The sequence below is a fragment of the Diaminobutyricimonas aerilata genome, from assembly GCF_002797715.1.
GTDB lineage: Bacteria > Actinomycetota > Actinomycetes > Actinomycetales > Microbacteriaceae > Diaminobutyricimonas > Diaminobutyricimonas aerilata.
The window spans coordinates 729,506-787,176 of sequence record NZ_PGFF01000001.1; the positions used below are offsets into that span (position 1 = coordinate 729,506).

Sequence of the window (57,671 nt, forward strand, 5' to 3'; positions counted from 1 at the left end):
CGACCGGGTACGGCTACATCCGCGCGACCGAGTCGCTCGACTTCGACGGCGTCGCGACGGTGTTGCGGGCGGACAGCTTCACCGAGAAACCCGACGTCGACACGGCCGTGCAGTACCTGCACTCCGGCGACTACCTGTGGAACGCCGGCATGTTCGTCGCCCGCGCCGACGTGCTGCTCGAGCAGTTGCGGCGCAGCGAGCCGGAGCTCGTCGCGGGGCTCGAAGAGCTCGCCGCCGCCTGGGACACGGATGCGCGAACCGACGCGGTCGCCAGAATCTGGCCGGCGCTGACGAAGGTCGCCATCGACTACTCCGTGGCCGAACCGGCCGCCGAGGAGGGCAAACTCGCCGTCGTGCCCGGGCACTTCGCCTGGTACGACGTCGGCGACTTCTCCACGATCGCGAAGCTCGGCTCGAACGGCCGACGCAGCCAGCTCGTCACGATGGGCGACGCCGAATCGGTGCACGCCGAAGACAGCAGCGGACTCGTGATGAATCAGACCGGGCGGGTCATCGCCGTCATCGGCCTGCGCGACGTCGTCGTGGTCGACACCGACGACGCCCTGCTCGTGACGACGACCGAGAACGCCCAGCGCGTGAAGGGCGTCGTCGACGCGCTCAAGAACTCCGGCCGCAGCGACGTGCTCTGACGTGCGACCGACCCGACCTGAGAGGCCCATCGTGAGAACCGCATCCCGCATCGCCGCGGCGACCGTGCTGACCCTGACCGTCGCGGCGCTCGCCGCGTGCGCCCCCGCCCCGGAGTCCGGAGGGGAGACCGGCGACGGCGGCGACTTCTGCGCCCGCATGGTGACGAACTCCGGAGGTCTGGAGGACCGCTCCTTCAACCAGTCGAGCTGGGCCGGGCTGCAGAGCGCCGGCGAGGAGTACGGCATCGACGCCGAAGTGCTCGTGTCGACCAACGAGACCGACCTCGAGCCGAACGTGCAGCAGGCCGTCGACAGCGGCTGCGGTCTCGTGCTCACCGTCGGTTACGAACTCGCCGCCGCCACCCAGGAGCAGGCCGAGGCGAACCCCGACATCGACTTCGCCATCGTCGACGAGATCGTCGAGGGTGACAACATCAAGCCCATCGTCTTCGACACCGCCCAGGCGGCGTTCCTCGCCGGATACCTCGCGGCGGGCGTCACGCAGACCGGCACCGTGGCGACGTTCGGTGGAGGCAACCAGCCGCCCGTCACGCTCTTCATGGACGGGTTCGTCGACGGCGTCGCGCACTACAACCAGGTGCACGGCACCAACGTGGCCGCGCTCGGCTGGGACAAGCAGGCGCAGGACGGCACGTTCACCGGCGACTTCGAAGACGTGAACAAGGGTGTCACCGTCGCTCAGGGCTTCATCGACCAGGGCGCCGACGTCATCCTGCCGGTCGCCGGCCAGGTCGGGGAGGGGGCCGCGCGTGCCGCCGCCGACGCCGGCAACGCCGTGATCATCTGGGTCGACAACGACGGCTACGAGACGCTCCCCTCCGAGTACCGCCCGCTCGTGCTCACCTCCATCCTTAAGAACACCGGAGACGCCGTCGTCGAGATCGCGCGCGCGAGCCAGCAAGGCGAGTTCACCAACGAGGCCTACATCGGCACGCTCGAGAACGAGGGCGTGGGGCTCGCGCCCTTCCACGACCTCGAATCGCGGGTGGGACCGGAACTCGCGGCCGAGATCGACGACCTGCGTCAGCAGATCATCGACGGTGCGCTCGAGGTCACCTCGCCCAGCACCCCGGAGTAAGCCGCGCGTTACGGCCGTATTTCCGCATGATCGCGGATTTGTAACTGTTCGGCGTCGAGCCCGTTCTGGGGCCTCAGGGCCCTCGAGCCGTCGCGTAACGTGGTCGCATCGACCCCGGCCGAACCCTGCCCGGGCTGCATCTTGGAGGACATAGTGAGAATCACTTCGCGCAAGGCCGGCCTCGCCGGTCTCGCCACCATCGGCGCGAGCGCGCTGCTGCTCGCCGGCTGTGCGGCGGCTCCCGAAGAGGACAACGCCGGTGGCAGCGACGCCCCCGACTTCCTGCCCTGCATGGTGTCGGATGCCGGTGGCTTCGACGACAAGTCCTTCAACGAGTCCGGATTCAACGGGCTCGTCGAAGCGGCCGACGAGGTCGGCGTCGAGTACAAGGAGGTCGAGTCCGCTGACGAGTCGGCGTACGGCCCGAACGTGCAGAACCTCGTCGACCAGGGCTGCAACCTGATCGTCACCGTCGGCTTCCTCCTCTCGGAGACCACGCTCGAGGCGGCCGAGGCCAACCCCGACGTGAACTTCGCGATCATCGACGACCAGCTCGACGCGGACCAGGACGGCCAGCCGGACGTCGACAACGGCAAGCCCATCGTGTTCAACACCCACGAGGCGGCCTTCCTCGCCGGCTACGCGGCCGCGAGCTACTCGAAGACCGGCGTCGTCGGCACCTTCGGCGGCATCCAGATCCCGACCGTGACGATCTTCATGGACGGCTTCGCCGAGGGCGTCGCGTACCACAACGAGCAGAAGGGCACGAACGTGTCCGTCGTCGGGTGGGACGTCGAGGGTGAGACCGGTGTCTTCACCGGCGGCTTCGAGGCCGGCACCGCCGCCCTCGCGTCGGCGCAGGGTCTCATCGACCAGAACGCCGACGTGATCATGCCCGTGGGCGGACCGATCTACCAGAGCGCCGCGGAGGCCATCCGCAGCTCGGGTCGTGAGATCGCCCTCATCGGCGTCGACTCCGACGTGTACGAGTCCGACCCCAGCGTCGCTGACCTGCTGCTCACCTCGGTCATGAAGGGCATCACCCCGGCCACGCGCGACGTCGTCACGGCGGCCGCTGAGGGCGACTTCAGCAACGAGAAGTACATCGGCACGCTCGAGAACGACGGTGTGGCGCTCGCGCCGTTCCACGACTTCGAGTCGAAGGTCGCGCCGGAGCTCTCGGACGAGCTCGACGAGATCCGCCAGGGCATCATCGACGGCGACATCGTCGTCGAGTCGAAGGCCGCCTTCACCGAGTAACACCCACCGCACGCGGGGAGGTCGGCTTCGGCCGACCTCCCCGCCGCGGTTAAGCCCCGGCGCGCGTCGGGCTAGATTCATATCGGGCACGACGGAGTCGCACCACCGGGCGAGTGTCGTGTCCGCACTGTCGGCACCGCTTCACACAAGCGGAACAGGAAGGGCACGGCTCATGAAGCTCGAGCTCCGCGGAATCACCAAGCGGTTCGGCGCTCTCGTGGCGAACGACCACATCGACCTCACCGTCGAGCCGGGGGAGATCCACTGCCTCCTCGGTGAGAACGGGGCGGGCAAGTCCACGCTGATGAACGTGCTGTACGGCCTGTATCAGGCCGACGAGGGCGAGATCCTGCTGGATGACCGGGTGCAGGCCTTCGCCGGTCCCGGCGACGCGATGGCGGCCGGCATCGGCATGGTGCACCAGCACTTCATGCTCATCCCCGTGTTCACGGTCGCGGAGAACGTGATGCTCGGCCACGAGCAGACGAAGGCGGGCGGCCTGCTCGATCTCGCGAGCGCCCGGCAGAGGGTGCGGGAGATCTCCGACCGGTTCGGGTTCGACATCGATCCGGATGCGCTCGTGGAGGACCTGCCGGTCGGCGTGCAGCAGCGCGTGGAGATCATCAAGGCCCTCTCGCGCGACGCCCGCGTGCTCGTCTTCGACGAGCCCACCGCCGTACTGACGCCGCAGGAGACCGACGAGCTGATGGCGATCATGCGTCAGCTGAAGGCCGAGGGCACCGGCATCGTGTTCATCACCCACAAGCTGCGCGAGGTGCGCGAGGTCGCGGACCGGATCACGGTCATCCGGCTCGGGAAGGTCGTCGGCGAGGCGTCGCCCACGGCGAGCAACGCCGAGCTCGCCTCCCTCATGGTCGGCCGCGCCGTCGAACTGACCGTCGAGAAGAAGCCCGCCGCCCCCGGCGCCCCTGCCCTCGTCGTCGACGGGTTGACGGTGGCGGACGCCCGCGGTCAGCTCGTCGTCGACCACGTCGGGTTCGACGTCCGGGCGGGGGAGATCCTCGCGATCGCCGGGGTGCAGGGCAACGGGCAGACCGAGCTCACCGAGGCGATCTTCGGACTCCAACCCCACGCCACCGGCTCGATCACCCTCGACGGCCACGAACTCGTCGGCCGCACGGTGCGGCAGGTGATCGACGCGGGTGTCGGCTTCGTGCCCGAGGACCGCAAGGAGGACGGACTCGTCGGCGAGTTCACGATCGCCGAGAACCTCATGCTCGACCGCAGCACCGACGAACCCTTCGTTCGCGCCGGGTCACTGCAGCTCAAGACCCTCGCCGAGTACGCCGAGCAGAAGGTGCGCGAATTCGACGTGCGCGCCCAGGGCATCGGAACCCGCGTCGGCCGGCTCTCCGGCGGCAACCAGCAGAAGGTCGTGCTCGCCCGAGAGCTCGGGCGCGAACTGCGGCTGTTCGTGGCCGCCCAGCCCACCCGCGGACTCGACGTCGGATCGATCGAGTTCGTCCACACCCAGATCGTCGTCGCCCGCGACTCCGGCATCCCGGTCATCGTGGTCTCGACCGAGCTCGACGAGGTGGTCGCCCTCGCCGACCGCATCGCCGTGATGTACCGAGGAAGGATCGTCGGAATCGTGCCCGGAGACACCCCGCGCGACGTGCTCGGCCTGATGATGGCCGGCGAGACCCCGAGCGAGGTGGCCGCGTGAGCGAGCAGATCCCCGCCCGCAGCCAGGACACCAAGCTGCAGGCCGAATCGGTCGAACCCGGTCAGACGCCGAACACCGAGACACCGGACGCGCCCCGCGGCAACGCCGTCATGCGCGACATCCTCGGCGGCAGCGCCATGATCTCGGTGCTCGCCGTCGTCGTCGCCCTCATCGTCGGCGCGATCCTCATCGTCATCGTCAACGAGGACGTCGTCGAGGCGGCGGGCTACTTCTTCGCCCGTCCGCTGGACACCTTCCGCGCCATCGGCGACGCGGTCGGCGGGGCCTACGCCGCCCTGTTCCAGGGGTCGGTGTACAACTTCCGGCGCCCCGACTTCGCCGCGGGCATCCGACCCCTCACCGAGACGCTCACCTTCGCGACGCCGCTCATCGCCGCGGGACTCGGTGTCGCGCTCACCTTCCGCGTCGGCCTGTTCAACATCGGCGGACGCGGGCAGATCCTCATCGCCGCGGCGGCCGCCGGGTACGTCGGCGGGATGATGGAGCTGCCCCCGGTCGTGCACCTCGTCGCGGCCCTGCTCGCCGGTCTCGTCGGCGGTGCCCTCTGGGGCGGCATCGTCGGACTGCTCAAGGCACGCACCGGAGCGCACGAGGTGATCGTCACGATCATGCTCAACTACGTCGCGTTCTACCTCGTCTCCTACCTGCTGCGCACGCCGGGAGCCCTGCAGGCCCCCGGTCAGAACAACCCGAAGAGCGCGCCCATGGCGGACACCGCGGTGTTCCCCGAGCTGCTCGGGCCGCAGTACAACCTGCACCTCGGCTTCCTGCTCGTCATCGCCGCGACCGTCTTCGTGTGGTGGCTGCTCAACCGGTCGAGCCTCGGCTTCCGTTACCGGGCGGTCGGCGAGAACCCGAACGCGGCGCGCGTGGCCGGCATCGACGTCGGCCGGGTCTACATCACGGCGATGCTCATCTCGGGCGGCCTCGTCGGCCTGGCCGGGGTGTCGCAGGTGATGGGCACGATCACGACCGGATTCGCCTCCGGCATCGACGCGGGGATCGGCTTCGACGCCATCACCGTCGCGCTGCTCGGTCGCTCGCGACCGATCGGCGTGTTCGTCGCGGGCATCCTCTTCGGCGCCCTCAAGGCCGGCGGCTACTCCATGCAGGCGGCCGAGAGCGTGCCGATCGACATCGTGCTCGTCGTGCAGTCGATCATCGTGCTGTTCATCGCGGCGCCGCCGCTCGTGCGCGGCCTGTTCCATCTGCCCACCCCGGGCGTCGACTCGCCGCGCCGAAAGCAGCGCGCGCGGAAGGAGGTGGTGACCCGATGACCACGACGACCGCCCCGGCCGTCGCCGTCGCGCCGATCACGGCCCGCAGCTGGAAGACGCCCATCCTGCTCGGCGTCTTCACGCTGATCGCGATCGTGCTCTTCGTCGCGCTGCGGCGCGACGGCGTGAGCACCTTCCGCCTCTCCACCGGCTCCGACCTCATCCAGCTGCCCGAGATCGCGGCGCCGACCATCGCGACCTCGATCGGGATCACGGTGCTCCTCGCCGCGATCACCGCCTTCGCGACGTTCCTCGCGTCACGACGACGACGGCTGCCGCTGTGGCTCACCGTCGTCTTCGCGGTGCTGTTCCTCATCGCGTTCCTCGCCTGGGCCGCGGCCGACAAGGCGATCCCGGTGCCGGGGCTGCTCATCGGCGCCCTGTCGCTCAGCACACCGCTCATCTTCGGCGCCCTCGGCGGCGTCATCTCCGAGCGGGTCGGCGTCGTCAACGTCGCGATCGAGGGTCAGCTGCTCGCGGGCGCCTTCGCGGCCGGCGTCATCGCCTCGCTCACGCAACAGCCGCTTCTGGGGCTGCTCGGCGCCATGGTCGCGGGCGCGCTCGTGTCGTTCGTGCTCGCCGCGTTCTCGATCAAGTACCTCGTCGACCAGGTGATCGTCGGTGTGGTGCTCAACGTCCTCGTCACGGGCATCACGAGCTTCCTCTACTCGACGCTGCTCACCGCCGACGCCGCCCGGCTCAACTCCCCGGCGACGTTCGAGCGGCTGCCGATCCCGGTGTTGAGCGAGATCCCCGTGCTCGGACCGGTGCTGTTCCGGCAGACGCTCATCGTCTACCTCATGTACATCGCCGTCGCCGCCGTGTGGTTCGGGCTGTTCAAGACCCGCTGGGGCCTGCGGTTGCGTGCCGTCGGCGAGCACCCGACGGCTGCCGACACGGTCGGCATCAAGGTCAACCGGTCGCGGTTCTGGAACGTCTCGCTCGCCGGCGTCATCGCCGGCGGCGGCGGCGCCTACTTCACGCTCGCGGCGGTCGGCAGCTTCAACAAGGAGATGACCGCCGGAGCCGGCTTCATCGCCCTCGCCGCCGTCATCTTCGGGCGCTGGGACCCCATCCGGGCCACCCTCGCCGCCCTGCTGTTCGGGTTCGCGAGCAACCTGCAGAACACCTTGAGCATCGTCGGCTCGCCCGTGCCGAGCGAATTCATGCTCATGCTGCCCTACCTCGTCACCATCGTGGCCGTCGCGGGACTCGTGGGACGCGTGCGGGGTCCCGCCGCTGCCGGAAAGCCGTACGTGAAAGCATGACCGACACCCCCGCATCCGACGTCGCCATCGACTGGCAGGCGCTCCGCACGGTCGCCCTCGACGCCATGCGGCACGCCTACGTGCCGTACTCGAACTTCCCCGTCGGGGTCGCCGCGCTCGTCGACGACGGCCGCGTGATCGCCGGCTGCAACGTCGAGAACGCGTCCTACGGGCTCACCCTCTGCGCCGAATGCGCGCTCGTCTCGAGCCTGCACATGACGGGGGGTGGACGCCTGGTCGCCTTCACCTGCGTCGACGGCAACGGCGACACCCTCATGCCCTGCGGCCGGTGCCGTCAGCTGCTCTTCGAGCACTCCGCGGAGGGCATGCTGCTCGAGACCGTCTCCGGGGTGAAGACGATCGACGAGGTCATCCCCGACGCGTTCGGTCCGCGCACCCTCGCCGCCTACCGCGACGAGCACTGACCCCCGGCATCCGCCCCTTCGAGACAGGAATCCCATGTCCGTCGAACCGTTCGACGTGGTCGACCTCATCCGTACCAAGCGCGACCGGGGCACGCTCAGCACCCCGCAGATCGACTGGCTCGTCGACGCCTACACCCGCGGCTACGTCGCCGACGAGCAGATGTCGGCCATGGCGATGGCGATCTTCCTCAACGGGATGGAACGCGAGGAGATCCGCGACCTGACGCTCGCCATGATCGCGAGCGGCGAGCGGATGGAGTTCTCGTCGCTGTCGAAGCCGACCACCGACAAGCACTCGACGGGGGGAGTGGGCGACAAGATCACGCTGCCGCTCGCGCCGCTCGTCGCCTCCTTCGGCGTCGCCGTGCCGCAACTCTCGGGCCGTGGGCTCGGACACACCGGCGGCACGCTCGACAAGCTCGAGAGCATCCCCGGCTGGCGGGCCCGGCTCAGCAACGACGAGATGCTCGCCCAGCTGGATGCCGTCGGCGCCGTCATCTGCGCCGCCGGGTCGGGGCTCGCGCCCGCCGACGGCAAGCTCTACGCCCTGCGCGACATCACCGGCACGGTCGAGTGCATCCCGCTCATCGCCTCGTCGATCATGAGCAAGAAGATCGCCGAGGGCACCGCGTCGCTCGTGCTCGACGTGAAGTTCGGCTCGGGGGCGTTCCTCAAGGACCCGGCGCAGAGCCGTGAGCTCGCCGAGACGATGGTGCGGCTCGGCACCGATGCCGGCGTGTCGACCGTCGCGCTGCTGACGAACATGAACGTGCCGCTCGGGTTCGCGATCGGCAACGCGAACGAGGTGCGCGAGTCGGTCGAGGTGCTCGCCGGCGGCGGGCCGGCGGATGTGGTCGAACTGACGGTCGCGCTCGCCCGCGAGATGCTCGCCCTCGCCGGGCAGCTGGATGCGGACGTCGAGGGTCACCTGCGCGACGGCAAGGCGATGGACGCCTGGCGCGCCATGATCTCGGCCCAGGGCGGCGACCCGGATGCGGAGCTGCCGGTCGCCCGGGAGCAGCACGTCGTCACCGCCGACCGAGACGGTGTGCTCGTCGAGCAGCAGGCGCTGCCGTTCGGCATCGCCGCGTGGCGTCTCGGCGCCGGTCGCGCGCGCAAGGAGGACCCGGTGCAGCACGCGGCGGGCATCGACCTGCACGCGAAGCCCGGCGACCGGGTGCGCGCCGGGGAGCCGCTGTTCACCCTCTCCGCCGACGAGCCGGCGCGCTTCGACCGCGCCCTCGAGGCGCTCGAAGGCGCCTACCGGATCGGTGACGAGGGCGACGAGGTGCTCGACGGCGGTCCGCTCATCGCCGACCGCATCGCCTGACACCCGTCCCGTTCCCTGAGCCTGTCGAAGGCAACCGCCTCGGGGACGCCGTTCCCTGAGCCTGTCGAAGGGAACCGCCGGGACACGCGCTTCGACCTCGTCAGCTCGGGTCGCCGAGTCCCTTGACCGCGCCGACGACGAGATCCCAGAAACGGTCGCGGTCGAGCGTGACCGCGGCGCGCGTGCGGCACTCCTCGAGGGCCGGCCGGCGCAGGTCGGCGACCGTCATCCCCGCGGTGTGCTCGCCGTGCAGTTCGACCGTGATCGGCACCGCCCGGGTCGTCATCACGTCGGGGTCGATCACGAACGCCACGGCGCACGCGTCGTGCACCGGCGGACCGTCGGGGAACCCGAACACGTGACGATAGGAGCCGCGGAAGAAGTCGAGCAGCTCGCCGACGAAGCGCGCCGGCGCCGTGCCGATCGCCGTGATGCGCTCGGCGACCGCGTCGTCCGCGATCGCCTGGTGCGTGAGGTCCAACCCGACCATCGTCACCGCCCACCCGGCGTCGAAGACGACGTGCGCGGCCTCCGGATCCACGACGATGTTGAACTCGGCCGCGGCGGTCGTGTTGCCGACGCCGACCCCGCCGCCCATGAGCACGACCTCGCGCACGCGGTCCACGATCCGCGGCTCGAGCCGGGCCGCGAGCGCGATGTTGGTGAGCGGGCCGGTCGGCACGAGCGTGATCGCACCGGCCGGATGCGCCATGACCGTGTCGACGATGAGCTGCGCGGCGGGACGCGGGTCGAGCTCGATGACCGGTTCCGGCAGCACCGGGCCGTCGAGGCCGCTGTCCCCATGGATGTCCGGCGCGATCCGCGGGCTGCGTACGAGCGGTCGCTCCGCGCCTCGGGCGAACGGCACTCCGGTGATGCCCGCGATGCGGCCGACCGCGAGCGCGTTGCGGGTGATCTTGTCGATCGTCTGGTTGCCCGCGACCGTGGTCACCGCCACGAGGTCGACGCGGGGGTCGCCGTGGGCCACCAGCAACGCGATCGCGTCATCGTGGCCGGGATCGCAGTCGAGGATGATCTTCCGGGCCGTCACCCGGGTCACGCTAGTAGGTTTGAGTCATGAACTCGGCGCCGCAGGATCTGCTCCTCCCCGACTCTCGGGTCAACGCGGTCGCGCTGCCCAAGGTGTCGCTGCACGACCACCTCGACGGCGGACTGCGACCCCAGACCATCCTCGAGCTCGCCGACGAGGTGGGCCTCGAGCTGCCCGCCGACGACGCCGAGGCGCTCGGACGGTGGATCGCCGACGCGTCGGACTCCGGATCGCTCGTCGAGTACCTCAAGACCTTCGACATCACGACCGGTGTCATGCAGACGCGGGAGGGTCTCGGCCGCGTCGCCCGGGAGTTCGTGCAGGATCTCGCCGCCGACGGCGTGATCTACGGCGAAGTGCGCTGGGCGCCCGAGCAGCACCTGACTCGCGGACTCAGTCTCGACGAGGTCGTCGAGGCGGTACAGGAGGGCATCGAGGCCGGAATCGATGACGCCCGCTCGGGCGGTCACCGCATCCGGGTCGGCCAGCTCGTGACCGCGATGCGGCATGCCGACCGCTCCCTCGAGATCGCCGAGCTCGCCGTGCGGCACCGCCACCGCGGTGTGGTCGGCTTCGACTTCGCCGGCGCGGAGGACGGGTTCCCGCCCGGCCGGGCGCGCACCGCGTTCGACTACCTCGCCTCGGAGTTCCTGCCCGTCACCGTGCATGCCGGCGAGGCCGCGGGACTCGAGAGCATCCGCGGTGCCCTCATCGACGGACGCGCGCTGCGTCTCGGTCACGGCGTGCGGATCGCGGAGGACATCGTCACCGAGCGCGAGGACGCCGAGAGCACCTACGTGACCGTCGGTCCGATCGCGCAGTGGGTGAAGGATCAGCAGATCCCGCTCGAGCTGAGCCCGTCGTCGAACCTGCAGACCGGGGCGATCGAGGCGTGGGGCGAGGACCTCATCGACCACCCCTTCGATCTGCTCTACCAGCTGGGGTTCCGGGTGACGGTCAACACCGACAACCGTCTGATGAGCGCCACGACCCTGAGCCGCGAGCTCGTGCTGCTCGCGGAGGCCTTCGGCTACGACCTCTCCGACCTCGAGGTGTTCCAGCTCAATGCGGCGGAGGCCGCGTTCCTGCCTCTCGAAGACCGGGAGGAGCTCGCGGACCGCATCAGTGACGGGTTCGCGCGAGCCTGATGGGTCTTCCGCCGCTGCCCGACGAGGCCATCCAGCTGAACGTCACGGTCGACGGATGGCGTGACGCCGTCCGTCTCGCCGGCGACGCGCTGCATCGTTCCGGCGCCGCCCTGCCGACGTATGCGGAGGAGATGGTGCGGATGATCGAGGAGCACGGTCCCTACGTCGTCATCGCCCCCGGTCTCGCGCTCGCGCACGCGCGGCCCGGACCGGAGGTGCTCGGCGACGGCCTCGCGGTGGTGACCCTCGCGACTCCCGTCGACTTCGGGCATCCGCACAATGATCCGGTCAGCGTCGTGCTCGGGCTCGCCATCAAGGACGTCGCGAACCACCTCGCGACGATCGCCGCGCTCGCCAACGTGTTCAACGATTCCGCCGCGATCCCCGAGCTCGCGGCGGCCACCAGCACCGACGAGGTGCGACGCATCATGGAAGGGCAATCATGAAGATCGTCGCGATCTGCGGCGCGGGCATCGGCTCGAGCGGGATCCTCAAAGTCAATGCGGAACGGGTGCTCGGCAAACTCGGCATCGACGCGGCCGTCGTCGCCGCCGACGTCGCCTCGATCAAGACGGTCGCGGCCGACGCCCAGGTCATCCTGACGAGCGCGGAGTTCGTCGACGCGATCGGCAAGACGTTCGCCGACGTCATCGTCGTCGACAACTACTTCGACACCGAGGAACTCACCGAGAAGCTCCGCACCGCCCTCGCCTGAGCGGTCAACGGCCGCCGCGGGCGGTCGTCCCGTCGGAGGGATGCTGCGGCCGGTAGGTGCGCCAGAACCGGAAGTACGGACGCCCACCGGCGACGGTCGCGCCGACGAGGAACACGGCCCCGACACCGATCCCGATCGCGATGTCCACCGCCTTCGGTGCGCCCGCGGCGAGGCCCACGACGGCCGCGAGCAGCCCGACGATCGCGGACACCACGACCGCCATGAAGATCATGCTGCTCGCGAGCACGTGGCTCGCGTCGCGCCGGTCGCCGAGGAAGTAGTAGGTGCGGCTCACGCCGGCCGCGTCGTCGTGCGGGGAGGTCATGAGAGCGGCCTCGACCTCGGGGGCGAGGGCGACGTACGCCGCTCGGAGCCGGTTCATCGCCACGACGTACATGAGGTCCTCCATCCCGACGTTGAGCACGCGGAGCAGGGTCAGCACACCGACGAGCGCGACGAAGGAGAGCACGATCACCGCGAACATCCCGAAGTCGGCGCCGAATCCGGTCGCCTGACCGACGAGCGCGAGACTCACGAGGCCCGCCGAGACGAGGGTGAGGAACATCGAGATGCGGGTGAGCACCTCGTTCTGCGTCGTCGTGCGGGAGGCGAGCAGGCTCCAGTGCTCCGTCGCGAGGATCTGCGCCTGCAGCGCGGGCGCTGTCGCGGGAGTCCCCGGAGGTTCCGGCGGCTCGGGCGGTGGCGGCGGAGAGGGAGTCCGCATGCCCCTCATCGTCCTCCTCCGGGGTCCCGGAGGGAACAGGGGCGGGCGAATCAGCCGACGAGTCGGCGCATCCCTTCGTCGAGTTCCGCGACGACCGCGGCTGCGGCGCGGCGTCGCGCGCGGCCGTCGCCGTCGGTGCTCGTCGCGTCGATGTAGATCTTGAGCTTCGGTTCGGTGCCGCTCGGGCGCAGGATGATGCGGCTGCCGCCCTCCGTCCACAGCCGGATGAGGTCGGTGGGACCGAAGTCGCCGAACCCCTCGGCGAAGTCGTCGATGCGGTCGACGGCGAGCGAGCCCACGTGGGTCGGCGGATTCTCGCGCAGCTCCCGCATCATCCGCGGGATCTCCCCGAGGTCGCTCACGCGCAGCGAGATCTGGGTCGATGCGAATCCGCCGATCCGCTCGGCGACGTCGTCGAGGGCGTCGTCGAGGGTGCGGTCGTTCCGACGCAGCTCGGCGGCGAGGGCGAGCACCGCGACGGCCGCGGAGATGCCGTCCTTGTCGCGCACCTTCTCGGGGTCGACCAGGTAGCCGAGCGCCTCCTCGAACCCGAAGACGAGGCCGGGAGGCCGCGAGATCCACTTGAAGCCGGTGAGCGTCTCCGCGAAGTCGAGACCGTGCGCATCGGCGATCGTGCGCAGCACGGGGGACGACACGAGCGAGGCGGCGAGCGTTCCGCCGCCGTGGGCGCGCTCGGCGGCGCGCCAGCCCAGCAGCACCCCCACCTCGTTGCCGCTCAAGCGGCGCCAGCCCTCCCCATCCGGAACCGCGACCGCGAGGCGGTCGGCGTCGGGGTCGTTGGCGAGCACGAGCTCCGCCCCGACCCGGGTGGCGGTCGCGAACGCGAGGTCCATCGCGCCCGGTTCCTCGGGGTTGGGGAAGGCGACGGTCGGGAACTCCGGGTCGGGCTCGATCTGATCGGCCACGACGACCGGCTCGCCGAACCCGGCGACGTCGAACACGCGGCGGGCGGTCTCCCACCCGACACCGTGCATCGCCGTGTAGACGAAGGGCACGAGGCCGCCGGAGTCGCCGGCGATCGCGGCGGTGCGCGCGACGTACTCGTCGAGCACCTCCTCGCCGGCGATCTCGAAGTCGCCGGATCGCGAGAACAGGCGGATGTCGCGCTCGGCCGCCTCGAGGATGCGGGCCTGGATCTCCGCGTCCGTCGGCGCCACGATCTGCGACCCCGCGTCGGCGCCGCCGAGGTACACCTTGTAGCCGTTGTCGCGCGGCGGGTTGTGGCTCGCCGTGACCATGACGCCCGCGCTCACGCCGAGGTGTCGCACCGCGAAGGCGAGGACGGGGGTGGGGAGGGCACGGGGGAGCAGGATGGCGCGCACGCCCGCGCCGGCCATGAGCTCGGCGGTGTCGCGGGCGAAGACGTCCGAGTTGGTGCGGCCGTCGTAGCCGATCACGATGCTCGGATGCTCCTCCCGGCTCAGCAGGAATGCGGCGAAGCCGGAGGCGGCCTGGGCGACGAGCACTCGGTTCATGCGTGCGGGACCGGCGCCGAGCTCACCGCGCAGCCCAGCCGTGCCGAACGTGAGCCGGCTGCCGAAGCGCGACCGCAGCTCCGTCTCCGCGTTGATGACGCCGCCCTCAGCGTCGTGGAGAAGCCGCTCGAGCTCTGCCCTCGTGACCGGGTCGGGGTCCTGCTCGAGCCACGCGCGCGCGGCGCCGAGCGGGGCGCTCACAGTCGCTCCACGATGCGCGCGAGGAGCGCGGAGATGACCGGCTCGGCCTCGCGCCCGGCTTGCAGCACCTCCTGGTGGCTGAGCGGTTCGGGGCTGATGCCCGCCGCGAGGTTCGTGATGAGCGACATGCCGAGCACCTCCATGCCCGCCTGTCGCGCGGCGATCGCCTCGAGCGCCGTCGACATGCCGACGATGTGTCCGCCCATGGCCTTCACCATCTGCACCTCGGCCGGAGTCTCGTAGTGCGGGCCGCGGAACTGGGTGTAGACGCCCTCGTCGAGATCGGGCTGCACCTCGCGCGCCAGATCCCGCAGGCGCTTCGAGTAGAGGTCGGTGAGGTCGATGAACGTGGCGCCCTCGAGCGGCGACGCGGCGGTGAGGTTGAGGTGGTCGCTGATCAGCACGGGCGTGCCCGGCCCCCACGTCTCCTTGATGCCCCCGGCGCCGTTGGTGAGGATCATCGTCGTCGCGCCGGCCGCCGCGGCGGTGCGCACCGAGTGCACCACCCGCCGCACGCCGTGGCCCTCGTAGAAGTGCGTGCGCGCTCCGATGACGAGCGCGTGCTTGCCGTTCGCGAGTCGGATGCTGCGGAGGGTGCCCACGTGTCCCACGACGGCGGGGGCGCTGAATCCGGGCACCTCGGAGGCGGGTACCTCGGCGACGGTCTCGCCGATCAGGTCGGCGGCCTTCGCCCATCCGCTGCCCAGGGTGAGGGCGATGTCGTGCCGGTCGATGCCCGTGACCTTGGTGAGGTGGGCGGCGGCTTCTCCGGCGACCTCGAACGGGTCGACGGCGGCGTCGTCGAGGGGGTTGTGCTGATGCATCCGACCACTCTATTCATCCGGCGTTTTGGTGGGTGACCTGGCGGCGCGGGAGAATGGGGGCATGGCCAACCTCTTCGAGCGCAAGCAGCGGATCGCGATCCTCGGAGGGGGCCCCGGAGGGTACGAGGCGGCCCTCGCCGGCGCACAGCTCGGCGCGGACGTGACGCTCGTCGAACGGGTGGGCGTGGGTGGTTCCGCGGTGCTCACCGACGTCGTTCCGTCGAAGACCCTCATCTCGACGGCCGAGGCGGCGCACGCGATCGGCGACGCGGCCGACCTCGGCGTGCAGTTCTTCGTCCGCACCGACAGTGGCCGCCCCGTGCGCCCCGAGGTGACGGTCAACCTCGCCGCGGTCAACCAGCGTCTGCTGCGGCTGTCGCGTCAGCAGTCGGAGGACATGCGCTCGAACCTCGTGCGCTCGGGGGTGCGCATCATCCAGGGCGACGGCCGGCTCGACGGACCGCAGAAGCTCGTCGTCTCGACGGGCAAGGGCAAGTCGCGCACCGACTTCGACGAGGTCGACGCCGACACGATCGTCGTCGCGGTCGGGTCGAGCCCGCGCATCCTCAAGACGGCGGTGCCGGATGGCGAGCGCATCCTCACCTGGACGCAGTTGTACAACCTCGACGCGACCCCGGAACACCTCATCGTCGTCGGCTCCGGTGTCACCGGTGCGGAGTTCGCGTCCGCGTACACCGCACTCGGATCGCAGGTGACCCTCATCTCGAGCCGCGACCAGGTGCTGCCCGGCGAGGACGCCGACGCCGCACGCATCATCGAGGACGTCTTCACGCGGAACGGCATGACGGTGCTCAACAAGAGCCGCGCGGAGTCGGTGGTGCGCAACGGTGACACGGTCGTCGCGACCCTCTCCGACGGCCGCGTCGTGGAAGGCAGCCACTGCCTCCTCGCGGTCGGCTCGGTTCCGAACACGGCGGGCCTCGGCCTCGAGGAGGCGGGCGTGCAGCTCGCCGACACCGGCCACATCCGGGTCAACCGGGTCGCGCGCACCTCGATGCCCTCGATCTACGCGGCCGGCGACTGCAGCGACCTGCTGCCCCTCGCCTCCGTCGCCTCGATGCAGGGCCGCACGGCGGTCTACCACGCGATGGGCGACGCGGTGAACCCGACCGAGGTGCGCAACGTCACCTCGAACATCTTCACCCAGCCGGAGATCGCGACCGTCGGATGGTCGCAGAAGCAGATCGAGGACGGCGTCGCCCAGGGTGAGATCTACAAGCTCCCGCTCGCCTCCAACCCGCGCGCGAAGATGATGGGCATCAAGGACGGCTTCGTGAAGCTCTTCGCCCGCACCGGCTCGGGCACGGTCATCGGCGGCGTGGTCGTCGCCCCGAAGGCGTCGGAGCTCATCCTGCCCATCGCCCTCGCCGTCGAGCACCGACTCACGGTCGACCAGCTCGCGCGCGCGTTCAGCGTCTACCCGTCGCTCTCGGGCAGCGTCACCGACGCCGCCCGCGCGATGCACATCGTCCAATAGCGGCGTTCGGGGGCGCTCTACGTGGGCCGCACCTCACGTCGGCCGCACCGCCGACGCGCCCGGGGGCGCGAGGTCGGCGTGCCGCTCGTGCCGCTCGACTTTTCGAATGCACAGGAAGTATGCGCGGCGTCGCGAACGGTGAGCGGCACTTGCGGCGAACACCTCACCCGAGTGCCCATCGCCCCCCCCAGCGGATGCGGCAGGTGCAGCGGATACGGCGCGCACGGCGGGTACGGCGGGCACGCGGGTGCGGCGGGCACGCGGGTGCGGCGGGCACGAAGGGCGCGGTTCGTGCCGCGCATCTTTCGGAATGCGCGTGAAATGTGCGCGGCGCCGCGAAGGGTGCACGGCGGGTTGACGGACCTCGGTGTTGCCCTGACAGTGCCTCCCGCAGAGCATGACGGACGAGCGGTGCGCCACCGGAGCCGTGCGCCACTCCTTCCCGTCACGTGCTCGGCTGGCGTGAGCACCTCATCCGAGCCGACGAGATCGTTCGATCGGGGTCGCCCGGGGCGTTTTACCGTGCGGAGCGTGCGGGCCGCTTCGTTCGCGTCGCTCACGGAATCCACCTTCCGCGCAGAATCTGGGACGAGCTCGACGCGGAGCAGCGCTACCTCCTGCGCGTCCACATCGTGGGCGAACGATGGCCCGATGCGGTTTTCTCGCACGCCTCTGCAGCCGCACTGTGGGGTCTTCCGCGACTCGGTCCCTGGCCGGAGCGGCCCGAGGTGCTTGCGGACGCGGCAACCGGAGGCAGGTCGCGCGTTGCCGTGACGCGCCACACCGAGGGCGTGCCCGGCGCCACCGCAGTCGTGCTCGGGCTGCGGGTGACGACGCTCGCTCGCACGGTCGTCGACGTCGCGCGCACGGGAAGCCTCACCGCAGGCGTCGTGGCCGTCGACGCGGCGCTGGCGCCGGGAAACGGCGCGACCGCATCCGCCGACCACCTGCTGCAGGAACTCGTCGACCACCCGTCGGCCCGCGGCCGCTCCCGGGCATTCGCCGCGCTGGAACTCGGCGACGGTCGATCCCAGTCGGTCGGAGAATCGGTCAGCCGCGCGTCGATGTACCGACTGGGATTCCATATGCCCGAGCTGCAGAAGGAGTTCGTCGACGACCAGGGCAGCATGTGGGTCGACTTCTGGTGGCCGGAGTTGAATCTGGTCGGAGAGTTCGACGGCGAGACGAAGTACACCGATCCGGCGATGCTCAGAGGACGGACCACCGCCGAGGTGCTCGTCGCCGAGAAGTGGCGCGAGGACCGGCTCAGGGCACTCGGACTGGGCGTCGTGCGTTGGGGATGGGACGTCGCGACGTCCCTTCCGCTGCTCCGGGCGCGATTGAGCGCCGCCGGACTCCGCGATCGCCGCGCGCATTCCGCGATGCGCGCGAAATGATCACGGCGCGGCAGAATGTGCGCGGCGCGACGCCTCCGGACGTCGCGTGCCGGCGCGCCACAGGGCCACCGGCCGAGTTGGTGCTCGCGGATGCAGGGCGTGCGGCGGGTCAGTCGTCGATCGTGAGCAGCACGTGTCCCGACGACACGGTCGTGCCGACCGGGGCGTTGAGGCCCGCGATCACGCCGTCCTTGTGGGCGGTGATCGGCTGCTCCATCTTCATCGCCTCGAGTACGAGCACGAGGTCGCCCTTCACGACGCGGTCGCCCTCGCCGACGGCGAGCTTCACGACGGTCGCCTGCATCGGGGCGACCACGGCCGCTCCGGTGACGGTGTTGACGGATGCGGCGCCGCGGCGGCTGGGGGCTGCGGTGCGCACCGGCTCGCTGCCGTTGCTCGGCAGCAGCTGCGCCGGCAGCGAGACCTCGAGGCGCTTGCCGTTGACCTCGACGACGACGCTGTGGCGCTTCGCCGGGGCCGCGGCGGACTCGAGCTCTCCGCTCCACGGCTCGATGTCGTTGTCGAACTCGGTCTCGATCCAGCGCGTGTACACGCGGAACGGATCGTCGGTGAAGGCCGGATCCCGCACGATCTTGCGGTGGAACGGCAGCACGGTCGGCAGCCCGGCGATCTCGAACTCGTCGAGTGCGCGGCGCGCCCGCTCGAGGGCATCCGAACGCGACGACCCGGTGACGATGAGCTTCGCGAGCAGCGAGTCGAACGCCCCGCTGATGACGTCACCCGTGGTGACGCCGGAGTCGACGCGCACGCCGGGGCCGCCGGGAACGCGGAACACGTGCACGGGACCGGGGGAGGGCATGAAGTTGAGCCCGGGGTCCTCGCCGTTGATGCGGAACTCGAACGAGTGACCGTGCGGCACGGGGTCGTCGTAGTCGAGCACGCCGCCCTCCGCGATGCGGAACTGCTCGCGAACGAGGTCGATGCCCGTGATCTCCTCGGAGACCGGGTGCTCGACCTGCAGCCGCGTGTTGACCTCGAGGAACGACACCGTTCCGTCGCGGCCGATGAGGAACTCGCACGTGCCCGCGCCGACATAGCCGACCTCGCGCAGGATGGCCTTCGACGCGTCGTACATCGCCTGCTGCTGCTCTTCGGTGAGGAACGGCGCGGGGGCCTCCTCGACGAGCTTCTGGTGGCGCCGCTGCAGCGAGCAGTCGCGCGTGGAGATGACGACGACGTTGCCGTGGGCGTCGGCGAGGCACTGGGTCTCGACGTGGCGCGGCTGGTCGAGGTACTTCTCGACGAAGCACTCGCCGCGACCGAACGCGGCGATCGCCTCGCGGGTGGCGGAGTCGAACAGCTCCGGCACTTCTTCGCGGGTGCGGGCGACCTTGAGGCCGCGGCCGCCGCCGCCGAACGCCGCCTTGATCGCGACGGGGAGTCCGTACTCGTCGGCGAAGGCGAGCACCTCGTCGGCACCCGCGACGGGGTTGAGGGTTCCGGGGGCGAGCGGCGCGCCGACCTTCTCGGCCACGTGGCGGGCCGAGACCTTGTCGCCGAGCCGCTCGATGGCGTCGGGGGAGGGGCCGATCCAGATGAGGCCCGCGTCGATCACCGCCCGCGCGAAGTCGGCGTTCTCGGCGAGGAACCCGTAGCCCGGATGCACGGCGTCGGCGCCGGAACGGCGGGCCACCGAGAGCAGCTTGTCGATGACGAGGTACGTCTCGGCGCTCGTCGACCCGTCGAGCGCGTACGCCTCATCGGCGAGGCGCACGTGCCGGGCGTCGCGGTCCTGGTCGGCGTAGACCGCCACCGAGGCGATACCGCTGTCCTTCGCAGCGCGGATGACGCGCACCGCGATCTCTCCACGATTGGCGATCAGGACCTTGGTGATTCGCGTCATGATCCCCCACCCTATCCAGCGCGCGGGCCGCCCTTTTGGGCAGCACGCACAAAAACGGGGCGGATGCGGTGGCTGCGCCCTACAAGCACGGGGGAGAACGCGCGGATGCGGCGGGCGCTCAGCGCTGCCCCGGCACCCGGTTCCACAGGTCGGGCCAGGCGATGCCGAAGCCGCGCACGAGGGTGCGCAGGGTCGCCACCGAGAGTCCGACCACGGCGTGCGGGTCGCCGTCCACGCTCTCGATGAACGCCGCACCGAGGCTGTCGATCGTGAACGCTCCCGCGACGCGCAGCGGTTCGCCGGTGGCGATGTAGGCGTCGATCTCGCGCTCGTCGAGGTCGGCGGCGAACCGCACCGTCGCGCTCGACACGGCGCCGTGCGCGCCGCCGACGCGACCGCCGCGGTGGTCGATGAGCCAGTGGCCCGAGTGCAGCACGCCGGCACGGCCGCGTTGACGCATCCACCGTTCCTTCGCCACCTCGGGGCGGTGCGGCTTGCCGTAGATCCGGTCGTCGATCTCGAACGCCGAGTCGCCGCCGAGCACGAGCCCGTCGATCTCCGGATCGCCGGTCACCGCCTCCGCCTTGCGGCGGGCGAGCAGCTCGACCATCTCGGCCGCGGTGAGGGGACCGGCCGCCGCGACGACGGCCTCCTCGTCGACGCCGGGGCTCAACAGCACCGGGTCGATGCCCGCCGCGCGCAGCGTCGCAAGGCGGGCCGGCGAGGTCGATGCCAGGTACAGGCGCACGCGCCCTCCTATGCTCGAGAGATGGTCGGTATGGAGGGGAGCGAGCTCGAGCTCGCGGTCACCAACGTAGCTCACGGCGGTATCACGGTGGCGCGTCACGAGGGGCGCGTCGTGTTCGTCTCCGACGCGATCCCGGGTGAGCGTGTCGTGGCCCGTGTGACGGATGCGGGCAAGGCGAAGTTCTGGCGCGCGGACACCGTGCGGGTGCTCGAGGCGAGCCCGCACCGCCGCGAGCACATCTGGCCGGAGGCGGCCCACGACCGCGACCCGGCCGACCGCGCCGGCGGCGCGGAGTTCGGTCACATCGACCCGGCGCACCAGCGCGAGCTCAAGCGGCAGGTGGTCGTGGATGCGCTGCAGCGGTTCGGCGGAGTCGAACGCGATGTCGAGGTCGAGGCGCTTCCGGGCGCGGCCGACGGCACGGGGTGGCGCACGCGCGTGCGGCTCCACGTCGACGAGCGAGGGCGGCTCGGACCGTACGCGGCCCGTTCGCACCGGGTCATCCCCGTGTCCTCGCTGCCGCTCGCGACGGAGCGGCTGCAGAAGGCCGCCCCGCTCGCGGAGGAGTTCGGCGGCGTCGGTCACGTCGACGTGCTCGCTCCGAGCGTCGGCGACCCGCGACTCGTCGTCGGGGAGCAGGCGCCGAGCGTCATCCGGGAACGGGTCGGCTCGCGGGAGTTCCAGCTCGCCGACACCGGCTTCTGGCAGGTGCACGAGCACGCGGCCGAGACGCTGAGCGCTGCGGTCTCGGGCGCCGTCGACGAGACGCTCTTCGACCCCCGCGCGGCCAATCTCGATCTGTACGGCGGAGTCGGCCTGTTCGCGGCCGCCGTCGGGGACCGGTTCGGGTCGACGGTGCGCATCACGAGCGTCGAGGGTGACGCGCTCGCGACCGATCACGCCGCCGAGAACCTCGCCGAATGGGTGGGCGCGAACGCGGTGACCGGTCGGGTCGAGCGCTGGCTCGCCGCGTACGTGCGCGACGCGTCCGCGATCGAGCGTGCCCGGCTGCGCGCCGCGACCGTGGTGCTCGATCCGCCCCGATCCGGAGCGGGCAAGCAGGTCGTCGCCGCCCTTGGCGACGCCGCGCCGGCCCAGATCGTCTACGTCGCATGCGACCCGGTCGCGTTCGCCCGCGACGTGGCGCTGTTGCGCGACCGGGGCTACGAATTGGACTCGCTGCGCTCGTTCGACCTGTTCCCGAACACGCATCACGTGGAGGCGCTCGGGCACTTCCGTCGACGCGACTGACCGTTCGGTCCGACGCGGCTAGGATGGGCGCGAACGGCCCAGCATCACCGGGCCGACTGGGGGGAGAACGGGACGAAGTGACCGAGTTGAGCGGATCTTCCACGAACCTCGGCGGCGCGCCCCGCCCCATCCGGGTGGCGGTCGTCGACGACCACGAATCGGTGAGCCTCGGTTTGAAGGCCGCCTTCCTCGATGAGGGCTTCGACTTCGTGCTCGCCGCGCCGACCGTGCCGCAGCTCGTCGCCGGACTCGCCGGCCGTGAGGTCGACGTCGTCGTGCTCGACCTCTCCCTCGGCGACGGATCGAGTGTCACCGAGAACGTCAAGGCCGTGCAGGCCACCGGTTCCGCTGTGCTCATCCACAGCATCGCCGACCGTGTCGCCAGCGTGCGCGAGGCGCTCGCCGCCGGGGCGGCGGGCGTCATCCCGAAGTCGTCGGCGACGAAGACGGTGATCGCCGCGGCGGCCACCGTCGCGCGCGGCGAGGTGCTCAACAACCTCGAGTGGGCCTCCGCCATCGACGCCGACCGTGACTTCGCGAAGGCCCAGCTCGGTCGTCGCGAGCGCGAGATCCTGCACCTGTACGCTTCGGGGCTCCCGCTCAAGCTCGCCGCAGAACAGCTCGGCATCGGGTACTCCACCGCACGCGAGTACCTCGACCGCATCCGCACCAAGTACGTCGAGGTCGGGCGTCCCGCGCCGACGAAGGTGGACCTGCTGCGCCGCGCCGTCGAAGACGGCATCCTTCCGGGTCTCGATCCGGACGGTGCCGATGCGCGCTAGCGCGCCGCCGCCCGCACCCGCAGGAAAGCAGCCGCGCAACCCGATCAGCCGCAAGCAGGTCGAGGCCGTCATCTCGCGCTCGATCGCCGGATTCGGCATCGTGTTCGGGGTCCAGACGATCCCCGTACTGCTCGGTCAGCTCGGCGAGACCATGCCGGCATGGTCCCTCATCGTCATCCCCGCGCTCTTCGGGGGGCTGCTCGTCGCCGCCGGCTTCTCGACGGCCCGGCGATGGGTGCGCGGCTCGCACGCGCTCGTCGCGCTCGCCTATCTCGGCGCCCTGCTGTCGTGGCCGCTCGCCGTCGTGCATCCCATCTCGCCGACCGAGAACCACTGGCTGTACTTCCTGCTCACCGTCGCCACGGCGACCGCGTCGATCGCCTTCTCCACGCGCATCGCCACCGTCTACCTCTTCGCGGTTCCGGTGATCTACGGCATCCTGCGGGTCACACCCGAAGGCGGCGGGGCCGCGTGGGAGCGCAGCGCCCTGGATGCGGTGTACGCGATCATCCTCGGCGGTGCGGTCATGATCATCGTGACGATGCTGCGGCAGGCGGCGAGTTCGGTGGACTCGGCGCAGGCGACCGCACTCGAGCGCTACTCGCACGCGGTGCGCCAGCACGCCACCGAGGTGGAGCGCGTGCAGGTCGATGCGATCGTGCACGACAGCGTGCTCACGACATTGCTCTCCGCCGCCCGCGCCTACACGCCCGAGTCGCAAGCGCTCGCCGCGCAGATGGCCGAGCGCGCGATCGGGCACCTGCGCGACGCCTCGAGCACCTCGCCGGACGACGTCGCGATGACGAGCTTCACCCGGGTGAGCGAGCGCATCGCCGACGCCGCGGCGACGATGACGCAGTCGTTCGAGGTGCACGACGATCAGGTGCCGCATCGCGTGGTGCCCGCGCAGGTGGGCGAGTCGCTGTACTCCGCCGCAGTGCAGGCGATGGTCAACAGCGCGCAGCACGCCGGTGACGGGGTGCGGCGGTGGGTCGCGGTGCGCCCGGATGCGGATGACGGCATCGCGATCGAGGTCGGCGACGAGGGCCGCGGCTTCGACCTCGCCGAGGTGCCGACCGAACGCCTCGGCGTGCGGGTCTCGATCCTCGAGCGCGTGGCCAACGCCGGCGGGGTGGCGGAGATCGACGCGCAGCCCGGCCGCGGCGCCGTGGTGAGCATCCGCTGGCCCGCGCTCGACGCCCCGGAGCCGGCCGTGATCGGAGGCCGCCCATGAACATCGGGGTACCCCGCTCGCTCATCGTCGGGATGGGGGCGCTCTTCTCGGCCTACCACGTCGTGCTCGCCCTCTACTCGATCGACATCCCGCGCGACCCCGGCCCGGTGCTGCTCGCGATCGCGATCTACGTCGTCGCGACGACGGTGAGCCTGCTGCCGTGGGGTCCGGTGCGCATGCCGATCTGGCTCGCGGCGTTCAACGTGGCCGTGTGTGTCGCCATGGCGGTGCTCGTGACCCACGAACTCGACCCGCTGCGTGAGGGCGGCAACGGCTACGCCACCTGGTACGTCGCCGCGATCGGCACCCTCATGACCATCACGTCGACGCGCCGGCGCCACGCGTTCGCCTGGATCGGGGTGTCGTTCCTCGCCGTGCAGACGATCGTCTGGGCCGGCTTCGGGGCGCTCGGCGGTATCGGCGTGATCGGCTCCATCTCGTGGGTGGCGGTCTCGCACATCCTCAGCAGCGGCATGGCGAAGGCCAGCCGCGACGCGCAGCGGTTCGCCGTCGCCGAGCGGGAGGCCACCGAGTGGCAGGCCGCACAGGAGGCGCACCTCTACGAGCGGCGCTTCCGGCTCGGGCAGACGAGCACGATGGCGCTGCCGATGCTGCGCACCATCCAGGCCAGCGGGGGCGCCCTCACCGAGGAGCAGCGGCGGGAGTGCCTCAACCTCGAGGGCGCCATCCGCGACGAGATCCGTGGACGCCGCCTGCTCAACGACGCCGTCCGCGATCAGGTGATGGCGGCCCGGCGCCGCGGGGCGACGGTCACGCTGCTCGACGAGGGGGGCATCGACGACCTCGGCGACGACGAACTCGACCGGGTGCTCAACCGGCTCGCCACGGCGATCGAATCCACGTCGGCCGACCGCGTCATCGCGCGCACCGTGCCGGAGGGGTCGGATGTGGCGGTCACCGTCGTCGGTCTGCGCAGCGTGGGCGATGACAGCGCGAGCGCGCTCGGCCCGGGCTCGGAGGACGACGAGGTCGACCTGTGGCTCGAGATCAAGCGAACGCCTGACTGACCCGCCGGCGCCGGCGAATGCAGAAGGGCCGGAGTCTCCTCCGGCCCTTCTGAAGAATTCCGGGTCAGGGCGCCAACCCGAATAGCGCCCTGACCCGCCCCCAATGCATCGGCCCGCTTACCCTAGTCGGCCGACGACTGGTGGTGTACCTCCAAAGAGAGACACCTAGCGAGATCAATAATGCAGGGGCGCGGGCGTTTCGCAAAGTCATCATTTCGGGGGACAAGGCGTGAAATCGCTGTCGCGCCTTCCGCATCGGCGCGCGAGCCGGTTCTCTCCGCGACGGATCGCCGGGGTACGCCGCATATCTTGCAACGGATTTCATGGTGCCCACAGCGTAGAACGAGCGTTTCAGTTGCGCCCGCTACGGATCGCGTCGGGAGCGCGTTCAGCCGAACGAGCGCCAGGCTCCGGGGCCGGGCATGAGCGGCGTGCGCAGCACACGCTGGTTGCGTTCCCAGGCGCTCACCGATCGCTCGGCCACGGGCTGTCGCCCGTTCGCCGCCTCCTCGAGCGCGGCGGCCATGACCGCGATGACCGCGGCCTGCTCCTCCGGCGTCGGCGAACCGCGCCGGATCCGCACGTACGGGCGCTCGTCGGTCACAGCGGGATGTTCCCGTGCTTCTTGGCGGGCAGGCTCGCGCGCTTCGTGCGCAGGGCACGCAACGCCTTCACGATCGCCACCCGCGTCGCGGCCGGCTCGATCACGCCGTCGAGCTCGCCGCGTTCGGCGGCGAGGAACGGGCTCGCGACGTTGTAGGTGTATTCGTTGGCGAGCTTCGTGCGCACCGCCGCCACATCCTCACCGGCCTGCTCCGCCGCGCGCAGCTCGTTGCGGTAGAGGATGTTGACCGCGCCCTGACCGCCCATGACGGCGATCTCGGCGGTCGGCCAGGCGAAGTTGAGGTCCGCGCCGAGCTGCTTGGAGCCCATGACGATGTAGGCGCCGCCGTACGCCTTGCGCGTGATGACCGTGACGAGCGGCACGGTCGCCTCGGCGTACGCGTAGAGCAGCTTCGCGCCGCGTCGGATGACGCCCGTCCACTCCTGGTCGGTGCCGGGCAGATATCCGGGCACGTCGACGAGCGTGAGGATCGGGATGCTGAACGCGTCGCAGAAGCGCACGAAACGGGCCGCCTTCTCGCCCGCGTCGATGTTGAGCGTGCCCGCCATCGCGTTCGGCTGGTTGGCGATGACGCCGACCGAGCGTCCCTCGACCCGGGCGAACCCGATGACGATGTTCGGGGCGAACAGCGGCTGCACCTCGAGGAACGAGCCCTCGTCGACGACGCCGTCGATCACGGTCTTGACGTCGTAGGGCTGGTTCGGCGAATCGGGGATGATCGAGTTGAGTTTGCGGTCGGCGTCGGTGATCTCGAGCTCGACCTCGCTCGCGTACGCGGGCAGCTCGGCGAGGTTGTTGTCGGGCAGGTAGGCGAGCAGGGTGCGGGCGTAGTCGAGCGCGTCGTCCTCGTCGCTCGCGAGGTAGTGCGCGACGCCCGAGGTGCGGTTGTGGGTGAGCGCGCCGCCGAGCTCCTCCATACCGACGTCCTCACCGGTCACGGTCTTGATCACGTCGGGTCCGGTGACGAACATCTGGCTCGTCTTGTCGACCATGATCACGAAGTCGGTGAGCGCCGGGGAGTATACGGCGCCGCCCGCTGCGGGACCGCACACGATCGAGATCTGCGGGATGACGCCGGATGCGGCGGTGTTGCGGCGGAAGATCTCGCCGTACTTGCCGAGGGCGACGACGCCCTCCTGGATGCGGGCTCCGCCGGAGTCGAGGATGCCGATGATCGGCACGCCCGTCTTGAGGGCGAGCTCCATCACCTTGATGATCTTCTCGCCGGCGACCTCGCCGAGCGAGCCGCCGAAGATCGTGAAGTCCTGCGAGTAGACGGCCACCTGGCGTCCGTGGATGGTGCCGGTGCCGGTGACGACGGCGTCGCCGTAGGGGCGCTTGTTCTCCATCCCGAACGCGTGCGTGCGGTGCCGCACGAACTCGTCGAGCTCGACGAAGGAGCCGTGGTCGAGCAGCTTCTCGATCCGCTCCCGGGCGGTCATCTTGCCCTTGGCGTGCTGCTTCTGGATCGCCGCCTCACCACTCGCGGTGACCGCCTCGTGGTATCGCTGCTTGAGGTCGGCGAGCTTTCCCGCGGTGGTCGACAGGTCGGATTCGGCGCGGTCGTCGGCAGTCACCGGTTCACTCTACCCAGCAACCAACCGGCCGGACCGTTGTGGGACATCCACAGAAACGGTCGGCCCGGCTTGCAGATCACCGATTCGTCGCCGCACGGTCGCCGCCAGTTCACCCGGGGGCCATCAAGGCGGCGGGAGCCGCTCCTAGCGTGACCTGATCATGCAGTGCAACCGGAGAACGCGTTGAGCGTCGTCGCCGTCATCCCGGCCCGCGGTGGCTCGAAGGGCGTGCCCGGCAAGAACCTCCGCCGGATCGGCGGGGTGCCGCTCGTGGCCCGCGCCGTCTCCGCCGCACATGCCACCCCGGGGATCGACCGGGTGCTCGTCTCGACCGACGACACCGCCATCGCGGCGGTCGCCCGCGCCGCCGGCGCCGAGATCATCGAGCGACCTGCGGAACTCGCGGGGGACACCGCGAGCTCCGAGTCCGCGCTGCTGCACGCGCTCGATCAGCTCGACGAGCAGCCGCGGATCCTCGTGTTCCTGCAGGCCACCTCGCCGTTCATCGATCCCGACGAGCTCGCCGCCGCCGTCGCGCGGGTGCGGGCCGGCGAAGCGGACGTCGTCTTCTCGGCATTCGAGACCTACGCCTTCCTCTGGCGCATCGAGGACGGTGTCGCGACCGGGGTGAACCACGATGCGGCGACGCGCCCACGGCGTCAGGACCGAGAGCCGCACTTCCAGGAGACCGGCGCCTTCTACGTCATGGACGCCGCCGGATTCCGCGAGGCGGGGCACCGCTTCTTCGGTCGCGTCGCGGTCGCCGTGACCGACGCCCGCCGATCGCTCGAGATCGACGACCTCGGCGAGCTCGAGCTCGCGACGGCGCTCGCCCCGGTGCTCGACGCACCGCAGGATGCGATCGACGTCGACGCGCTCGTCACCGACTTCGACGGCGTGCACACCGACGACCGGGTGCACCTCGACCGCGACGGGCACGAGTTCGTCACCGCGAGCCGCTCCGACGGGTACGGCATCGAGCAGCTCCGCCGCGCCGGCATCCCCGTGCTCGTGCTGTCGAAGGAGACGGACGGCGTCGTCGCCGCCCGCGCCCGCAAGCTCGGCATCGACGTCGTGCAAGGGCTCGACGAGAAGACGGCGGCGCTGCGCGCCTGGATCGCCGAGCACGGGCTCGACCCGCAGCGCATCGCCTATCTCGGCAACGACGTCAACGACCTCGGCTGCCTCGCCGAGGTGGGCTGGCCGCTCGCGGTCGCCGACGCCCACCCGCGGGTCATCGCGGCGGCTCGCATCGTGCTGACCCGTCGGGGCGGTCACGGCGCGGTCCGCGAGGCGGCCGATCGCATCCTGTTGTCCCTCGCCGAGGCGAGCGGTACCGGCGAGCGCACGCTCGCGTCATCCACAGAGAGGGAACGACCATGACCATCTCCATCGGCGGAATCCCGGTCGGCGACGGCCACCCCGTCTACGTCATCGCCGAGATCGGCCTCAACCACAACGGCTCGGTCGACCTCGCCAAGCAGCTCATCGACGTCGCGGCGGACTCGGGCGCGCAAGCGGTCAAGTTCCAGAAGCGCACGCCGGAGCTGTCGACCCCCGAGCACATGAAGGCGACCATCCGCGAGACGCCGTGGGGGTCGATGAGCTACCTCGACTACAAGCGGCGCATCGAGTTCGACCGCGACCAGTACATCGAGATCGGCGACTACGCGACGCTGCGCGGCATGCAGTGGTTCGCGTCGCCGTGGGACGAGCCGTCGGTCGACTTCCTCGAGGACCTCAACGTGGTCGCCCACAAGGTCGCGTCCGCGTCGGTGACCGACCTCGGTCTGCTGCGCGCGCTCGCCGCGACGGGCAAGCCGATCATCCTCTCCACCGGCATGTCGACGCTCGAGCAGATCGACGTGGCCGTCGACACGCTCGGGACCGACAAGCTCGTGCTGCTGCACGCCACCTCGACCTACCCGCTGCCGCCCGAGGAGGCGAACCTGCGCACCATCACGACGCTCCAGGCGCGCTACCCCGGTGTCCCCGTCGGCTACTCGGGTCACGAGCGCGGTCTGCAGATCTCGCTCGCGGCGGTCGCGCTCGGTGCCGTGGCGGTCGAACGCCACATCACCCTCGACCGCACCATGTGGGGTTCCGACCACGCCGCGTCGCTCGAGCCGCAGGGCTTCGAGCACCTCGTGCGCGACATCCGCATCATCGGCGAAGCCCTCGGCGACGGCGTGAAGCGCGTCTTCCCGGGAGAGCTCGCCCCGCAGGCGAAGCTGCGTCGCGTCCCCGCGTGAGCGGCGGAGCAGAGGGATCGCGCGCGTGAGAGTGCTGGTGATCGCGGACTCCGACTCCTACATCAAGTGGGGGGCGGCGGTGCTGCAGCGCATGCCGGGGGAGTGGAGCACCGATTTCGTGGTGCTCGCGACCCCGGTGCAGCCGAGCAGCGACCAGCTCGACGCGGCGCTCGCCGGCACCCGCCTCGCGGGCACCCCGGTGCCGGTGCTCGAACTCGACGAGATCGCCCGCCGCGCGGCGGCACGGCGACCGGATGTGGTGCTGCTGTCGCTGCGCGGCCCGGTGCAGCGTGTGGTCATCCGGGCCATCATGGCCGCGACGGTCACCCGGCGACCGGTGTTCGTCACGGGTCTTCCCGGGATTTCGATCCCGGCGAACCGGCTCGCGCTGTCGTTCCGGTCGCAGACCGACCTCGTGCTGCTGCACAGCATCCGCGAGGTGCGCGAGTTCGCGGCCCTCGCGCACGAGATGGGCATCGAGCAGGAGTTCGCGCTCGCCACCCTGCCGTTCCTGCCCGAACGCCGCACGCTCGAGCGGTCCGGGGACGACATCGTCTTCGCGGCCCAGGCGAAGGTTCCGCGCACGAAGGACGACCGCATGCTGCTGCTCGGCTGGCTCGCCGAGACCGCGCGGCGTCATCCGCACCGGCGCGTGGTGCTCAAGCTGCGCGGACGGGTGGGGGAGCCGCAGACGCACGCGGAGCAGTTCCCGTTCGATGCGCTGCTCGACGAGCTGCCGGATGCGCCGCCGAACCTCGTGGTCGCGACCGGTCCGATGTCGGAGTACCTCCAGCGCGCGGCCGGGCTCGTGACGATCAGCTCGACCGCGGCGATCGAGGCCGCCGCGCTCGGCGTGCCGGTGCTCGCCCTCGACGACTTCGGGGTGGGGCGGCGGCAGATCAACCTCGTCTTCGAGGGCAGCGGCCTGCTCGGCGACCACGAGGCGCTGCTCGCGGCGGACTTCCGCCTGCCGCGGGAGGACTGGCTCGAGGACAACTACTTCCACCCGGCCGAGCGCGACGACTGGGTCGCGGCGATCGAGAGCGTCGTGGACCGCAGAGCGGCGGTCGACCTGCCGCTGCGGCGGCAGTACGCCGGACGGCTCGGCGGACCGCTCCGGCACGTCTGGGACCGCAAACGCGCGCTCGGCGACCACGATCACACTCTCTCGGGCCACCTCGTGATGTTCGTCGGCCGGCCCGCCCGTCGCGCGGTGCTCGCGCTGCACGCGATGCGTCGCCGGGTGCGCTCCGCCGCCTGATGCCGGCGCGCGCCGGCGCGGCCTAGCCTGTGAGCATGCACCTGCCGCGCAGCTCCGCCGTCGCGACCGAGCTCATCGTGCTCGATCGCACCGGCTCGACGAACGACGTGCTGCTCGGCGGGGCGGCGGAGCTGCCGGAGTTCGCCGTCGTGCTCACGACCGACCAGACCGCGGGGCGCGGCCGGATGGGGCGGCAGTGGGTGGCGCCGCCGGGCCAGACGCTCGCCGCATCCGTTCTGCTGCGCCCGCGACTGCCCGCCGGCGAACCGCTGTCGCTCGAACGCTACGGTTGGCTGCCCCTGCTCGCCGGGGCCGCGATGACCCGCGCGGTCTCCGCCCTCGTCGGCGACGGCGTCGGGTTGAAGTGGCCGAACGACGTGCAGATCGACGGCCGCAAGGTCAGCGGACTGCTCGCCGAACTCCTCCCCGCCGGCGACGGCGTCGTCATCGGATCGGGGGTCAACCTCGAGATCCCGGCCGACGCTTTGCCGACCCCGACCTCCACCTCCCTCACCCTGCACGGGGTGCGTGAACGGGGCGCCGACCTCGTCGACGCCGTGCTGGGCGCCTACCTCGAGTCGCTGCGGCGGCTCTACAGCGAGCTGCTCGAGGTCGGCGCGGATGCGTCGGCGAGCGGTCTCGCCGGCGAGGTCGAGGAACTCTGCACCACGCTCGGGCGGGAGGTGCGCGTCGAGCTGCCGGGCGGCGACCGCCTGTTCGGCACCGCGGTCGGCATCGACGGCACCGGACGGCTGCAGGTGAAACGGTCCTCGGATGGGCGACTCGTCGCCGTGGCCGCGGGCGACGTCACGCATCTGCGGTATGAATGAGCCATGTCGGGTGAGGTGCGTCAGCCGGAGGCGGTGGTCGCGCGACTCCGCCCCCACGGGCGAGCCCTCTTCTGGCCGAGCATCGCGCTCCTCCCGGTCGCGGCGGGCACGACGTACGCGTACACCCGGTTCGACGACCCGAACCTGCGTCTCGCGGTGATCGGCGGCGGGCTCCTGCTCGCCGTGCTCGTCTTCGTGTTCCCGCTGCTGTCGTGGCTCGCCCGCAACTACACGATCACGACGCGCCGGCTCGTGCTGCGCAGCGGCGTCTTCACACGCGTGCGGCAGGAGCTGCTGCACAGCCGCGGGTACGACGTGAGCGTGCGGCAGAGCGGGTTGCAGCGGATGTTCCGCAGCGGCGACGTGCGCATCAACGCGGGCGCCGACCACCACATCGTGCTGCACGACGTTCCGAGCGCCGATCTCGTGCAGGCGGCGCTGCACGACCTCATGGAGGCGAACGCCGACTCCGTCGCCGCCCGCCGCCACGTCTCGACGGGCGAGCAGTACGGCCGACGCTGACTGCTACGCGGTCGCCTCGTCGATCTCCGGCACCACATCCGGTCGCGCCGGGCGGGGCCGTGTCACGCGGGTCGGGCTGAACACCCACCAGCGGTAGAGCGCGAAGCGGAACACGGTGCCGAGCGCGAGCCCGACGACGTTCGACGCGATGTTGTCGGCGAGCACGCTCGTGAATCCGAGCACGTAGTGCGAGACCCACAGGCAGGCGAGCCCGATGAGCATGCCGCCGACGCTCACGAGGGCGAATTCGAGGCCTTCGCGGGTGGCCCGCGGGCTGCGGTGCTCACGGAACGTCCAGTAGCGGTTGCCGAGCCAGTTGCAGCCGATGGCGAGCGTGGTCGAGATCACCTTCGCGACGACGGGGCCCTCGTGGAGGTTCTCCGGGGCGAGCACCGTGAGGCGCAGGGCGTTGAACACCGCCACGTCGACGACGAGTCCGATCCCCCCGACGAGCCCGAAGCGCACGAGCTGCGTGAGGAGCTGGCGCATGGAGTCCCGTCGGCTGGGGGAGGATGGTGGTGAGCGGTCAGCAAGTCTAACCGCGCCCTGAACGTACGAACCTCGGAGGAAACGGTGGCCCGGACAGTCGGTGTGGTCGGCGGCGGACAGCTCGCCCGGATGATGCTCCCGCCCGCGGTCGCGCTCGGCGTCGAGCTGCGCGTGCTCGCCGAGACCGAGGGTTCATCGGCCGGCATCGCCCCGCACGTCGTTGGCGACTACACGGACGTGGAGACGGTGCTCGCGTTCGCCCGCGAGGTCGACGTCGTGACCTTCGACCACGAGCACGTGCCCCAGCCGGTGCTCGAGCGCCTCGTCGCCGAGGGTGTCGCCGTGCACCCGGGCCCGCACGCCCTGCAGTTCGCGCAGGACAAGCTGCGGATGCGCGAGCGACTCGGAGAGCTCGGCGTGCCGATGCCCGACTGGGCGCGCGTGGAGGACCAAGAGCAGCTGCAGGCGTTCCTCGACGACCACGGCGGACGCGGCGTCGTGAAGACGCCCCGCGGCGGCTACGACGGCAAGGGCGTCCGCGTCGTCTCGAGCGCGAGCGAGGCGGCCGACTGGTTCGACCGCGGCGCGCTCCTCGTCGAGGAGCTCGTCTCCTTCCAGCGCGAGCTCGCACAGCTCGTCGCCCGACGGCCCTCCGGCGAGATCGCGGCATGGCCCGTCGTCGAGACGGTGCAGCTGAACGGCGTCTGCGCCGAGGTGTTCGCGCCCGCGAGCCCGTCGCTCGCCGCATCCGCCGCCGACGAGGTCGCCCGCACCATCGCCGACGGGCTCGACGTCACCGGCGTGCTCGCCGTGGAGCTCTTCGAGGCCGAGGACGGGCGTCTGCTCGTCAACGAACTCGCGATGCGACCGCACAACAGCGGTCACTGGAGCATCGAGGGTTCCGAGACGAGCCAGTTCGAGCAGCACCTGCGGGCGGTGCTCGATCTGCCGCTCGGATCCACGATGGCGCGCTCGCCGCACACCGTCATGATCAACGTGCTCGGCGGTCCCGCCGACGGCGATCTCGACGGCCGCTATCCGGCCGCGCTCGCCGCATCCCGCGACGCCAAACTCCACCTGTACGGCAAGTCGCCGCGCCCCGGGCGGAAGATCGGGCACGTCACCGCGTGGGGCGACGACCTCGACGACGTCGTGTACCGCGCGCGCGCCGTGTCGGCGCATTTCGAGTGACGACGCCTACCATGATCGACGTGCTGCAACCGCTCGTCTCCGTCGTCATGGGTTCCGATTCCGATTGGAAGGTCATGACCGACGCCGCGTCGGCGCTCGCCGAACTCGACGTGCCGTACGAGGTGGAGGTCGTCTCCGCCCACCGCACGCCGACGCGGATGATCGAGTTCGGCACGCAGGCGCGCGAGCGCGGCATCCGTGTGATCATCGCCGGAGCCGGGGGTGCCGCGCACCTCCCCGGCATGCTCGCCTCCGTCACCACGCTGCCCGTCATCGGTGTACCCGTGCCGCTCGCCAAGCTCGACGGACTCGACTCGCTGCTCTCGATCGTGCAGATGCCGGCCGGCATCCCGGTCGCGACCGTCTCCATCGGCGGCGCGCGCAACGCCGGTCTGCTGGCCGCCCGCATCCTCTCCACCTCCGACGACGCGCTCGCCGCGCGTCTCGCCGACCACGCCGCCCGGCTCGAGCAGCTCGTGGCCGACAAGAACGCGGCGCTCAAAGCGAGCCTGTGAACCGCGCCGCACAACCCGTCCGGTACCCGAACGCCGGGGACCGGGCGGTCATGACCCGGCGCGCGTGGTGGCTCGTGCTGCTCAACCTGTTCATCCCCGGATCCGCGCAAGTGCTCGCCGGCAATCGCCGGCTCGGCCGGTTCGGACTCGGCGCGACCCTCACGCTGTGGACGCTCGTCGTGGTCGCCGCGGCGCTGTTCTTCTTCTGGCGCACCGCCATCCTCTGGCTCGGCACCAACGTGTGGGTGCTGTCGATCGTGCAGGTCGGACTCGTCTTCTACGCCGTGCTCTGGGTCATCCTGACGATCGACGCGATCCGCCTCGCCCGACTCGTGCGCGCGGCACCGTCGGCCCGGCCGGCGGTCGCCGGTCTCGCGATCGTCGGTCTCGTCGCCGTGGCCGGGGTGGCCGGCTACGGTGCGCTCATCACCGGGTCGGCGCGGGATGCGATCAGCGGCATCTTCGGCGACGGTCAGCTCGCCGAACCGGTCGACGGGCGTTACAACATCCTGCTGCTCGGCGGAGACGCTGGCCCCGACCGGCTCGGCCTGCGCCCCGACAGCATCACGGTCGTGAGCGTCGACGCCGAGACCGGTGCCACGACGATGATCGGCATCCCACGCAACCTGCAGGACGCGCCGTTCGCCGAGGGCTCGCCCCTCTGGAACGAGTTCCCCGACGGCTACGACTGCGGCGACGACTGCCTCGTCAGCTACCTCTACACGCACGGCGAAGAGCATCCCGAGCTGTATCCGGACGAGGTCGCGGCGGGCAAGGACCCCGGCGTCGAGGCGATGATGGACGCGGCCGAGGGTGTCACGGGCCTCGTCATCCAGTACTACGTGCTCATCGACATGCAGGGCTTCGCGAGCATGGTGGATGCCCTCGGCGGCGTGGACATCGACGTGAAGGAGCGGCTCGCCCTCGGGGCGAACGCGTTCCCTGACGGGACCCCCGCCGACCCGATCGGCTACATCGAGGCGGGACAGCAGCACATGGACGGGGCGACCGCGCTCTGGTACGCCCGCTCGAGGTACCAGACCACCGACTACGACCGGATGCGGCGGCAGCGCGAGGTGCAGGAGGCGATCGCGCAGCAGTTCGAGCCGGCGAACGTGATCACCAAGTTCCAGGGCGTCGCGGCGGCCGGGCAGCAGGTCGTGCACACCGACATCCCGAGCGGCATGCTCGCCCGGTTCGGCGACCTCGCGCTCAAGACCCGCGAGCACCCGATCACCGACGTCGAGCTCGTGCCGCCGCTCGTCGAGGTGGATGACCCGCACTACGACGCGATCCATCAGGCGGTCGCGGATGCGACCGCCCCGGTTGAGGCGAAGCAGTAGAAGTACCCGCTCCCTGAGCCCGTCGAGGGGAACCTGCCGTGCAACCCGCTTCGACGGGCTCAGCGAGCGTGTGCCGTTCCCTGAGCCTGTCGAAGGGAACCGCCGTACGATCGCTTCGACGGGTCGGCGAGCGGGATCCGGTCAGGCGCCGCGGCGCACCCGACGGCGGGTGATGCGCGCGCGCACCGACAGCCCGATGTTGAGGCCGAACCGGATGGGCCACATGAGGGCGCCGGAGTACTTCTTCGACAGGAACCGACGGGCGCTGTCGTGGTGGGCCTGCAGCATCAGCTCGGACACGCTCGCGGTCGAGTGTCCGCCGATGTGCGTGACCTCCGCGGACGGCTCGTAGATGTTGCGGGCGCCCGCCTCGCCGAACCGGTAGCCGAGGTCGACGTCTTCGAAGTACATGAAGTACCCCTGGTCGAAGCCGCCGAGGCGCTCGAACACCTCGCGCCGCACGAGCACGCACGCGCCGGACAGCCAGCCGGCGTCGCGGCGGTGCGGCTCCGCCTCGTTCTCGAGGCGGTACGCGCGCGTCCACGGATTCGTGAGCCACAGGTTCGCGAACAGCGCGTGGCCGACGCCGGTGCGCAGCGACGGCACCCGCCGGGCGGACGGGTACACGGTGCCGTCGACGTTGCGGATGAGCGGACCCACCGCACCCGCGTCGGGCGTCGCATCCGCCGTCTCGACGAGGCGCTCGATCGAGCCGGGCGCGAAGCTGATGTCGGAGTTGGCGATGACGACGTACTCGATCGCCGCCGGCAGCTGCGCGACCGCCGCGTTGATCGCCCCGCCGTAGCCGCGGTTGTCGGGCAGTCGCAGGTAGGTCGCGCCGCGCTCCTGCGTCATCGCGCGCGCCTCGTCGGAGGCGGCGTTGTCGGCGACGACGACCGCGAGCGGATGCGTCGAGGCGGCGGGCAGGGACGCGAAGAACTCGGGGAGCACCGCCTCGGACCGGTAGTTGACGGTCACGACCGCGGTGCGGGCCTCAGATGTCGGCATGCAGTTGCCACACCTTCTCGGCGGAGTCCCGCCAGCTGAACGCCTTCGCCCGGTCGCGTCCCTCGATGCGCAAGCGCTCCGCCAGCTCGCGGTCGCCCAGCACCGCGGCGATCGCGTCGGAGAGCTGATCGGAGTAGTCCTCGCTCAGCGGCACGACGCGGGCGGCGCCGGCGCTCACCTCGAGCAGCGCGGGGTCGTCGGCGTGCACGACCGGTGTGCCGAGGCTGAACGCCTCGACGACGGCGAGACCGAACCCCTCGGCGCGGCTCGGGTGCACGTACACGGCGGCGCGTTCCAGCACGACGGCGAGATCGGGGTCGGCGAGGTGGCCGAGGGGGCGCACCCGGTCGGCGGGCACACCGGCGGACTCGAGCGCCTGCTGCAGCCGTGCGCCGTCTTCGATGCCGGTGAGCAGCACGGGCAGCCCGCCGAGCTCGCGGTGGGCGACCGCGGCGAGCAGCGCGTCGAGGCCCTTGCGCTGCTCGAACGAGCCGTGGGCGAGCAGGTACTCCTTCGGCAGCCGCAGCTCGGTCGCCCGTGCCTCGGCGTCGATGGGGGTCTTGAGCGCGGAGCTCACGGCGCCGGCGATGACGCGCACCCGATCGCCGAGGTCGAGCACCTCACGCAGCTGGTCGGCGACCGAATGGGTCGGCGCGACCACCGCATCCGCGTACCGCTGCGCCCGCTTGCCCATCGCCCGCTGCCAGGAGACGGTGCGCGGCGGCAGGAGTGCCGGGTCGGTCCAGGCGACCGCGTCGTGCATCGTGACGACGATCTGCGTGCCGCGGTCCTCGACCCGGTCGTGCTTCGAGAGCGGGGCGAGCAGGCTCGGCGCGTGCACCATGCCGGCACCGGGCAGGCGGGTGAAGCCGTGCTGCCACGCGGCGGTGAGCTCACGCCGGGCGAGTGCGCTCTTGTGCAACCGGGCGAGGCCGGGGAGCTTCTCCGCGATGTCGGCGTAGTCGCTCTCGGGGGAGGCGGATACGAAACCCTCGACCGTACAGCCGGGGGGAGCGGTGCGGATGAGCTCGCGCGTCAGCTCCTCGGTGTACCGGGCGACGCCGCTGCGTACCGGTGCGACCATCTCGTCGATGATCACCCGCAGCGTCGTCATCTCGCTCCCAGGGCTCCAGTTCCGAACGCGTCGGCCAGCGCATCCTGCCAGGGACGCATCGGCGAGAGCCCGACGCGCGACCAGGCGTCGTGACCGAGCACCGAGAACGCGGGCCGGGGAGCCGGTCGCACGAACGCCGTGCTGTCGGTCGGCCTGACCCTATCAGGGTCGAGACCGGCGAGCCTGAAGACCTCGCGGGCGAAGTCGAACCAGCTCGCGCGACCCGAGTTGGTGCCGTGGTAGACGCCGGCGGGCGCGTCGGAGTCGACGAGGGCGACGAGCTGTTTCGCGAGGTCGAGCGTCCACGTCGGCTGTCCCACCTGGTCGGTCACGACGGAGACGGTGTCGCGGTCGGCGGCGAGGCGCAGCATCGTCGCGGCGAAGTTGGGTCCGTGCTGTCCGTACAACCACGCGGTGCGCACGATGTACCCGCCCGTGGGGTGGGCGGCGAGCACCGCTCGCTCGCCCTCCGCCTTCGTGCGGCCGTACGCGCTCACGGGGTTGAGCGGTTCGTCCTCCGCGTACGGTTCGTTCGCGCCGCCGTCGAACACGTAGTCGGTCGAGACCTGCACGAGCCTCGCGCCCGCCGCCGCGGCAGCACTCGCGAGGTTCGCCGCGCCCGTGGCGTTGACCGCGTAGGCGGCCTCCTCGTTCGACTCGGCGTCGTCCACCTTGGTGTACGCGGCGGCGTTGAACACGACGTCGGCCTCGCGCACCGCCTCGGCCGTCGCCGAGGCGTCGGTCACATCGAGCTCGGACCGTGTCAGCGCGACCACCTCGCGGCCCGCGAGCACCTGCTGCAGGTCGGTGCCGAGCATCCCGCCCGCGCCGACGACGAGGTAGCGCATCAGGCCTGGCCCGTGGCGGCGTACTTGGCCTCGGTCGCGTCCTTCTGCGGCGCCCACCACGCCTCGTTGTCGCGGTACCACTCGATCGTCGCGGACAGGCCCGCCTCGAAGTCGCTGTACGCGGGCGCCCAGCCGAGTTCGCGGCGGAGCTTCGACGAGTCGATGGCGTAGCGGAGGTCGTGGCCGGGACGATCGGTGACGAGGTCGTAGGCGTCCGCCGGCTGACCGAGCCGGGTGAGGATGAGCTCGACGACGTCCTTGTTGTTCTTCTCCCCGTCGGCGCCGATGAGGTAGGTCTGGCCGATCTCGCCCTTCTCGAGGATGGTGAGCACAGCGGAGGAGTGATCGTCGGCGTGGATCCAATCGCGCACGTTCTCGCCCGTGCCGTAGAGCTTCGGGCGCTCGCCGCGCAGCACGTTCGTGATCTGCCGGGGGATGAACTTCTCGACGTGCTGGAACGGTCCGTAGTTGTTCGAGCAGTTCGAGATCGTCGCCTGCACGCCGAAGGAGCGGACCCAGGCGCGCACGAGCAGGTCGCTGCCCGCCTTGGTCGACGAATACGGGCTCGACGGGTTGTACGGCGTGTGCTCGGTGAACCGCTCCGGGTCGTCGAGTTCGAGGTCGCCGTACACCTCGTCGGTGGAGATGTGGTGGAACCGCGTGCCGTGCTTGCGCGCGGCCTCGAGCAGGGTGAACGTGCCGATGATGTTGGTGTCGAGGAACGGCCGGGGGTCGCTCAACGAGTTGTCGTTGTGGCTCTCGGCGGCGAAGTGCACGACGGCGTCGTGCTCGGCGAAGAGTCCGTCGACGAGCGCGGCGTCACCGATGTCGCCCTGCACGAACTCGAAGCGGTCCTCCGGGAGGCCGGCCAGGCTCGCGAGGTTGCCGGCATAGGTCAGGAGGTCGAGCACCGTGACCGTGTGATCCGTGTTGCGGATCACGTGGTGCACGAAGTTCGAGCCGATGAAACCGGCGCCGCCGGTGACGAGGATCTTCACGAGGTGTTGCTCACTTCCGTCGATGACCGCCCGATTCTACCGAGAGGGCCCATTGGTAGACTTCCGCGGTGCAGATCCGAGAACTCTCCATCCCGGATGCCTACGAGATCACGCCCAAGCAGTTCGGTGACGACCGCGGTGTGTTCCTCGAGTGGTATCGCTTCGACCGGCTCGAAGAGGCCATCGGGCACTCGCTCGACCTGAAGCAGGCGAACACCTCGGTGTCCAAGCGCGGCGTCGTGCGGGGCATCCACTACGCCGACATCCCGCCGAGCCAGGCGAAGTACGTGACGGTTACCCACGGCGCGGTGGTGGACTACGTCATCGACATCCGTGTCGGCTCGCCGACCTTCGGGCAGTGGGACTCGGTGCTGCTCGACACCACCGACCGTCGTGCCATCTATCTCTCGGAGGGACTCGGCCACGCATTCGTCGCCCTCACCGACGACGCCACCGTGAGCTATCTCGTGACCGACACCTACAACGCGTCGCGTGAGCACGGCATCAACCCGCTCGACGAGCAGGTCGGCCTCGTCTTTCCGCCGGAGGCAGGAGAGCCGTTGCTGTCGCCGAAGGACACGGACGCGCCGTCGCTTGCCGAGGCTGAGACGTCGGGCATCCTGCCCAGCTGGGACGAGGCGCGCGCGTTCTACGCGTCGCTGGGGGAGAAGCGATGAAGGGCATCATCCTCGCCGGCGGATCCGGCACCCGGTTGTGGCCCATCACCAAGGGCATCTCGAAGCAGCTCATGCCGATCTACGACAAGCCGATGATCTACTACCCGCTGTCGACGCTCATGATGGCGGACATCCGCGACATCCTGATCATCACGACACCGGAGTACAACGACCAGTTCCGCGCGCTGCTCGGTGACGGGTCGGAGCTCGGCATCAACCTCGAGTACGCCGTGCAGCCGTCTCCCGACGGACTCGCGCAGGCGTTCATCATCGGCGAGGAGTTCATCGGCGACGACTCCGTCGCGCTCGTGCTCGGCGACAACATCTTCCACGGCGCCGGCCTCGGCTCGTCCCTGCGGTCGAACAACACGCTCGACGGCGGCCTCATCTTCGCGTACCACGTGTCGAATCCGACGGCCTACGGCGTCGTCGAGTTCGACGAGTCGATGAAGGCTGTCTCCATCGAGGAGAAGCCGACGAAGCCGAAGAGCAACTACGCGGTGCCCGGCCTCTACTTCTACGACAACGACGTGGTGCAGATCGCGAAGACGATCGAGCCGAGCGCGCGCGGGGAGCTCGAGATCTCGACCGTCAACGAGCGCTACCTCGAGGCCGGCCGCCTCCAGGTGCAGGTGCTCGACCGCGGTACGGCCTGGCTCGACACCGGTACCTTCGAATCGATGATGCAGGCCTCCGAGTACGTGCGCGTGATCGAGGACCGCCAGGGTTTCAAGATCGGCTGCATCGAGGAGATCGCCTGGCGCGCGGGCTGGATCGACGACGCGCAGCTCGCCCTGCTTGCCGCCCCACTGCAGAAGAGCGGGTACGGCCGGTATTTGCAGGGGCTCCTGGCTTCGTGAACTCGTCGCACATACGCTGAGGTCGTCGTCGGCGCGGTCGTCCACACGCGCTCGTCGGGAAAGGTGCACGTGTCACAACCCATCACGCTCGCAACTCCCGGCGTCTCGAGTGCCTCATTTTGGTATCCCACCTACTTCCCCGTGTCCGCGTGGATCGAACACGCGCCTTTCGCTTCCTGGCTGATCGACGCGGCTCGCCCCCGATCAGTGGTCGAATTGGGTACCCACAACGGGTTCTCGCTCTTCGCGTTCGCTGAGGCTGCCAGGCGGCTGGGTCTGCAGACGCAGCTCACCGGGCTGGACAGCTGGGAAGGTGACGACCAGGCCGGGTACTTCGACCCGACGGTCTACGAGACCGTCAAGCGTGAGGCCGCTGATCGATTCCCGGAATCCGTGCGACTCATCCGGGGGTATTTCGTCGATTCCGTCGACAAGATCCGCGACGGATCGGTGGATCTGCTCCACATCGACGGACGACACGGGTACAACGACGTGCGAGCCGATTTCGAGCAATATCGACCCAAATTGAGTGAACGTGGAGTCGTGCTTTTCCACGACATCGCGGAGCACGGGAAGGGGTTCGGCGTACATCGCTTCTGGGACGAGGTCGCCGGGCAGCATCCCTCTTTCTCGTTCGAGCATGGCCACGGTCTCGGGGTGCTCGCTGTCGGGAAGCGGGCGCCCGACAGCGTGCTCCGGTTCATCGAGATCGCCGGCGCCCAGGGCGGTGCCGTACGCGACGCCTATGCACGGCTGGGCGCGCGGATCGTCGAGTACTACCGCGGGGCAGTCGAGGCGCCCGCCACCCTCGTGCACTTCCGCAACCTTCGTGCGCAGGCCGAGATCGACGCGCGCGCGGCGATGGAGGAGACATCACGTCTCCGCCAGGAACTCGCGCGTTTGCAAGCGAGCGCCAGCTGGCGTGTTACCGGGCCTCTGAGGTGGGCACGGGGTCTTCCACGCCGGATCAGGTAATCGGTCGATCGCCGGACCGTCGACCGGGCGGGCACTCCGGTGTCCTGAAGTATGCTGGTGCGCGGCTTGCCGCCGTGCTGAATCGATGTGAGGAAGACTTGTCCTATCTGACCGAGATTCTCTCCTCGCGCGAACTGCTCATCAATCTCACGCGGCGCGAGATCCAGGGCAAGTACAAGCGGACGATCTTCGGCCAGCTATGGTCGCTTGTCAATCCCTTGGCGATGATGCTCGTCTACACCTTGGTATTCGCGTTCATCTTGCGCGTACAGCCCGACCCCGGCGATCCAAGCGGTATCGACGTATTCGCCGTATGGCTGCTCTGCGGACTGCTGCCCTGGACGTTCTTCTCCAGTGTCGTCACCTCCGGGATGGGCTCGCTGGTCGGCAACGTCGGTCTCATCCAGAAGGTCTATTTCAGCCGCATCGTGCTGCCCGTGTCGGCTGCGGCGTCCATCGCCTTCAACTGGGCGTTCGAAATGGGCGTTCTGCTGGTGGTACTGCTCGTGTGCGGTGCGTTCGTGCTGCCGTGGATTCCCGCACTCATCGTGATCATGGCGCTTCTGGCGGTCTTCGCGATCGGGATTGCGCTCATGCTGTCGATCGCAAACGTGTACTTCCGCGACACGCAGCACCTCCTCGCAATCGTCATGCAGCTGTGGCTCTATCTCACCCCGGTGATCTACCCGATCAGCCTCCTCGAGTCGCAGAGCGATGAGATCGGTGGGTTGTGGGGCAGCGGGGTCACCCTCCTCGACATCTACCGCCTGAACCCGATGGAGCGATTCACCGAGGTGTTCCGCAACGTCCTCTACGACAACCGCTGGCCGGAAGTCGGTGATGTGCTGTACTGCGTCGGGGCAGCCGCGGTGAGTCTGGCGATCGGAATGTTCGTGTTCCGTCGCAATGAGAAGAAGCTGGCGGAGGCGCTGTGAGTGACGCGGCTGTCGCCGTTCGCGACGTGAGCAAGAAATTCCGTCTCTACCATGAGCGGAACCAATCGCTGAAGTCGGCCATCATGCGTCGTCGTACCTCCGTGTACGAGGATTTCTGGGCTCTCGAGGACGTCTCTTTCGACGTGCCCGAGGGATCGACGTTCGGACTCATCGGCAGCAACGGCTCGGGTAAGTCGACGCTTCTCAAGTGCCTGGCCAAGATCTATTACCCCGAGAAGGGGTCGATCACCGCCAACGGCAAGCTGGCAGCGCTCCTCGAGGTCGGTTCTGGCTTCCACCCCGAGTTGAGTGGCCGCGAGAACATCTACCTGAACGGCTCTATCCTCGGCATGGGGAAGAAAGAGGTCGATGCGAAGTTCGATGCGATCGTCGACTTCTCCGGGGTAGAACACTTCATCGATCAGCCGGTGAAGAACTACTCGTCGGGCATGTACGTCCGCCTCGGATTCGCGATTGCGATCCACGTGGATCCCGACATCCTCGTCGTGGACGAGGTGCTTGCGGTCGGAGACGCGGAGTTCCAGGAGAAGTGTCGCCAGAAGTTCGCCGAGTACAAGCGTCTCGGGAAGACGGTCATCCTGGTCAGTCACGCCATGGACACGGTTCGCGACATGTGCGACCACGCGGCATGGCTTCGCAATGGACGACTGCTGCAGGTCGGGCCGGCGGATGCGACCATCGCCGCGTACACGGCGTCGCTCGGCGATCATCCTGCCTGAGAACCCGACATTCGCGATTGATAGAGTCTCGGAGTTCCGGGAGTTGAGGGGCACAGTGAAGAAACGTCGTGCGGGAGTGGTCTCGGTCGTCCTCGTGAACTTCCGAGGAACGGACGACACGATCACGGCCGTCGCCGGCCTGCAGCAGCTGGACTGGCCGGCCGATCGGCTCGAGATCATCGTGGTCGAGAACGGTTCAGGCGACGACAGCCTCCGACGGCTTCGTTCGGAGGTGACCGGGGCGGTCATCGTCGAGTCGAAGGTGAACCGCGGTTTCGCTGGCGGGTCGAACCTGGGTGTGCAGAAGTCGACGGGTGAATACGTCGCATTCCTGAACAACGACGCGCGGCCCGACGCGCGCTGGATCGCCGCGGCCGTGGCGGCGTTCGAGAGCTCTCCTCGGATCGGGGCCGTGGCCAGCAAGGTACTTGACTGGGAGGGCGAGCGGGTCGACTACGTCGACGCTGCACTCACCTGGTACGGCATGGGTTACAAGCCGCATGCGGGAGAGCGTGACCTAGGCGCCTGGGACACCCCGAAGGATGTGTTGTTCGGCACCGGCGCGGCAATGTTCGTGCGGGCGGAGGTCTTCCTCGAACTCGGCGGATTCGACGAGGACTACTTCATGTTCTACGAGGACGTCGACCTCGGTTGGCGACTCAATCTGCTCGGGTATCGCTTCCGTTACGTCCCCACGTCGTTGGCCTTCCACAAGCATCACGCGTCGATGGAGAAGTTCGGGGCATACCGCGAGACGTACCTGCTCGAGCGGAACGCGCTGTACACGCTCTACAAAAATCTCGACGACGCATCCCTCGCCCGAGTGCTTCCCGGGGCACTGGCGCTGACCACGCGGCGCGCGGTCGGGCGTGGGTCCCTCGACTCGAATTCGTTCGATCTGCGGCAGCGCGACGACGACCGTCGGTCGACGATCGAGGTCTCCAAAGACACGATGGCGGGCGCCTATGCGGTGGACCAGTTCGTTCAACTGCTGCCAGCCCTCACCGAGAAGCGTCGGATCGTCCAGTCGACTCGGCGGGAGGATGAGCGCAACATCGTCGCGCTCATGGGTAACACCGACGAGCCCGCCTACCCCATCGACTACTACCTCGACGGGTACGAGCGCATCGTCCAGTCGCTCGGTCAGCTCGACGGTGCGCGACGCCGGCGGGTGCTGGTCGTCACCGGCGACCCTATCGGGGCCCGAATGGCAGGACCGGCGATCCGTGCGTGGAACATCGCTCTCGCGCTCGTCGAGGAGCACGACGTCAGGGTGGCCAGCATGGCTTCCGTGGAGCGCCTGGACGAGCGGATAGAGGTCGCGGCGATCTCACATCACCGGCCCGAGTCGGCCGAGGAGCACGAAGCATGGTGCGATGTCATCATCGTGCAGGGGCACGCGCTCGAGCTGTTCCCCGCGTTCGAGCGCAGCGAGAAGATCGTGGTTGTCGACCTCTACGACCCGCTGCATCTCGAACAGCTCGAGCAGGGGCGGAATCAGCCATTCGGCGACTGGGACCACCAAGTGGCCGAAGCCGTGGATGCGCTCAACCACCAGCTCACGGTGGGCGACTTCTTCATCTGTGCGAGCGAGCGGCAACGGCACTTCTGGCTCGGCCAGCTGGCCGCTGTGGGCCGTATCAATCCGAGCAACTACTCGAGGGACAACTCTCTCGAGTCGCTGATTGCGGTGGTGCCGTTCGGCATCTCCGATGAGGAGCCGCGGAAGACCGCGCCCGCGATCAAGGGCGTCGTTCCGGGTATCGGCATCGACGACAAAGTGATCGTCTGGGGCGGCGGCATCTACGACTGGTTCGACCCCGGCTCGCTCATCCGGGCCGTCGCCCACCTCGCGAAGCGTCGTCCGGAGGTGAAGCTCTTCTTCATGGGCGTTCGACACCCCAATCCGGTGGTGCCCGAGATGCCCGCAGTCGCTGCGGCGCGATCCCTTGCCGAGAGTCTCGGAGTCGCGGGCAGGAATGTGTTCTTCAACGAGAACTGGGTGCCTTACGAGGCCCGTCAAAACTATCTGCTCGACGCAGACCTCGGCGTCTCGACTCATTTCGCGCACGTTGAGACGACCTACTCGTTCCGAACCCGGATCCTGGACTACCTCTGGGCAGGCCTGCCCATCGTCACGACTGAGGGCGACTCCTTCGCCGACCTGGTCGGAGCAGAGGGCCTCGGCGCCGTCGTGCCGGAACGGGACGTGGACGCACTCGTGCATGCCCTCGAGGCGCACCTCTTCGACTCGGAGCCGATCGCGACCGCCAGGGCTAACGTTGCGCGAGTACGAGAACGCTTCCGCTGGTCGACGACGTTGCAGCCGGTGGTCGACTTCTGTCGGGAGCCGCAGCACGCGAGCGATCGTGTGCTGTCGCTGGGCAAGAACAAGAAGAAGTTGAAATCGCGGCGCGGCGCGGGCCCTGTCGAGCGGGCGCGGGCCCCGCGGCGCACGGGATGGCGGCGCGATGTCGATCGCGTGCGCTACTACCTGGCCAACGGCGGACCCTCCGCCGTCGTCGAGCGCTGGAATGCCCGCCGCAGCCGGAAGCGAGACGCATCGTGACTGATCCGGGCGACGCACAAGGAGAGCTGGAGCGATGACACCCGCGGACGAGACGACGAATGCGGCGACCGACCCCGCAGCAGAACGGGAACGACTGCTCGCGATCATCCAGGACCTCGCTCACAATCAGTTGATCGCACGCGATGTCGAGCTCGGCTTGCGTGCTGAACTGCTTCAGGCCCGCATCGATCTGGAGCATGCGCAGGCTCGCGAATCGCACGGGGCCAACGAAGCCGTGCGCCTCATGAAGCGGTCGACGACATGGCGTGTCGGCCGCGCCATCACCGGGGTGTTCGCTCCGGTCAGCCAACTCGCGCGGAGGCTGCGTTGAGGGATCGCCAGCCCCTCGTCTCCGTGATCACGCCCGTCTATGAGACTGACCACGACGTGCTTCGCCAGATGGTGGAGTCGGTACGGGCGCAGACTTTCGCAAACTGGGAGCTGATCCTGGTCGACGATGCGTCGCCGTCGAACCGAGTGCGGATCGAGCTCGCCGGGTTCGCCGGCGCCGATGATCGGATCCGGGTGGTGCTGCGCGAGTCCAACGGCGGTATCGTCGCCGCGTCGAATGACGCGCTCGGCGCGGCGCGGGGTGAGTTCGTGGCACTCGTGGACCATGACGACGTCATCACGGAGGACGCGCTCGCCGAGGTTGCGGAGGCGATCAAAGCCGAGCCGGAGGCAGACTACATCTACTCCGACGAGGACAAGATCACCGTCACCGGCGAGCTCTACGACCGCTTCGACAAGCCCGACTGGTCCCCCGAACGTCTGCGGGGGCAGATGTACACCGGTCACCTGTCGGTGCTGCGTCGATCCATCGTCGCAGCCGTCGGGGGTTTCGATCCTGCAGCCGAGGGATCTCAGGACCACGATCTCGTGCTCAAGGTGACGGAGAGAGCGCGAAAGGTCGTCCACATTCCGCGCGTGCTCTATCACTGGCGCGCCGTCGCCGGATCGACCGCAGCGAGTAACGAGAACAAGTCATACGCTTGGGACAACGGGTGCGCTGCCGTCAACGCGCACCTCGTGCGCGTCGGCATCCGCGGTCGCGCGGAGCTCGGTCCGGTACCGGGGACGTATCGCGTAGTGCGCGACGATCAGCCTGGCCGTCTGGTGAGCGTCGTGATCCCCACGCGCGGTACGGCAGGTGTCGTGTTCGGCGAGGAGCGCGTGTTCGTCGTCGACGCCGTCCGCTCGATACTCGAGCACACGGCGCACGAGGCGATCGAATTCGTCATCGTCTATGACAGTGACACCCCGGCAGACGTGCTCGAATCCTTGGAAGAGGTGGCGGGACCGAAGCTGCGACTGGTGCCCTACCTCGACCCCTTCAACTTCAGCCGCAAGTGCAACGTGGGCGTGCTCGCATCGCGTGGAGAATATGTGCTGGTCGTCAACGACGACATCCGGAGCATGAGCGATCGCATCGTCGAGACGATGATCGGACCACTGGCCGAATCCGATGTCGGGATGACGGGCGCGTTCCTCTTCTACGAGGACGGCACCATTCAGCACGCGGGACACAGTCACCATATGGGCGACTACACCCACGCGTATCATCAGGAACGTCCAGATGCCTATGGTGCGTTCTCTTCCCTCCTGATCAACCGTGAGGCCGCTGGCCTGACGGCGGCCTTCATCGGCATGCGGCGGGACGTCTACGAGGACGCCGGGGGGTTCTCAGAGCTGCTGCCCGGCAACTTCAATGATGTGGACCTGTGCATGAAAGTACGTTCGCTCGGCTACCGCTTGGTGTGGCTCACTGACGCCCGACTGCATCATTTCGAGTCGAAGTCTCGGAACCCGCTTGTGCACTCCTACGAGGAGAAGACGATCGTCGATCGCTGGGGCCGACCCGAACGCGATCCTTACCTGGCCTGAAACGCGCTAGGCGCCGCCTCCCCGGCCGGGGGTGAATCGCGCGAGTTGCCGCCGCGTACGGCGACTCCCGCCTCGAGCCGGTCTGCCAGCGTGTTAGCGTGCCTACACGCCGCCCGGCTAGGCATCGAATACATTCAGCGGTGAATGACCAGTCGGGTGAGGTAGGGGGAGCCGTGCGCAGAATCAAGATTTCGACCATTCCGGTCTTGATCGCCGTGTTCGCGACCTTCCTGACTGTGGGGAACCCGAGCAGAGCCGAAGCCGTGGTCGGGAGCGACTTCGACCCCGGTTACATCATCTCCGATCAGGCGTTCTTCGATTCCGGGTCGATGGGCGAGGGTGAGGTCCAGCGTTTCCTGGAGGCCCAGATGCCGCGATGCGCGGGGGCCAACGGACAGGCCTGCCTGCGGGATTACTCGTCGTCGACGTTCACGCGAGCCGCCGTCGGTGCGAATCACTGCGGAGCGTATGAAGGTGCCGCGAGCGAGAGGGCGAGCCGCATCATCGCCAAGGTGGCGCAGGCGTGCGGCATCAGCCCGCGGGTCCTTCTTGTCATGTTGCAGAAGGAGCAGGGGCTGGTGACCGCTGCGTCTCCCACGGAGCGGCAATACCGCGTCGCCATGGGGTACGGATGCCCCGACACGGCGCCGTGCGACGCGCAGTTCTACGGGTTCTACAACCAGGTCTACAAGGCTGCGTGGCAGTTCCGCCAGTATGCGCAGCGGCCCACCAATTGGCGCTACCGCATCGGCAACGTGGCTGTGCAGTATCACCCCAACGCCGCTTGTGGAGCTCCAGTGGTCAACATCCGCAACCAGGCGACCGCAAACCTCTACAACTACACGCCATACCAACCGAACGCTGCCGCGTTGAACAACCTCCGCGGCTCTGGCGACGCATGCTCGTCGTATGGGAATCGAAACTTCTGGGTCTTTTATAACGACTGGTTCGGTTCGCCCACCGGACCCGTCAGCCCGCTGGGGAGTATCGACCTCATCTCCACTTCTCCTGGTCAGGTACGTGTAGGCGGTTGGGCGTTCGACCCGAACTCGAAGAACCCTATCGACACACACATCTACATCAACGGGGTGGGGTACATCCTCACCGCGTCGCAGCCGAGGCCGGATCTGCCGCCGGTCTTCGGCGACATCGGCCCGAATCACGGGTTCGACGGCACCTTCCCGACAACCACCGGAGGCGCGCAGGAGGTGTGTGTCTACGGCATCAATATCGGGCCAGGCTCCAACACATTGATCGGGTGTCGCACGGTGCAGGGCATGAGCGGCTCACCCATCGGCAACGTCGAAGCGGTCTCGTCCGCGCGCGGCTCGATCTCTGTCTCCGGATGGGCGATCGATCCAGATTCGGTCGGCGCCGTCTCGATGCACGTCTACGTCGACTCCCAGGGCAGTGCTCACGACGCGAACCAAGACCGCGCTGATGTCGGTGCCGCCTACCCCGCTTACGGCTCGGGGCATGGGTTCAATGTCTCCATTCCCGCTTCGTCCGGAACACACAACGTGTGTGTATACGGCATCAACGTCGGCGCCGGCTCGAACCGGCTCTTCGGATGCTGGACGGCGACAGTCGCCACGGGCTCACCGACAGGTGTCGTGGAGGCGATCACGTCATCACCCGGTGCCGTCAGCGTTTCCGGCTGGGCTCTCGACCCGGACACTGCCGACCCGATCCCCGTGCACGTCTACGTCGGGTCGCAGGGCAAAGCGGTCCTTGCTGAAGGTGCGCGTCCAGACATCGCTCGCGCGTTCCCTGGATATGGCGAACGCCACGGATTCAATGTCGTGATGCCTGCGGCACCCGGCGCCTCGGACGTCTGCGCCTATGCGATCAACGTAGGCGGGGGCGTCAACAGACTTCTCTCGTGCACCCGTGTGACGGGTATGTCGGGCAGCCCCGTCGGGGTAATCGACTATGTCGCGCGCAATGGAAACGACGTGCAGGTCGGCGGCTGGGCTTTCGATCCCGACACGGCCGACCCGATCGTCCTGACGATCGAGGTTGACGGCGTGCGCACTGACATCACCGGGAATGGCTCACGCCCCGACGTGGGGTCCGCCTACCCCGCTTATGGCCCGAATCACGGATACAGCGCGACGATTCCGACGACTCCGGGTAGCCACAACGTCTGCGTGACGGCGCGGAACGTCTCCAACGGCACGGATGTTCGTCTGGGGTGCCGCCAACTCGCGGGATGATCGTCCTCGGGTGAATCGACTGCGGACACCGCCGCCGGCGAGTGCCCGGTGGCGAAAACTCGACACGCTCGACCCAATGCGACTAAGCGGTCACCTTCGGCTCGATCTCTGGCTCCGCATCCCGCGTCCGGTCCGTGTGCTGAGTACCCCACCAGATTGCGAGGGCGATGAGGCTGACGCTGAACGCAACCGTTCCGGCGAGCCAGACGACGTTGGGGCCAAACGGAAGCCCCCACCACCACTCGATGGATGATTCGAGGTTCGCGCCGCCCACATCCGTCCCTGTGACATAACGACGGAGGTTTGTGTGCAGCGCCGCGCCATTCGCGATGCTCAGAGCGGCAACCAGCGCCCAACGTTGTGGGGTGCTGAGCTCGACGCGTCTGAGTCCAGTCAGTGACACCATGATGAGAATCAGCATGAGCGGGTATACGTACCGCGGCTGCACATAGGTTCCGACGTAAACCTGGTCGTGCACCAGGATGTACATCGGGATCGCGACAAGACTGGCCGCGACCAGCGCCAGCGCGATGCCTTTACGTCTGCCCACTTGCTGCAGTCCCCAGAAAAGTACTGCGGCATACGTTGCGATCGCGGGCACCCAGACCAGCGGCGGCAGGAAGGTGTCGAGCCAGCCTAGACCGGCCGTTCCCAGGGCTCCGGTCCACAGTTGGGGCAGCAGAGTTAGATTGGTCAAGGTCAGGCCCCACACCTCGCCGGCCGAAGCGCCATCGTCTGCAAGGGTCGTCGGGTTGGCGGCGTTCGCATGGCCTGACGCGAAGAAGAAGATGAGCGCAACGACTACGAGGAGAGCAGGAGCAGCGGCAGCGCGCAGGAACCGGCGCGTGGGGGAAAAGGCCAATACCGTACCGACGACGATCGCCAATCCGCTGTAGACCGCCGAGTCTCCACGCGCCCCCGCACCGATGATCGTTCCGACCAGCGCAAGCGCGATCAGCGCGATCCTGCGGCGTCGGTCGTCCTCGCGGAAATAGGCCGTGACCGCGAGCCAGGTGATGATCGCCGAGGTGATGGCCCAGCTACTGGGGTTCACACTGGCGACGAGGAACATACCGAGAGGGACCATGGCGGCTGCTGTGCCCCACAGCAGCGCGCCGCGCAATGAGCGGCCTACCAGCCCGAACGCGAGCGTGAGGAGCCCGACGAAGACGGCCGCATTGACGAGGCGCATCACGATGACCGAGAACGACACGTCCGGGCTTGCGAACGGACTGAGCGCGAGGTAATACAGGGGAGGGTAATCGCCCCGGAAATTGCCGCGGTCAGACTCGACGAAGTCGTCGGCGTCGGACTGCGGGCAGGATGCCGCTTGCGTGGCATCGAAGCTGTAGCACTGTGAGGCCTCGAGTACCTGCTCGGGTACTCGGCGCTCATCCGCAGTGTCACCCTGGCCACACAGCCCCTCGCGCGGGCCCTGCGCGCACCAGATACTGGCCATGTGGTAGTCGTCATCGGGGCTGGACCCGACAGGGGACGCAATCGCCCATGAGGCGAGCGCGAGGAACATCGCCAGCGGCACGGTCAGCAGGATCCATCGTCCGCGATGTACAGCAACGGGCTTCACTGACTCGACTTCGTCACCACGCACTCGCATACCCTAGCTTGTGGCTCGAGTCGGTCATGTCTGCTCTCGCCTAGGATCGTCGAGGCGCGCGATCTGTTGTCGATAGAAGGGACACGGTGGACGTCGAACTCTCGGTTGTCATCCCTGCGTACAACTCTGCACCCTGGCTCCCCTCGACCCTCGATGCTCTCGCGGATGCTCTGGCGCAAGCGGACATGCCTTTCGAGATCCTCGTTGTAGACGACGGCTCAACAGACGACACCTCATCCGTTGTGCGTACGTGGAGCACCACGCATCAGGTGCCCGTCCGTATCCTCCGGCAGACGAACTCGGGCCGGTTCCTGGCACGGTGGGCAGGGGTGACGGCGGCGGCCGGGAGCAGGCTGCTGCTCCTTGACTCGCGCGTTCTTCTTCATCGGGGAGCCCTCGCTCACGTGGAGGCTGTGGAACGCCGTAGTCAGCAGCAGGAGACCTGGAACGCCCATGTCGTCACCGACGGAGCCGGACCCTTGGTGACCCTGTTCTGGGAGGTCCCGGTTCACGTGTTCTGGGGTCGCTATCTTCGCGCGCCGCGAGCGACCCACATCGATCTGCGAAATTTTGATCGCCTGCCCAAAGGCACCACCGCGTTCCTCGTCGAGCGGATGAGCTTCCTCGAGGCCGCGCGAGCCTGCTGGCCCGAGGGCGATGCGAGGTTCGTCTCGGACGACACCCGCCTACTGCGCTACCTCTGCGCGCGTTCTTCCCTACGCTTGGACCCGTCGTTCAGTGCGACATACCGGGCACGGACATCCCTGGGGGCCTTTCTGGCTCACGCTCGGGACCGAGGCACGCTCTTCGTCGATTCGTATGCAGGCACGTCCGTGTTCCGTACAGTCACGCTGCTCCTGCTCGTCGCCGCCCCGATCGCCATCCTGACGGTGATTGCCTGGCTGGCCCTCGCCGGTGCCTGGACGGGGGCTGCTGCCGTCCTGATCGCCAGCTTGGTCGCCCTCGCTCTCCCCGCCGCTCTTGCTCTCCGCAATGGTGTCGCTCACCGCGCAGTCGCGTCCTACTTCGCCTATTCCGTTCCGTTTGCGTTGTGGTTTTGGGCCGGCCTAACACGAGGAGCGATCATTCACCGCAGGAAGTTCGTCCGGGCTTCCCGCGTCACCGAGGAGGCTTCGTGATCATCTTCATCTACGGAACGACCGCTGAGGCCATCAAACTGGCGCCCGTCATCCGGCGGTTGATGAATAAGGGCGTCGCGTTCGAGCAGTGGTTGACCCACCAACACACCGAGGCTCTCGCCAAGCTCCTGCCGGAGCTCGGCCTCCCCCCGGCTGACCGGGTCATCGCCTACGGCAATCAAGGGGAACCACTGCGCTCCTATGGCGACGTGCTGCGCTGGCTCTGGAGCATCTTGAGATGGCTCGTTTCGCATGCACGTGGTCTGCGACGTTCCCTTCCGCGATCGAGTGTCGTCGTTGTCCATGGAGATACCATGACGAGCGTCGTGGGGGCGTTCATCGCGCGTCGCCTCAAGCTTCCCAGCGCTCACGTAGAGGCCGGGCTGCGTTCCGGGGACTGGCGCAATCCTTTCCCTGAGGAGCTTGACCGTCGGATCGTGGGTCGGTGGGCCAGGCTGCACTACGCACCTTCTCTCGAAGCGGTCGACAATCTGAAAGGCCGGCCAGGCGTGGTGTACACCGAGGGGAACACCGTCATCGACGCCATACTCGATCGCGATCAGGTGGAGACGGGGGACGATACGTCGTTCGGGATCGTCCTTCTTCACCGATTCGAGTTCATCTCCAACCCGAACCTGGTCAACGAGACGATGAGTCGACTCTCGGCCAGCCCGGTCAAGTTGAGAGTGCTGGTGGACGCCTACTCCTCATCGAAGATGACCGAGGCGGCTGACCGGCATCCAGAAATCTTCACCGTGATGCCGAAGCTCGACCATGAGGGTTTCATCGCGCTGGCGCGTCGCGCGGAGTTCATCGTGACCGACTCTGGTGGAGTGCAGGAGGAAGCAGCGCTACTGGGCGTGCCCACGCTCGTTCACCGACGGGCGACTGAGCGTGCCGAGGGCCTGGGCGAGAACGCGGTGCTCTCAGGCTGGGATCAGAACGTCGTGTCGCGCTTCCTCGCGGAATACGCGCGGTACCGGAGACCTCAGCGCAAACTGGAGCGTTCCCCTTCCGACATCGTGGTCGAGGACCTCCTCAGCCATGGCTTCGGCTCCCGCTGACTCTGTCAGCGCGCGTCGAGACCGATCCACTCGGGGAACAGTAGGTCGGCTTTCGCGGTTCCTGTCTCGTTCCAGGGCCGCGGAGCGATGACTGGGAGATTGGAATCGCGCCTCCGCATCAGCCAGCCGGCCCACCAGCTGAAGCTCGAATTGCTCATGACGAGGCCGCTGCCGTAGGACATCGCGCGCATGGTGTTCACCGGCGAGAGCACGCCTTCTGGGTCGGCGAATTCGATGTCGAGATCGAGGTCGCCCAACTCCTCCTGGACAAGGTTGGGGGAGTCGGAGAAAAGCCTGAGCGGTGCGGCTGCGCCCATCTGTTGCAGAAGTCGATACGCGCGCCGCGCGTATGCCGTCGTCGCAATGACCCGCCGCGACTCCGGCGCGTTCAGGTAGTCACCGCGTCTCAGGTGCAGTGTCAGTCGCGGTGTCGCAGCGTAGTGGGCCAGGAGGTCCGCCTCTGCCGGTGAGGTCGGTGCGCTCTCGATCAGTTGATGCATCGAATCGGCGGAGCGCTCGAAATACCGCGCTGACTGGAAGTAACCGAAGATGGTCGTTCCAGGCCGGATGTCGTTGATGGCGGGGTCGTACCGTGAGGAATCACGTTCGAAGAAGACCCGCCTACGAACCGGACGGGTGAAACGCGGAAATGGCAGGACTCGTTCCTTGCTCAGGCGCACGGAAGTCCAAGGGCTGTGCGGGCCCAGGACGACACCCGGTGCCCCGATGTCCTCCAGTTCGAAACGCCAGCCCCCTCGGACGTCGTGATTGGAGGTATCGAGGTACAGCGGGCATTCGAGTCGCTTCGCCTGCTCCCACGCGGCCGCCAGAATGAACAGCTGATTACCGAGCCCACCCGCTACGTAGGCGCATACGCCATTGCCGATGTTTATCTCGGTGTGCTGGGTGACCGACTTGTTCACGAGCCCCTACCCTAGCCGGGCGGCGCTCCTATGGGCGATCGCCGGTGGTCGCAGCTGTGCGGCCCGCGCGCCATTCGAGCACGATGAATGCCGCAAGCACCGCGGTACCCGTCAGTCCGATGCTGATCACGAACTCGGTCAAGCGAGGGAGAAGAAGGATTCCCGCCCCGAACTGGGCGAAGGCAGCCGCAAGAAGCACGATTAACGCCGGCCGAGATGCTGTGGCCGTCATCCGGATGAGTAGCCCCTGCGCGACGATCCACGGGACGTATGCCAATGCAAGCCCGGCGAGGATCGTGGCGGCGCCCGAATACTGGATGCCGTACACGAGCACCAGAACCGGACGGCCGAGGGTCCAGAACAGCAGGAAGAGGGCGAACCCTCCCAGCAAGGTCACCATAGCGGTCAACCGCACCCCCAGGCGGCTGAGTTCGGCGTTGCCTTCCTGGCGCACGAATCGCGGCAGCAAGTACAGCGAAAGGGTGGCCGGGATAAGAAGACCCGACTTGACCAACGTCACAGCGGCGGCATATTGACCTGCCTCCTCCGCGGGAATCGCGTTCCTCACGAGGATGACGTCGACGTTGGTCATCCAAGCGAAGGTGATCGTCGTGACGATCACCACGAGTGAGTCAGCCGAGAACGGGCGCCCACCATCGGTCATTCCCACCCTGCGTGCTCTGCCTTGAGCGCCGACCACCGCGAGCAGGCTGCCCGCAAGCACCGCAAGGAGCGCGCCCTCCAGCCGCATTCCGGCAGCGAACACCGCGCTCACCAGAGCGACCCGAAGGAGCAGGGAGGCGGTCGACCACCAGACGGCAGCCTGGGAGTCGCCGCTTCCCTGGATAATCCCGACAGCGCGCGCGAAAAGGAAGCTCAGGAGTACCGAGATCGCTGCGAGGAAGGGGACGAACCATTCGGTGTCAAGGGCGGCTGAGATGGCGGGAGATGCGACAGCAACGATCGCAGCGCCGCCCAGGCCGAAGGCCAGGGCTTCGATGAGAGTGGGATCGCTGCTCAGGCGCTTCAACGAGCGCGCCCGTGGCGTTGAGAGGGCACGCGCGGTATGAACCGCGACGGAGTTTTGCAGTGAAGCGCTACCGAATGCCGCCACATTGACAATCGCGAAGAAGGCGGACAGAACGCCGAACCGCTCGGCTCCGAGTACACGAGCGGTGATGATCTGGAAACCGAACGTCGCCAGAATGCCCAGAGCGCTGGCGAGGCCGATCTTCACAACCGCAGCTCCGTGCGACGAGACGTGCGGCGACAAGCGCATCCACAGGCGGCGGATTCGGTTCACGGATTCCCATCTGCAGACGTTCGCGGCCGCTGTAGCTCGACGCGGCGCGCCAGCACGAGTCTAGAGAGTCGATACGATTGGCGCGTGCGAGCGGACTTCAGCGGGATCCTCATCGTCGTGCCCGCATGGAACGAGGAGGAGTCCGTCGGCGCAGTGGTGAGGGACGTTCGTCACACTCTGCCCGGCGCAACATGCTTGGTCGTCGACGATGGTTCGACCGACTCGACTTCACTCCGCGCCAAGGAAGCAGGCGCACGTGTTGTTCGGCTCCCGTTCAACCTCGGTGTCGGTGGCGCCATGCGCCTGGGCTTCAAGTTCGCGCGGGATGCTGGCTTCGACGCCGTCGTGCAGATCGACGCTGACGGTCAACACAATCCTGCTGACGTGCCCGCATTGCTGGACGCGTTGCGAACATCTGACATCGCCATCGGGGCTCGATTCGCGGGCGTGGGGGAATACGCCGCACGCGGTCCGCGTCGCTGGGCGATGCGCCTGCTGTCCTCGGTGCTGAGCCGGGTAGCCCGGACGAAGCTCACCGACACCACATCCGGCTTCCGCGCTTGCGGTCCGAAAGCGATGGCGATCTTCGCCGAGAATTACCCCGCGGAATATCTAGGGGACACCATCGAGGCTCTCGTCATCGCCGCCCGAGAGGGATGCGTGCTGACTCAGGTGCCGGTCGCAATGAACCCGAGAATGGCGGGAACGCCGTCGCACAATCCCGCCAAGGCCGCGGTGTACCTCGCCCGTGTCGTCTTGTCGCTCGTCTTCGCCCTGGTCAAGCCGACTTCTTCCTACCGAGAGGCGGCCGCTACATGAGCCCGGTCACGTATGCCTTCGCCGTTGCGTCTTCGGTGTTCACGCTCGCTCTAGTCGTCTGGCTACTGCGCAGAGGTCGTCTTCGGGAGCGGCACGCGATCTGGTGGCTGATCGCGTCGTCGCTCGCATTAATCGTTAGCATCTTCCCCGCCACCCTCGCTTGGGCGACGTCACTGCTGGGCTTCAGTATCGGGTCCAACCTCGTGTACTTCACGAGTATCGCGATCCTCGTGCTGGTGTGCATTCAGCACAGCTCGGAGCTCACCAGGGTGGAAGCCCAGGTTCGTACGCTGGCAGAAGAGGTGGCCCTTCTCCGACTGGCTGTCTCCGAGCCCGATGATCCGTCTCGGAGCGATCGCGGCTGACGTGGGACATCGCTCTCCGCGGCTGGCTTAGGCTGA

The 57,671-nt window shown here is 68.8% G+C and carries 54 protein-coding genes (1 of these 54 cut by a window edge); 38 read left to right on the top strand and 16 right to left on the bottom strand.

Annotated elements, in window-relative coordinates:
• The 8 genes from CLV46_RS03570 to CLV46_RS03605 form a co-directional block, all read left to right on the top strand.
• On the top strand, positions 1-650 hold the 3' portion of the coding sequence (locus CLV46_RS03570) for a mannose-1-phosphate guanylyltransferase (RefSeq protein ID WP_100363510.1). Its footprint begins 469 nt before the window's first position; only the last 650 of its 1,119 coding nucleotides appear in the window; the start codon falls outside the window, past its left edge; the stop codon is at positions 648-650.
• Between the two features lie 31 nt (positions 651-681).
• On the top strand, positions 682-1,749 hold the full coding sequence (locus CLV46_RS03575) for a BMP family lipoprotein (RefSeq protein ID WP_245866472.1): 1,068 nt from the start codon (positions 682-684) through the stop codon (positions 1,747-1,749).
• 153 nt (positions 1,750-1,902) lie between these two features.
• The gene (locus CLV46_RS03580; RefSeq protein WP_100363511.1) at positions 1,903-3,009 is read left to right on the top strand and encodes a BMP family lipoprotein; all 1,107 of its coding nucleotides are present in this window, start codon (positions 1,903-1,905) and stop codon (positions 3,007-3,009) included.
• 172 nt (positions 3,010-3,181) lie between these two features.
• Entirely contained in the window at positions 3,182-4,696 is a 1,515-nt protein-coding gene (locus CLV46_RS03585; RefSeq protein ID WP_100363512.1) for an ABC transporter ATP-binding protein, read from the top strand.
• Positions 4,693-5,994: an ABC transporter permease gene (locus CLV46_RS03590; protein WP_245866474.1), complete on the top strand. Its 1,302-nt coding sequence runs from the start codon at positions 4,693-4,695 to the stop codon at positions 5,992-5,994. The genes CLV46_RS03585 and CLV46_RS03590 overlap by 4 nt, the downstream gene beginning before the upstream one ends.
• Entirely contained in the window at positions 5,991-7,262 is a 1,272-nt protein-coding gene (locus CLV46_RS03595) for an ABC transporter permease (protein ID WP_100363513.1), read from the top strand. The genes CLV46_RS03590 and CLV46_RS03595 overlap by 4 nt, the downstream gene beginning before the upstream one ends.
• On the top strand, positions 7,259-7,687 hold the full coding sequence (locus CLV46_RS03600) for a cytidine deaminase (RefSeq protein WP_100363514.1): 429 nt from the start codon (positions 7,259-7,261) through the stop codon (positions 7,685-7,687). The genes CLV46_RS03595 and CLV46_RS03600 overlap by 4 nt, the downstream gene beginning before the upstream one ends.
• A 34-nt stretch (positions 7,688-7,721) precedes the next feature.
• Complete coding sequence (locus CLV46_RS03605) at positions 7,722-9,017, top strand: thymidine phosphorylase (protein ID WP_100363515.1); 1,296 nt, start codon at positions 7,722-7,724, stop codon at positions 9,015-9,017.
• A 100-nt stretch (positions 9,018-9,117) separates the two neighbouring features.
• Here the strand turns inward: CLV46_RS03605 and uriH are convergent, their stop codons facing one another.
• Positions 9,118-10,068 carry a uridine-preferring nucleoside hydrolase UriH gene (gene uriH / locus CLV46_RS03610; RefSeq protein WP_100365870.1) on the bottom strand — a complete coding sequence of 317 codons (951 nt, stop codon included), beginning with the start codon at positions 10,066-10,068 and terminating at the stop codon, positions 9,118-9,120.
• A 26-nt stretch (positions 10,069-10,094) separates the two neighbouring features.
• Between uriH and CLV46_RS03615 the strand changes: the two genes are divergently transcribed.
• The 3 genes from CLV46_RS03615 to CLV46_RS03625 are packed head-to-tail and all read left to right on the top strand — an operon-like array spanning position 10,095 to position 11,931.
• Positions 10,095-11,216, top strand: a complete 1,122-nt coding sequence (locus tag CLV46_RS03615; RefSeq protein WP_100363516.1) for an adenosine deaminase — start codon at positions 10,095-10,097, stop codon at positions 11,214-11,216.
• Positions 11,216-11,662 carry a PTS sugar transporter subunit IIA gene (locus tag CLV46_RS03620; RefSeq protein WP_100363517.1) on the top strand — a complete coding sequence of 149 codons (447 nt, stop codon included), beginning with the start codon at positions 11,216-11,218 and terminating at the stop codon, positions 11,660-11,662. Before CLV46_RS03615 ends, CLV46_RS03620 begins: the two co-directional genes overlap by 1 nt.
• Positions 11,659-11,931 carry a PTS sugar transporter subunit IIB gene (locus CLV46_RS03625; RefSeq protein ID WP_100363518.1) on the top strand — a complete coding sequence of 91 codons (273 nt, stop codon included), beginning with the start codon at positions 11,659-11,661 and terminating at the stop codon, positions 11,929-11,931. The genes CLV46_RS03620 and CLV46_RS03625 overlap by 4 nt, the downstream gene beginning before the upstream one ends.
• 4 nt (positions 11,932-11,935) lie before the next feature.
• Here CLV46_RS03625 and CLV46_RS03630 read toward each other — a convergent pair whose 3' ends face one another.
• The 3 genes from CLV46_RS03630 to CLV46_RS03640 are packed head-to-tail and all read right to left on the bottom strand — an operon-like array spanning position 11,936 to position 15,176.
• Entirely contained in the window at positions 11,936-12,655 is a 720-nt protein-coding gene (locus CLV46_RS03630; RefSeq protein ID WP_100363519.1) for a hypothetical protein, read from the bottom strand.
• Between the two features lie 50 nt (positions 12,656-12,705).
• A complete protein-coding gene (locus CLV46_RS03635) occupies positions 12,706-14,352 on the bottom strand; it encodes a phospho-sugar mutase (protein ID WP_100363520.1) in 1,647 nt (548 codons plus the stop codon).
• Positions 14,349-15,176 (bottom strand): purine-nucleoside phosphorylase, encoded by an 828-nt coding sequence (locus CLV46_RS03640; RefSeq protein WP_100363521.1) that lies wholly within the window; start codon positions 15,174-15,176, stop codon positions 14,349-14,351. The genes CLV46_RS03635 and CLV46_RS03640 overlap by 4 nt, the downstream gene beginning before the upstream one ends.
• Positions 15,177-15,237: 61 nt before the next feature.
• Here CLV46_RS03640 and CLV46_RS03645 point away from each other — a divergent pair, with 61 nt between their 5' ends.
• Both CLV46_RS03645 and CLV46_RS03650 read left to right on the top strand, forming a co-directional pair.
• Positions 15,238-16,674: an NAD(P)H-quinone dehydrogenase gene (locus CLV46_RS03645; RefSeq protein ID WP_100363522.1), complete on the top strand. Its 1,437-nt coding sequence runs from the start codon at positions 15,238-15,240 to the stop codon at positions 16,672-16,674.
• A gap of 770 nt (positions 16,675-17,444) precedes the next feature.
• The gene (locus CLV46_RS03650) at positions 17,445-18,071 is read left to right on the top strand and encodes a hypothetical protein (protein ID WP_100363523.1); all 627 of its coding nucleotides are present in this window, start codon (positions 17,445-17,447) and stop codon (positions 18,069-18,071) included.
• Between the two features lie 109 nt (positions 18,072-18,180).
• Here the strand turns inward: CLV46_RS03650 and CLV46_RS03655 are convergent, their stop codons facing one another.
• Positions 18,181-19,935, bottom strand: coding sequence for an acetyl/propionyl/methylcrotonyl-CoA carboxylase subunit alpha (locus tag CLV46_RS03655; protein ID WP_100363524.1), 1,755 nt, complete (start codon positions 19,933-19,935; stop codon positions 18,181-18,183).
• Between the two features lie 118 nt (positions 19,936-20,053).
• A complete protein-coding gene (locus CLV46_RS03660) occupies positions 20,054-20,683 on the bottom strand; it encodes a Maf family protein (protein WP_100363525.1) in 630 nt (209 codons plus the stop codon).
• A gap of 21 nt (positions 20,684-20,704) precedes the next feature.
• Here CLV46_RS03660 and CLV46_RS03665 point away from each other — a divergent pair, with 21 nt between their 5' ends.
• From CLV46_RS03665 to CLV46_RS03680, 4 genes are all read left to right on the top strand, one after another.
• Complete coding sequence (locus CLV46_RS03665; protein ID WP_245866477.1) at positions 20,705-21,934, top strand: class I SAM-dependent RNA methyltransferase; 1,230 nt, start codon at positions 20,705-20,707, stop codon at positions 21,932-21,934.
• Between the two features lie 86 nt (positions 21,935-22,020).
• On the top strand, positions 22,021-22,716 hold the full coding sequence (locus tag CLV46_RS03670; RefSeq protein WP_100365871.1) for a response regulator transcription factor: 696 nt from the start codon (positions 22,021-22,023) through the stop codon (positions 22,714-22,716).
• A complete protein-coding gene (locus CLV46_RS03675) occupies positions 22,706-23,950 on the top strand; it encodes a sensor histidine kinase (RefSeq protein ID WP_100365872.1) in 1,245 nt (414 codons plus the stop codon). Before CLV46_RS03670 ends, CLV46_RS03675 begins: the two co-directional genes overlap by 11 nt.
• Positions 23,947-24,978 carry a hypothetical protein gene (locus tag CLV46_RS03680; RefSeq protein WP_100363527.1) on the top strand — a complete coding sequence of 344 codons (1,032 nt, stop codon included), beginning with the start codon at positions 23,947-23,949 and terminating at the stop codon, positions 24,976-24,978. The genes CLV46_RS03675 and CLV46_RS03680 overlap by 4 nt, the downstream gene beginning before the upstream one ends.
• A gap of 388 nt (positions 24,979-25,366) precedes the next feature.
• On the opposite strand, the gene CLV46_RS03685 is transcribed toward CLV46_RS03680, so the two are convergent.
• Positions 25,367-25,582, bottom strand: a complete 216-nt coding sequence (locus tag CLV46_RS03685; protein WP_100363528.1) for an acyl-CoA carboxylase subunit epsilon — start codon at positions 25,580-25,582, stop codon at positions 25,367-25,369.
• A complete protein-coding gene (locus CLV46_RS03690; RefSeq protein ID WP_100363529.1) occupies positions 25,579-27,180 on the bottom strand; it encodes an acyl-CoA carboxylase subunit beta in 1,602 nt (533 codons plus the stop codon). Before CLV46_RS03690 ends, CLV46_RS03685 begins: the two co-directional genes overlap by 4 nt.
• A 165-nt stretch (positions 27,181-27,345) precedes the next feature.
• Between CLV46_RS03690 and CLV46_RS03695 the strand changes: the two genes are divergently transcribed.
• From CLV46_RS03695 to CLV46_RS03715, 5 genes are read left to right on the top strand one after another with little or no spacing between them, the layout of a single operon-like run.
• Positions 27,346-28,563, top strand: coding sequence for an acylneuraminate cytidylyltransferase (locus CLV46_RS03695; protein ID WP_211282141.1), 1,218 nt, complete (start codon positions 27,346-27,348; stop codon positions 28,561-28,563).
• The gene (locus tag CLV46_RS03700; RefSeq protein WP_100363530.1) at positions 28,560-29,432 is read left to right on the top strand and encodes an N-acetylneuraminate synthase family protein; all 873 of its coding nucleotides are present in this window, start codon (positions 28,560-28,562) and stop codon (positions 29,430-29,432) included. Before CLV46_RS03695 ends, CLV46_RS03700 begins: the two co-directional genes overlap by 4 nt.
• A 25-nt stretch (positions 29,433-29,457) precedes the next feature.
• Entirely contained in the window at positions 29,458-30,693 is a 1,236-nt protein-coding gene (locus tag CLV46_RS03705; protein WP_157802207.1) for a DUF6716 putative glycosyltransferase, read from the top strand.
• A 35-nt stretch (positions 30,694-30,728) separates the two neighbouring features.
• Positions 30,729-31,523 (top strand): biotin--[acetyl-CoA-carboxylase] ligase, encoded by a 795-nt coding sequence (locus tag CLV46_RS03710; protein ID WP_100365874.1) that lies wholly within the window; start codon positions 30,729-30,731, stop codon positions 31,521-31,523.
• A 3-nt stretch (positions 31,524-31,526) separates the two neighbouring features.
• Entirely contained in the window at positions 31,527-32,045 is a 519-nt protein-coding gene (locus CLV46_RS03715) for a PH domain-containing protein (protein ID WP_100363532.1), read from the top strand.
• 3 nt (positions 32,046-32,048) lie between these two features.
• Here the strand turns inward: CLV46_RS03715 and CLV46_RS03720 are convergent, their stop codons facing one another.
• On the bottom strand, positions 32,049-32,534 hold the full coding sequence (locus tag CLV46_RS03720) for a GtrA family protein (protein WP_100363533.1): 486 nt from the start codon (positions 32,532-32,534) through the stop codon (positions 32,049-32,051).
• 84 nt (positions 32,535-32,618) lie between these two features.
• Between CLV46_RS03720 and CLV46_RS03725 the strand changes: the two genes are divergently transcribed.
• From CLV46_RS03725 to CLV46_RS03735, 3 genes are read left to right on the top strand one after another with little or no spacing between them, the layout of a single operon-like run.
• Positions 32,619-33,725 (top strand): 5-(carboxyamino)imidazole ribonucleotide synthase, encoded by a 1,107-nt coding sequence (locus CLV46_RS03725; protein ID WP_100363534.1) that lies wholly within the window; start codon positions 32,619-32,621, stop codon positions 33,723-33,725.
• Positions 33,726-33,736: 11 nt separating this feature from the next.
• Positions 33,737-34,240, top strand: a complete 504-nt coding sequence (purE, locus tag CLV46_RS03730) for a 5-(carboxyamino)imidazole ribonucleotide mutase (protein ID WP_100363535.1) — start codon at positions 33,737-33,739, stop codon at positions 34,238-34,240.
• 50 nt (positions 34,241-34,290) lie between these two features.
• Positions 34,291-35,583: an LCP family protein gene (locus CLV46_RS03735; RefSeq protein WP_100365875.1), complete on the top strand. Its 1,293-nt coding sequence runs from the start codon at positions 34,291-34,293 to the stop codon at positions 35,581-35,583.
• Between the two features lie 141 nt (positions 35,584-35,724).
• Here CLV46_RS03735 and CLV46_RS03740 read toward each other — a convergent pair whose 3' ends face one another.
• From CLV46_RS03740 to rfbB, 4 genes are read right to left on the bottom strand one after another with little or no spacing between them, the layout of a single operon-like run.
• Positions 35,725-36,591 carry a glycosyltransferase family 2 protein gene (locus CLV46_RS03740; RefSeq protein ID WP_100363536.1) on the bottom strand — a complete coding sequence of 289 codons (867 nt, stop codon included), beginning with the start codon at positions 36,589-36,591 and terminating at the stop codon, positions 35,725-35,727.
• Complete coding sequence (locus tag CLV46_RS03745; protein WP_100363537.1) at positions 36,578-37,705, bottom strand: glycosyltransferase family 4 protein; 1,128 nt, start codon at positions 37,703-37,705, stop codon at positions 36,578-36,580. The genes CLV46_RS03740 and CLV46_RS03745 overlap by 14 nt, the downstream gene beginning before the upstream one ends.
• A complete protein-coding gene (gene rfbD / locus CLV46_RS03750; protein WP_100365876.1) occupies positions 37,702-38,556 on the bottom strand; it encodes a dTDP-4-dehydrorhamnose reductase in 855 nt (284 codons plus the stop codon). Before rfbD ends, CLV46_RS03745 begins: the two co-directional genes overlap by 4 nt.
• Positions 38,553-39,551 carry a dTDP-glucose 4,6-dehydratase gene (gene rfbB, locus CLV46_RS03755; protein WP_245866479.1) on the bottom strand — a complete coding sequence of 333 codons (999 nt, stop codon included), beginning with the start codon at positions 39,549-39,551 and terminating at the stop codon, positions 38,553-38,555. The genes rfbD and rfbB overlap by 4 nt, the downstream gene beginning before the upstream one ends.
• A 68-nt stretch (positions 39,552-39,619) precedes the next feature.
• On the opposite strand from rfbB, the gene CLV46_RS03760 reads away from it, so the two are divergent.
• The 9 genes from CLV46_RS03760 (at position 39,620) to CLV46_RS03800 (ending at position 50,407) form a co-directional block, all read left to right on the top strand.
• Entirely contained in the window at positions 39,620-40,228 is a 609-nt protein-coding gene (locus CLV46_RS03760; RefSeq protein WP_100363539.1) for a dTDP-4-dehydrorhamnose 3,5-epimerase family protein, read from the top strand.
• The gene (gene rfbA / locus CLV46_RS03765) at positions 40,225-41,088 is read left to right on the top strand and encodes a glucose-1-phosphate thymidylyltransferase RfbA (protein ID WP_100363540.1); all 864 of its coding nucleotides are present in this window, start codon (positions 40,225-40,227) and stop codon (positions 41,086-41,088) included. The genes CLV46_RS03760 and rfbA overlap by 4 nt, the downstream gene beginning before the upstream one ends.
• Before the next feature lie 141 nt (positions 41,089-41,229).
• Complete coding sequence (locus CLV46_RS03770; protein ID WP_245866481.1) at positions 41,230-42,063, top strand: class I SAM-dependent methyltransferase; 834 nt, start codon at positions 41,230-41,232, stop codon at positions 42,061-42,063.
• A gap of 98 nt (positions 42,064-42,161) precedes the next feature.
• Complete coding sequence (locus CLV46_RS03775) at positions 42,162-42,998, top strand: ABC transporter permease (protein ID WP_100363542.1); 837 nt, start codon at positions 42,162-42,164, stop codon at positions 42,996-42,998.
• Positions 42,995-43,738: an ABC transporter ATP-binding protein gene (locus CLV46_RS03780; protein WP_245866482.1), complete on the top strand. Its 744-nt coding sequence runs from the start codon at positions 42,995-42,997 to the stop codon at positions 43,736-43,738. Before CLV46_RS03775 ends, CLV46_RS03780 begins: the two co-directional genes overlap by 4 nt.
• Before the next feature lie 94 nt (positions 43,739-43,832).
• Positions 43,833-46,307, top strand: a complete 2,475-nt coding sequence (locus tag CLV46_RS03785) for a glycosyltransferase (protein ID WP_245867011.1) — start codon at positions 43,833-43,835, stop codon at positions 46,305-46,307.
• Positions 46,308-46,341: 34 nt separating this feature from the next.
• Positions 46,342-46,638: a hypothetical protein gene (locus CLV46_RS03790; RefSeq protein ID WP_100363544.1), complete on the top strand. Its 297-nt coding sequence runs from the start codon at positions 46,342-46,344 to the stop codon at positions 46,636-46,638.
• A 23-nt stretch (positions 46,639-46,661) separates the two neighbouring features.
• Positions 46,662-48,191 carry a glycosyltransferase family 2 protein gene (locus CLV46_RS03795; RefSeq protein ID WP_245866484.1) on the top strand — a complete coding sequence of 510 codons (1,530 nt, stop codon included), beginning with the start codon at positions 46,662-46,664 and terminating at the stop codon, positions 48,189-48,191.
• 173 nt (positions 48,192-48,364) lie between these two features.
• Positions 48,365-50,407, top strand: coding sequence for a hypothetical protein (locus CLV46_RS03800; protein WP_157802208.1), 2,043 nt, complete (start codon positions 48,365-48,367; stop codon positions 50,405-50,407).
• An 82-nt stretch (positions 50,408-50,489) separates the two neighbouring features.
• Here CLV46_RS03800 and CLV46_RS03805 read toward each other — a convergent pair whose 3' ends face one another.
• Positions 50,490-52,016 (bottom strand): DUF2142 domain-containing protein, encoded by a 1,527-nt coding sequence (locus tag CLV46_RS03805; RefSeq protein ID WP_157802209.1) that lies wholly within the window; start codon positions 52,014-52,016, stop codon positions 50,490-50,492.
• Between the two features lie 92 nt (positions 52,017-52,108).
• On the opposite strand from CLV46_RS03805, the gene CLV46_RS03810 reads away from it, so the two are divergent.
• Both CLV46_RS03810 and CLV46_RS03815 read left to right on the top strand, forming a co-directional pair.
• Entirely contained in the window at positions 52,109-53,161 is a 1,053-nt protein-coding gene (locus CLV46_RS03810; protein ID WP_100363548.1) for a glycosyltransferase family 2 protein, read from the top strand.
• Positions 53,158-54,225, top strand: coding sequence for a UDP-N-acetylglucosamine 2-epimerase (locus tag CLV46_RS03815; RefSeq protein ID WP_100363549.1), 1,068 nt, complete (start codon positions 53,158-53,160; stop codon positions 54,223-54,225). Before CLV46_RS03810 ends, CLV46_RS03815 begins: the two co-directional genes overlap by 4 nt.
• 5 nt (positions 54,226-54,230) lie before the next feature.
• Here CLV46_RS03815 and CLV46_RS03820 read toward each other — a convergent pair whose 3' ends face one another.
• Entirely contained in the window at positions 54,231-55,148 is a 918-nt protein-coding gene (locus tag CLV46_RS03820; RefSeq protein WP_100363550.1) for an alpha-1,2-fucosyltransferase, read from the bottom strand.
• Between the two features lie 28 nt (positions 55,149-55,176).
• Positions 55,177-56,385: an oligosaccharide flippase family protein gene (locus CLV46_RS03825; protein ID WP_100363551.1), complete on the bottom strand. Its 1,209-nt coding sequence runs from the start codon at positions 56,383-56,385 to the stop codon at positions 55,177-55,179.
• 150 nt (positions 56,386-56,535) lie between these two features.
• Between CLV46_RS03825 and CLV46_RS03830 the strand changes: the two genes are divergently transcribed.
• Together CLV46_RS03830 and CLV46_RS03835 are read left to right on the top strand one after the other, a co-directional pair.
• Positions 56,536-57,270, top strand: a complete 735-nt coding sequence (locus CLV46_RS03830) for a glycosyltransferase family 2 protein (RefSeq protein ID WP_245866486.1) — start codon at positions 56,536-56,538, stop codon at positions 57,268-57,270.
• The gene (locus CLV46_RS03835) at positions 57,267-57,635 is read left to right on the top strand and encodes a DUF2304 domain-containing protein (protein WP_100363552.1); all 369 of its coding nucleotides are present in this window, start codon (positions 57,267-57,269) and stop codon (positions 57,633-57,635) included. Before CLV46_RS03830 ends, CLV46_RS03835 begins: the two co-directional genes overlap by 4 nt.
• Positions 57,636-57,671 lie beyond the last annotated feature (36 nt).

Coding starts and splice junctions, on each gene's coding strand:
- CLV46_RS03665 (WP_245866477.1), top strand. CDS start 20,705: ATGGTCGGTATGGAGGGGAGCGAGCTCGAGCTCGCGGTCACCAACGTA.
- CLV46_RS03835 (WP_100363552.1), top strand. CDS start 57,267: ATGAGCCCGGTCACGTATGCCTTCGCCGTTGCGTCTTCGGTGTTCACG.
- CLV46_RS03585 (WP_100363512.1), top strand. CDS start 3,182: ATGAAGCTCGAGCTCCGCGGAATCACCAAGCGGTTCGGCGCTCTCGTG.
- purE (WP_100363535.1), top strand. CDS start 33,737: ATGATCGACGTGCTGCAACCGCTCGTCTCCGTCGTCATGGGTTCCGAT.
- CLV46_RS03625 (WP_100363518.1), top strand. CDS start 11,659: ATGAAGATCGTCGCGATCTGCGGCGCGGGCATCGGCTCGAGCGGGATC.
- CLV46_RS03700 (WP_100363530.1), top strand. CDS start 28,560: ATGACCATCTCCATCGGCGGAATCCCGGTCGGCGACGGCCACCCCGTC.
- CLV46_RS03720 (WP_100363533.1), bottom strand. CDS start 32,534: ATGCGCCAGCTCCTCACGCAGCTCGTGCGCTTCGGGCTCGTCGGGGGG.
- CLV46_RS03680 (WP_100363527.1), top strand. CDS start 23,947: ATGAACATCGGGGTACCCCGCTCGCTCATCGTCGGGATGGGGGCGCTC.
- CLV46_RS03715 (WP_100363532.1), top strand. CDS start 31,527: ATGTCGGGTGAGGTGCGTCAGCCGGAGGCGGTGGTCGCGCGACTCCGC.
- CLV46_RS03640 (WP_100363521.1), bottom strand. CDS start 15,176: ATGCATCAGCACAACCCCCTCGACGACGCCGCCGTCGACCCGTTCGAG.
- CLV46_RS03710 (WP_100365874.1), top strand. CDS start 30,729: ATGCACCTGCCGCGCAGCTCCGCCGTCGCGACCGAGCTCATCGTGCTC.
- CLV46_RS03655 (WP_100363524.1), bottom strand. CDS start 19,935: ATGACGCGAATCACCAAGGTCCTGATCGCCAATCGTGGAGAGATCGCG.
- CLV46_RS03745 (WP_100363537.1), bottom strand. CDS start 37,705: ATGACGACGCTGCGGGTGATCATCGACGAGATGGTCGCACCGGTACGC.
- rfbA (WP_100363540.1), top strand. CDS start 40,225: ATGAAGGGCATCATCCTCGCCGGCGGATCCGGCACCCGGTTGTGGCCC.
- CLV46_RS03600 (WP_100363514.1), top strand. CDS start 7,259: ATGACCGACACCCCCGCATCCGACGTCGCCATCGACTGGCAGGCGCTC.
- CLV46_RS03645 (WP_100363522.1), top strand. CDS start 15,238: ATGGCCAACCTCTTCGAGCGCAAGCAGCGGATCGCGATCCTCGGAGGG.
- CLV46_RS03740 (WP_100363536.1), bottom strand. CDS start 36,591: ATGCCGACATCTGAGGCCCGCACCGCGGTCGTGACCGTCAACTACCGG.
- CLV46_RS03675 (WP_100365872.1), top strand. CDS start 22,706: ATGCGCGCTAGCGCGCCGCCGCCCGCACCCGCAGGAAAGCAGCCGCGC.
- CLV46_RS03615 (WP_100363516.1), top strand. CDS start 10,095: ATGAACTCGGCGCCGCAGGATCTGCTCCTCCCCGACTCTCGGGTCAAC.
- CLV46_RS03630 (WP_100363519.1), bottom strand. CDS start 12,655: ATGCGGACTCCCTCTCCGCCGCCACCGCCCGAGCCGCCGGAACCTCCG.
- CLV46_RS03620 (WP_100363517.1), top strand. CDS start 11,216: ATGGGTCTTCCGCCGCTGCCCGACGAGGCCATCCAGCTGAACGTCACG.
- CLV46_RS03595 (WP_100363513.1), top strand. CDS start 5,991: ATGACCACGACGACCGCCCCGGCCGTCGCCGTCGCGCCGATCACGGCC.
- CLV46_RS03790 (WP_100363544.1), top strand. CDS start 46,342: ATGACACCCGCGGACGAGACGACGAATGCGGCGACCGACCCCGCAGCA.
- CLV46_RS03735 (WP_100365875.1), top strand. CDS start 34,291: ATGACCCGGCGCGCGTGGTGGCTCGTGCTGCTCAACCTGTTCATCCCC.
- CLV46_RS03605 (WP_100363515.1), top strand. CDS start 7,722: ATGTCCGTCGAACCGTTCGACGTGGTCGACCTCATCCGTACCAAGCGC.